This window comes from Croceimicrobium hydrocarbonivorans, assembly GCF_014524565.1.
GTDB classification, from domain to species: Bacteria; Bacteroidota; Bacteroidia; order Flavobacteriales; family Schleiferiaceae; genus Croceimicrobium; species Croceimicrobium hydrocarbonivorans.
In genome coordinates this window covers 346,029-403,177 of record NZ_CP060139.1, presented here as the reverse complement: position 1 = coordinate 403,177, position 57,149 = coordinate 346,029, and the positions used below count along the sequence as shown (strand labels likewise).

Sequence of the window (57,149 nt, the reverse complement as noted above, 5' to 3'; positions counted from 1 at the left end):
TCTTGCCTTTGATCGCGGTAAACTGTTCTATCCTTGGTGGTGCCCTCTTTATGCAAGAGCGTAACTATAATACCATTGGTGAAGCTACTGTATTCGGTTTAGGTAGTGGAGTGGGTTGGTTCTTAGCCATCGTTGCTATTGCAGCCATCCGCGAAAAAATCCGTTACTCCCATATTCCAGCCCCTTTGCGTGGTTTAGGAATTACCTTTATCGTAACCGGATTGATGGGAATCGCCTTCATGGCCTTCATGGGAATTAAATTGTAACTAAGAAATTAAGAACTGATGGTATTATTATCGACCAGTACGGTTATCATTTCCAGTATCGTAGTCTTCTTTTTACTGATTATTCTGTTGGTATCTGTACTTCTGGGCGCCAAAGCCAAGCTTTCTCCCAGTGGACCTGTTACCTTGAATATCAACGGCGAAGACCGTCAAGTAGACTCTGGTAGCACCTTACTTACTACCCTTGGTAACGAGAAAATTTTCCTTCCTTCTGCCTGTGGTGGTGGCGGTACTTGTGCCATGTGTAAATGCCAGGTTGTTGAAGGTGGTGGTGAAATTCTTCCTACCGAGGTAGGTTACTTTACCCGTAAAGAAGTACAAGAAAAATGGCGCTTAGGTTGCCAGGTGAAGGTTCGTGGAGATATGAAAATCCACGTTCCAGAAGAGATCTTTGGTATTAAGAAGTGGGAATGCGAAGTGGTTTCTAACTACAACGTAGCTTCCTTTATTAAAGAATTCGTGGTTAAATTACCGGAAGGTGAAAACCTCGATTTCGAAGCCGGTGGTTATATCCAAATTGATGTTCCTGCTTGTGAAGTAGATTATAAGGATATCGATATCACCGCTCATCCACGTTTAGGACGTAAACCTGACGATTTCCAATCAGAGTGGGATAAGTTTGGTCTTTGGGATCTTAAGATGAAGAATGATGAAACCATCTTCCGTGCTTACTCCATGGCCAATCACCCTGCAGAAGGTAATATCGTGATGTTGAACATTCGTATTGCTACTCCACCTTGGGATCGTGCTAAAAACGGATGGATGGATGTAAATCCTGGAATCTGTTCTTCTTATGTATTTAATCAAAAGCCTGGTGATAAGGTAACCGTATCCGGTCCTTACGGAGAGTTCTTTATTAAAGAAACCGAGGCCGAGATGCTTTATATCGGTGGTGGTGCAGGTATGGCGCCCATGCGTTCACACTTATTCCACTTATTCCACACCTTAAAGACCGGCCGTAAAGTAAGTTACTGGTACGGTGGTCGTTCTAAGCGTGAGCTTTTCTACCTGGATGATTTCCAGAAAATTGAAGCGGAATTCCCGAACTTCCAGTTCCACGTTGTACTTTCTGAGCCATTACCAGAAGATAACTGGACTGAAAAGAAAAGTGTAGATGATAAGGAAGGAGATGGATTTACCGGTTTTGTACACCAAGCCGTAATCGATCAGTACCTTTCTAAGCATGCAGAACCCGAAGAAATTGAGTTCTATTTCTGTGGACCTCCTATGATGAACGCCGCCGTATTAAAGATGTGCGACGACTGGGGTGTACCACCAGAAAACGTAAGTTTCGACGACTTCGGTGGCTAAGCCGAAGCATACAAGAATATCAAACGCCTCATTTTATGGGGCGTTTTTTTATGCCCGCTTTTCGCTCAGCCTGTTTCAATAGTTCCGCTTGGTAGGAGCTTCCCAAAGGAAGCTTTTCACCATTCAGTAAGGTAATTTGCTTGGGATGAATCTGGTAGATCTTATCCAAACGAACGATGTAGGAGCGATGTACCCGCAAAAACTCCAGCGGCTCTGGGAGTTGCTCTTGCATTTCGCTGATTTTGCCGCGGGTGCTATGTCGACCGTGCATGCTAACAATTTCCACATAATTGGCAGAAGCCTGTAAATACCAAATATCTTCCACCGGAATCCGGGTAATTTGACCCTTATCTTGAATAACCAAGATTTTACTTTTACGCCGTAACCACCTTAGAGTGAAACGTAAAATTTCCCGGGCCAAATCACGATTGTAAATCAGGATGCGAACCTTGAAAAAAGCATAGAGTACCGAGGCAAGCGCCAATGCCTCCAGAAGATAGAACCACCATTGCTGATAGAATGGAGCAGCAAGATTAAAACTAAAGCCCTGATGACCTTTGAAGCCGGCATTAGCAATATTAGACTCTACTTCGAAGCTATAGCTACCAGGCGGAATTTCGGGATAGATCGCCTCACCGGATTTGGAATAATGCCAGTCTTCTTCAAGACCTTTAAGTCGATATCGATATTGTATAGCACCCTTTTGACGGTAAAAGATGTCCTCAAACTGAATATTCAATTTGTTTTGATTGGCGCCTAGTTTTAGCTCTTCGCTGGCTAAAGGCTGGGTTTTGGAACCGGCTTGAAGGCTTTTAAAATGAAGAAATGACTTTTCAATCGAAGCGATGGTATCTTGGGTATAGGCATAAGTGTACAAGCCGCTGGAGCTGGTAAACCAAAGCAAGTTATCATCTACCACCAGATTGCGTAATTCCCCTTCGGGTAGTCCGGAGCCAGGACCGGTAGTCCGAATTTGAGCCTGCCATTGGGAGTCGAATTGAATTCGACTAAAGCCTTGTTTACTGATAAGCCAAACTTGATTTTCATTATCGATATAAAGGTTTTCTAAAAAATCGGAAATCAATCCATCTTTAGCTCTAATGGAGAAAACACTGTCTGCATTCCAAACGATTAAGCCATTACCCTGACTGCAAAACAAATAGCCGTTTTGGTGTTTGGCAATTTGGTTAATCGGTAATTGAAATCCTGGATAGCGATGGCTTAGGGATCTCTGCTTTCCATTTTTATCCAAATGATAAAGACCATTGGACGAACCGATAAACCATCCGGAGTCGGCACTATTACAGGCGGATAAAACCCTTTGATCTAAGGCATAATGGTGGAATTGTAAATTGGAATCCAAAACCTCGATATAGGGATTTTGGTAGATAAGATAGATTTCACCGCTTTGAGGGTCTTCGCTGATACTGCGCAGGTTTAAGCTGCTTTTAGCTTTATAGAATTGATCAGCAATCCACAGTCTATTCGAATATTCTTCTTTGGACACAAAGGCATGATGAACCTTACTGCAAAGGAATTGACGAAATTTTCTTTAGGGATAGATCTCCGCTTTTTGAGCAATCGAATAAATAGAAGGAATGAGATAGGTTCCCGCTAATATGCCTTCTTGCGGATGATGATCAATCTGATCCAGGTTTTCATCAAAATGACTGGGAAGGGCAATTTTTCGGAAGTAGGGATTTTTAAGGTAGTAGATACCGGAGTAGAGGGTGCAAATCCACCAGCCTCCGGATTGATCTACTAATACATCACTGATGGATTTATTAGGAAGAATAGAATCTATTAAACTTCCATCGGAGCGATAGATTTTTAATCCCTTTCCACTTTCAGCAATCCAGAAATATTGGGAGTTGAAGGCCCCGATTCCGAAGATGCGAGACTGCGTTTTGATGGGAGGCGCCTTGGGCTGATAATAGCATTGATTGTAATAGTAATAGAGGGGGGCTCGTCCTGAGGGCCAAGTCATCCGGTAATGCGGACTCCAGGCCTCTCTGTCTATCAGAACTGAGTCCAAATCGGCATAAGGGAAGAGTTCTCTACTAAGATTGGGCTCTTTTAAGGCAAAGACAAAGGTGTTTTGGTTTGGAGTCAGTTTTGATTTGAGTCCCACCAAATAAAAAGGTAATTGCTCACTTGGGTCAGATTCCAGACCAAAATGTTCAACAAGACCCAAAGAATCCAGGCGATAAAAACCCAGTCCTGAGAAAGCTAGATAGAGGTAGTGATCAGGACTTCTGTAAATACTCAGAATCTTCGGTCGGTTTTCAATCTGAGGAATACTATCATTAAAGGAATAGGGGTGGATGATTTGATCTTGATAATCAAAATAGAAGAGCTTGGAGTTGAGGCTTATGCCCCAAATACTGCCATCATCCTGAGGGAAGAGTCTTAAAATCGAATTTTCGGGTAATCCATCTTCACGGGTAAAAGTCTTGTATTCAATTCCATCATATCGAACCAATCCTCTATCTGTAGAAAACCAAAGCAGTCCATTTTTATCCTGTACTGCATTATAGACCTGAGAGCTGGGAAGGCCCTCGTTTACAGAATAATGACAATAGGGAATATCCTGACTAAGTACAATTAATGGACAGATTAAAACAACTAAAATACTATTCCAATAAAACTTGTACTTAGTTGTAAAAGGAATATTTGCTGGGAACATGCTTAGCTTTACATACTGATATAAAGCTATTTAATGCATTTTAATTGTAAGTGAAGATTGAAAAAATATATCAACAAATTAGTAAGAGCCCCGCGAGAAGCGATTAAATAAATGAATTTCAAAACCAAAGAAAAAGCGGAACCTGAAAAGCCTGTCTGGTTCCGCTTTTCAAATTACTTACGGATAAGCAAGTATAGCCGGCTAATGATGAAACCTACCAATCCATACAGAGTGGTAATCATAGAAACTTTAAGTCCGCCAGCTAACATAGCTGAGGAAACCCCACCCATTTGTTCAATGCCTTTAAAGGCTTCGTATAGCCCAATAAGCTGACCTAAGATTCCCAGGGCAAGAGCAAGCAAACCTGCCTCACGTACTAAATGTCGGGTGTCTTTACCTTGAAAATGTAAAATCATTGCGATGAACATAGCGATTTGGGCCAGGCTGATCAAGCTCATAAAAAGCGGACCACCCATGTAAAAAAACTCTAGCATGATAAATTGTTTTTTATTTGCTTCAAATCACGTTCAAAAGGCCCTTTTCCTGCAAAGTCGAAACCCGAAACTAAAAGGTTAAAACCCGTGCTTCCTTGTATACAGAGGGATTTCGCTGCATATTTACAGCGTGAAAGTACTGAAACAAATTTCATTCTGGTTGATCGCTTTGCTGATCATGACCCTCATTTACCAGAGTCTTTTAGGGAGTTTTTCAGCCGCCTTAATGCTGGCTACATTTCTATTGCCGGGTGCGGCTTTAATGAACTATGGCCTTTTACTATGGAGAAGGTCTCAAAGTAATTGGCGATGGTTACATTTATTCTACCTCTTGCTTTTTTCGCTTTATTTTGAATGGTTGGGAATGGTAGGGGCCTATTGGTTCATATTCGAATTGCAATTTGATCGCCTGCCCAAGGTTCTTGTAAATCCTCTGTTTCTCTGGCTTTATATGCTCTTCTTTACTTTGGTTCAGGATCGACTATTTCGTCCTACCAAAGTGGAAAAGGAAAGAGAGGCTGGTCCGCTGTGGTTTGAATTAATCTCGGATCGAAAGCAAATCAAGATTGATCTGCGCAAATTGCTCTACATCGAAAGCAAGAATGAGCAGTGTACCTTTTTTATGGAGCAAGAACAATTGCAAACCCGTGAGCGTATATCGCAGTTGGAAGAGCGTTTGCCACAGGGCTTTTTAAGGGTGCATCGTTCCTTCATTATTAATCCGGAGCAGGCCCAAAGCATCCATCCCACGGAAGTGAGTATTGGCGGCACCGAAATTCCGGTTTCACGTTCCTATAAAAGTCGGGTGCAAGATTATCTTCAGCAGATCGAGGCTTTGTCGCTTAATGCGGAATAAAAGGCCGATAGTCAATTTTAATATTGCGCTCGGGGGCTGATTGCACAAAATCATCAATCACCTCTTGAATATCCATATCAATAAATTCTGCACGACGGGCATCTAGGGTAACCTCCGCTCCGCTGTGCACCTTTTCCAGGTGGTTGAGGATAATGGCCTTATTGAGGAAGGAGACATCCTTATTCAAGCGAATGAGGATTTTGTTATTCCCTAAGTTCTCATAATGTACGGCACTAAAGAAATTGCTTTTTAGGATGTAGAATACCATCACCACCATACCAATGCCAATGCCAATAAGCAGGTCGGTTAATAAGATAGCTACGATAGTTACAACAAAAGGGATAAATTGATTGAGGCCCTTTTTGTACATGGATTTAACCAGGGAGGGTTTCACCAATTTATAGCCTACCACCAATAGAACAGCTGCCAGAGCTGAGAGGGGAATGAGATTCATGATATCCGCCAGGAAAATAATACTCAGAACAATCCAGACACCGTGAAAAATTGCAGCCAGCTTAGTTTGAGCTCCAGAGCTGATATTTGCTGAGGAGCGAACAATTACGGCGGTAACAGGTAATCCACCTAATAGGCCGCTTAGCATATTGCCTACACCTTGAGCCTGTAATTCGCGGTTAGCAGGAGTAATCCTTTTCTTAGGATCCAGTTTATCGGTCGCTTCAATGCTTAGAAGGGTTTCAATACTGGCTACTAAGGCGATGGTTATCGCAATCATATAAATATCAGGATTGCTAAAATGCGACCAATCCGGAAAGCTAAATTGGGCCCAGAGCCCCCCTAAATCCTCACTGGTAGGGATGCTTACCAAATGCAGGTCTTGCAGGGCCCATTCGGGTTTGTAAGCAGAAAAAAGGCTATTGAGACCTACGCCACTCAGTACAGCTAAAAGGGCAGGGGGAATGATTTTAAAAATGGAGAAGCGTTTAAAGAATTGGCTATCGAAAAGAATGAGCAGGGCAAGTGCAACCAGGCTTATGATCACCGCACCCATAGCTGGGTTCTGGATAGCCATTACAATTTCGGTAAAAGTGTTTTGATCATCGAATTGGATAAAGGTACTATCCCCTTCATAATCTTTATCGTCGCCTAGGGCATGGGGAATTTGCTTGAGGATTAGGATCAGTCCAATAGCCGAAAGCATGCCTTTAATTACGGCCGTAGGGAAGTAGTAACCAATTACTCCGGCCTTAAAGCTGCCCAATAAAAACTGAATGACCCCGGCTATTACTACCGCGAGTAGGAAGGCATTAAAGGTGGGTAAGGAAGTTATGGCATCTAAAACGATAGCCGTTAAACCGGCTGCCGGACCACTCACACTCAATTGAGAACCGGAAATGCTGCCTACCACAATGCCGCCTACTAAACCGGCAATTAAGCCCGATAGAGGTGAGGCGCCAGAGGCCACGGCAATACCCAAACAGAGAGGCACGGCGACCAGGAATACAACGAGGGAGGCTGAGAGGTCTTCTTTGAGAAATTTAAAGGTCATGGTTGGTAATTGAAGCCTCTAAGCTATGAAATTGCAAAATGCCTTGGCGGGGCTAGGGAATTAGTTTTACTTTTGCAGCCCTAATTTATTTAGGAAGACCAAGGTCGCGTAGCTCAGCTGGATAGAGCATCTGCCTTCTAAGCAGACGGTCACAGGTTCGAATCCTGTCGCGATCACCAAAAATCCCTTCCGGTGCAACCGGAGGGGATTTTTGTTTTAAGCTCCATGCGCAAGCTCGCTTGCAAGCCTATGGAGCTTAAAACAAAAAGCCAGGGCGCTAGCCCGTGGATTTTTGGTGAATGACCATTGAGCCTTATCAGGATCAGCTTGCTAATCCTTTTCCCGGCGCAAGCTTGCTTGCAAGCCCAGGGCTAGAAATGAAAAATACAGGGCGAAAGCCCGCGGATTTTTGGTGTATGACTATTAAGCTTAACCAAGATCAGCTTGCTAATCCTTATCCCGGCGCAAGCTTGCTTGCACGCCCAAGGCTAGAAATGAAAAATACAGGGCGACAGCCCGCGGATTTTTGGTGTATGACCATTAAACTTTAGCAGGATCAGCTTGCTAATCCTTATCCCGGCGCAAGCTTGCTTGCACGCCCAAGGCTAGAAATGAAAAAGCCAGGGCGACAGCCCGTGGATTTTTGGTGAATGACCATTGAGCTTTAGCAGGATCAGTTTGCTAATCCTTTTCCCGGCGCAAGCTCGCTTGCAAGCCCAAGGCTAGAAATGAAAAAGCCAGGGCGCTAGCCCGAGGATTTTTGGTGAATGACCATTGAGTCTTATCAGGATCAGCTTGCTAATCCTTCCCGGCGTAAGCTTGCTTGCAAGCCAGGGCTAGAAATGAAAAATACAGGGCGACAGCCCGAGGATTTTTGGTGTATGACCAAAGAACTCAATCAGAATCAACTTATAGGTTCAAGCTTTTCGAGATGGCTTTTCGAGATGGCTTTTCCTTGGGAACTTTAAAAAAACAGAAAAACCCTATAGTCCAATTAGGAATAATTTGGATTAAGAATATATCTTTGTGGAAGCAGTTTCTTTGTTGTATTTACTTAAGATATAAAGACAGAGTAATGTGGTCTGGATTTTTGATCAGATAGCATTATTTAAGATTGAATTATATTTTAAAGTAAAAACTGCTTCGCATGAATTTGAAATTTTACTGGTGTTTTTCTGCCTGATTAAATTTGGGTAGATAATTTTATTATTGAATAGTTTGTTGTGCAAGTTATTTTGATTTAAAGTAGATATAAATACTTATTGTAAAATTTCAAATGCTATTTAATTCCATAGATTTCGCGGTTTTTTTACCAGTAGTGTTCTTGGTCTATTGGTTTTTGACGAATACTAGTCTGAAGCTTCAAAACGCTTTTCTTTTACTGGCGAGCTATGTTTTTTATGGATGGTGGGATTGGAGGTTTCTATCTCTAATAGTATTTAGTTCCCTTGTTGATTTTGCAATTGGTCGAGGCCTAACTCGAGAACTTAGTCCCAAAAAGAGAAAGACACTCCTTTGGTTAAGTGTATTTACAAACCTTGGTCTTTTAGGCTTCTTCAAATACTACAACTTCTTTCTCAGTAATTTTAAAGCAGCATTTACTGTTTTCGGCTATGAAATTGCTGGGGACTCCTTAAATATCATTCTTCCTGTAGGAATTAGTTTTTATACTTTTCAGACATTGAGCTACACAATAGATGTCTATAAGCGAAAATTAGAGCCTACTAAAGATTTAATCGGATTTTTAGCTTTTGTGAGCTTTTTCCCACAATTAGTGGCTGGTCCAATTGAGAGGGCCTCCAATCTTTTACCGCAATTTTATAAACCGAGACATTTTGATTATAAAAAGGCAGTAGATGGCTTACGTCAAATGCTTTGGGGATTATTTAAAAAAATGGTTATTGCGGATAACTGTGCCAATTTCGCTAATCAAACTTTTGGGGGAATTTCAGATTATAATGGAAGTGCACTGGTATTAGGCGCCATATTTTTCACCATTCAAATCTATGCTGACTTTTCAGGTTATTCCGATATAGCAATTGGCACTGCTCGCCTTTTCGGTTTTAACTTGATGAAGAACTTTTCCTATCCGTATTTTTCGAGGAATATACCTGAGGCTTGGCGCAAATGGCATATATCGCTTACAACCTGGTTTAGGGATTACTTATATCTGCCATTAGCCTTGAAGCATAGAAAAAGTACCACAAAGCTGGCCTTTATAACGGTATTACAATTCTTAGTAATTGGCTTTTGGCATGGGGCAAACTGGACATTCATTGTATGGGGCGCTATCCATGCAACCTACATGTTACCATTTGTTCTATTCAGAAAGGAAATGGTTCAGTATACCGGACTGGTAGCAGAAGGCAAGATCATGCCTTCAGTTAAAGAAATGCTTCAGATGATGAAGGTATTTAGTCTTACGGGCTTTTCCATGATTTTCTTCCGGGCAGAAAGTATAAGCCATGCTTGGGCTTATCTCAATGGAATTTTTTCACCTTCCTTATTAGCCATGCCCAATTTAGCAGGAGGAAAGAAAGCGCTTGGAATTATATTAATGGTCATGGTTTTCTTTTTGGTGGAATGGCTCTATCGAAAAGACAAGCATAGCTTGGAAACTTTGGGTTTAAACTGGAAAAGAAGGTATCGGTGGGCATTGTATGGTTTCTTAGGGATTCTCTTATTTTATTTCGGTGGAGCCCGACAGGATTTTATCTATTTTGATTTTTAGTCCGATGCGAACATTTCTTAGCAAAGTATTGCTGTTCTTCCTGGTTCTGGGCTTGTTTATTGGACTAATGTTTTTAGTTAACCGAGTATTCCTCGGAAGTAAATTAGGTCCATTCAAGATTAAATCCGAAAAGCATGTCTTAGTCCTTGGGAATTCACAAATGAATCTGTCTTTTGACGAAACCTATTTACCCGAGTATAAGAATTATGCACATGGAGGCGACCCTTATTTTTATAGCTATATCAAGCTCAAGCAACTCAAGGAACTGAATCCTCAAATCGATACGCTCTTTCTGGGCTTTAACTCCAGAAATATTTCAACCAGTATCGGTGGAAAGTGGTTTTTAAATGAAACTCAACTGAATGATAAGTTAAAGCTTTACTTGCCCCTATTAAATACAGAAGAGTTGCACTATTTATACTCCTTAAGGCCAAAGGAAACTTTAAGGGCCTTTATGTCTCAATCTTTAATTGGGTTTCAGCTTTTATTTGCAGGTAGGGCTACTTACGGTGAAGGATCTGAAAGCAAAACTGTTAACAAGCTAAAAAGTGCGAAAAGGAGATTTGTAGCAGTAGAGCAAATTGAGGTCGGTGATCTGAATTTTGATACTTCAAAACACGAATTGTATTTTTTAAATAAGATCGTAGACTACTGTAAAAGGGAAGGAATTGCATTGATATTCATTAATCCTCCGGTTCATCACTTATTATGGGAATCCGTGGAAGTTCTTCAGCCTGAATTCTATGCTTTCTATTTTAAGCACTACCCAGAAATACCCTTCTACGATTACGGAGATATGAAAATGAAGGATGAGTGTTTTAATGATCTGGTGCATATGTCTGCAGAAGGAGCCGCTCAATTCTCCATGAAGCTGAAGAAAGGTGAACTACTGACCGAAAATCAGAGAGTGGTATCTGTAAAATAGGGGAGGCGGCGGTCATCCAGGAACCTTTTCAAGGATAATGATTAGCCCATTAGGATCAGCTTTTATTTCTTTACAGGCCTAAGCTCGCTTGCCTATCTAATGCGTTTAATCGCAGTTCTTCATCTAAAGCCATGCCGCCTAAAAAGCTAGAAGTTTAACTTAGCAATTGCTAGAAACTCCAAGTATATTAAAGCCCTAAACCTTAATCTTGGATGAGAAAAAGACTTCTAATTGCTTTGGCTCTGGGAATTGTAGGCTTGATTAGTTATTGGGCTTTAAAATGTATCAATTCGGAGAAGTGGTCGTCCAAGATGTTGAGCTAAGGGAAGCTCATTCCCTCGAACAAAGGATTCAAAGTGGCGATATAATTTTCCAAAGCTCAAAGTCAGCTCAAAGCAAAGCCATTCAATTGGCGACCCACTCTCCATACAGTCATATGGGGATAATTTATGAGAAGCAAGGCCAGTATTTCGTTTATGAGGCGGTACAGCCGGTACGCCTAACACCCCTTAAAAAATGGATCGCTCGAGGTAAAGAGGGGCATTATGTAATAAAGCGTTTGAAAAACGCAGACCAGGTTCTAGATTCAATCACCTTGAAGAAAATGAGGCGAATAGGAGAGCAATATATGGGCAAGCCCTATGATATATACTTTGAATGGTCTGACGATAAAATGTATTGCTCTGAATTGGTATGGAAAATTTACCAGCAGGCAACTGGAATTGAAATCGGGGCTTTAGAAAGGCTTGCGGACTTTGACCTTAGTCATGATCAGGTTAAAGCTAAATTGAAAGAGCGATACGGGGATCAGATTCCATTGGATGAAAAGGTGATTTCTCCTGCTGCCATGTTTAATTCGGATAAGCTAATGAATGTGGATAGTGTTATAATTCTAAATTAATGGCCATTACTATTTTTAAACGTTCCACTAGGGAAGAAAAATTCTGGAAATGGGTGATTCGCCATAAAAATGAATTGGAGGATTTTATCCGATCCGACTTTAAGGATTACGGGATCTACAATCAATTAAGTGCAAAGGCTAGAGAATATCATCCCATGCTTTACCCTGAAATGACTATTGGTGAAAATGGGGAAACTGTCTTGATCTTAAGTGCAGATGGTCAGAAAGAGGGGCTTAGGCCAGTGGAAGTTATTTTTGAAGCTAAGCCAGTTATTGATAATTGGATAGTCCATAAGTTTCGACAAGCTAAAGATGAGATTAGCCTAAATTTTGAGGATACCGAATTCCCAAGTAGTCATATTCTAGTGATCCCAGAGATCGACTCTACCCATCAAAAGGTGAATGCCGCAGTCTATATCAAGAATTTGAATTCAAATTTAATCGGCAGTCAGGCATTATTCTTTCTTTACCTCGATCATATATTGGGAGAGTATAATGTGATTTCATTTGTTGGCACGCTGGAATTTCTTGATTGGAATATAGATCAAACTCCAGAGGAGGGTATATCATTATTGGAATTAAGGTATTTAATTGAAAAGGATTTAATTTCAGGCATTTAGATTTCTGCCTTCCCAATGATTAAACTAGAAGAACAGATTGGAGATTTCTGTTTTTTTACCAAGCCTACCGAAATTAAGAGGATGTATTACCTGCTCATTTCTAAATAGATTAGAGGAAAATAAAAAGCACTATACTACCATGCCTAATGCTGTGTTTTTCATTTTCAATGCTAGCTCAGAAAGGGCCTGCTGTTCTTATTGATAGCCTCAATTATATAGAGGTTCGAAATGGGCCAGGGATGTAATTTCACAGCATAGACACCTTGTATAAGGATGCCATTTTCTACTACCAATTAGAGGATGAGTCAGATTGGGCATGCTTGAGTCCCTGGAAGGGAAGTCAAATGGAAGGATTTATTCCGAGAAGTAGTATTCAGGACTTAAGTGCTCTTCACAGTGATTCCCTAAGAGGACTCATAATGGGAGTTCTGGACAAGCAGAGAGTTTTAGCGGATAGTTTGAACCTTACTTTGAAAGGTCGAGACTCTTTAAGTTCAGGATCAATTGCCGTAGTGTTGAATCAATATACGGATAGGAAGTACAATCCCATTCTTCAATTAATTCCTGATTATTTCTGTGCTAGCAAAGATCTTCAGCTTATTGATAAACTCATCGCTAGCATCTGGGCTAATCGAGGATCAGTAAATGAAGAGCCTTTATACTCATTGGGAGCTTGTCTTATTTGTCAGCCCGAATTACTCATGAGGAGTCTTGATAAAATCACCAATACAGAACAAAAGGAAACAATCCTCAAGCAAATTGAATGGGCCTTGCTCAATCATTTTGAAGTGAATGAAAGTGGAAATTCAGATAATCTTAATTTCAAGGCTTTAATGGATAGGCTTAATGCCGATAGAAAGCAGCCAACTTATTAAGCTAGGGTGCTTGTTCTTTGAAGAAACCACATAAATATGGGACTACTCAGTTTTTTTAAAAGCAACAAGGAAGATCTGGATTGGGATACAATTCGGTCTACTGAAGGGGTTTATCCCCCTAATTCTATTACTATTCTAATGACGGAGACTGAAACCGGCAAGCCGGCAACGGGTTGGCTGGATTTAGCTTATAAAGATTACCCTTATAAAAAGTATTGTCCCTACAATCTTCAGTTTAGCGTGGAAATAGATGATTCAGGCTCTGAAGAATTAGATATGGGAACTATTGAGGATTACTTTAAGGATCTTCTTAAAAAAGAATGCGTGGTTCATGTAGTGGCAAGAGTCGCTACTGATTTTGGGATGATCATGGATATGTATATTGATAATCCCGAATTTGCCCAGGCTACCTTAATGGATTTAAATGAAAAGGAAGACAAATGGATCGAGTTCGGCTGCGGCTTTAAATACGATCCTAAGTGGAAGGAGTATAGGAGGATTGCAAGCTTGGTGGGGTGAATAAGTCTATTTAGGATCAGGTTGCAAATTCATTCCGAGTATTTTGATGAAGGACTAGCTAAAGGGATTTTCTGATAAAAAAATGGAGAATTTTCCCCTTGCAACTGATATGGAAGGTCTTTAGGTTTGAGAAATCCTTGAATTTCTTGTTTCGACTATTATGTAAATATCAATTCTCCTTACCCGGAATTTGAATTTGAAAACCTCTGGTAGATGATTGAATTCAGATCTTAAGGATTTACCGAAAACCCTTTATGTGCATCTCAAGGCCTTTGAGATGCATATCAGAAAGTCAGTTGAAGGATATGCCTATTGAGGTTGCGGGATCGTGAGATGGTTTAAGTTGTTCTGTTAATTGGATACAATATGCTTGTTACCTGTTTAAAGTGGATATGAATTGGGGATGGGGATAACGATTAAAGCTTTTTAATGCCAAGGAAGGTTCTTAATTTAAGAGAGCTACTAAGTCTTAAACCTGAAGAAAAAGACCAGCCGCTTCGACTCGTACACAAATTTAGCACGAGAGACCCGGTAGAAATAATAATAGCGGATTATACGGACTTAGCTGTTCGGGTGTCCGGAGAGTATTTTGGAGATATCTGCTTCTATGGTTGTAATCTGAATTATGCAGACTTTAAAGACCTTCACATTGAAGGTGAATTAGTTTTTGATCAAAATACTTCAATTAGTTTGAGGTTGACGTTTTTTAGATGTAACATTAAACTAGGTTTAACTATATTTTCCTTTGGTGATGATCATAAGTCTTCAGTTGATTTAAAATGTTTTGATACGAAATTCGGTTCCAATTTCAAGTTGATAGGAGTGGTCTTTGATGGGGGGCAAATCGCCCGATGTGATTTTTCAGGACCTTTTGAATTGATTTCAGTAAAAATAAGAGGTGTTTTAAAAATTCATGGTTGTAATTTTAATGAACCTTCTGTTGTATTTAATTCCGCAATTGAGGGAGTGTTTTCAGTAACTGAGACTGTATTCTGCCATAACTTACTACTTCGCGGCAGTTCATTTAATGAACATGTAAGTATCATAGAGGTTAGATTTTTAAAAGGGTTTGACCTGTATTCATCAATATTTAATAATGGATTGGCATTTTTAGAGAATGATTTGTCTTTTTCTGTAAACTACAGTTCTGAAAATAAGTTGTTTGCTAGTAATGTAGATTATGATTATAGTATTTCAACAGTGCAATTTCAAGAAACATTTAGAGTAATAAAGAAGCTTTCCTTAGAAAATGGCGATCCTTATGAAGCAAGTAAGTATGGACAATTTGAAGCGAGAGCAAAGCAAAATGCTACTTGGGTAAAGTTTAAGGGAGGTGATTGGGCAAAATGGAGAATTAAATTAAGGACTTTGCAGGATTATTTGATTTTGGGCTTAAACAGCATTAGTAATCGTCATAAAACATCTTGGCTTCGAGCAGTTGTTTTTACTTTAGTTGTGGTTGTGGTTTTCTTCGTGCTAATTCTTATTTCTGGACAGTTTGAAGGACGGTGGCTGACCGGTGATGAATATACAATGTTGTTTATCGGATTATTAAATCCGCTGCATAAGCTGGATTTGTATGATGGATTATCAAGCTTTGTATTTGAGACCAATGCCTTCGTATATATACTTGACTTCTTTGCTCGATTATTCGTAGGCTACGGCTACTACCAGTTTGTACAGGCTTTCAGGAGGTTTAAGTAGTCACTATAACTTCGATGTACCTGTGGTGATAGTTGTTCAATCTAAATAGTTTTATACCAAACTTGGGATTTATTATACAGCTCAACTAGTTTTGTAAACTATTCCGCGGTTTTGATTAACAATGGCTGGATTCTGTTAACCAAATCGCCTGTTTTGTTAACTTCTCTATAATATTGCTGTTAATATGGACCAATTTCACCAAGGGTACTTTATCAATGAAGGAACCTATCATTACTTCAAACCCTCTGAAATTGATAGGAGATGGGAAATGAAGGATACAAATTTAGCCAATCTATTAGCTGAAGCTTCAAATCTTGTAGGTAAGCTCGATATGTTTTCAAAGTTTGTCCCAAATATCGATTTATTCATTAGGCTACATGTAGTTAAGGAAGCTACAAAATCAAGTAAAATTGAAGGCACCAACACAGACCTGCCTGAAGCAGTCCAATCACAGAATCAGATTCGGGATGAAAGAAGGGATGATTGGCGGGAAGTGCAAAATTATGTTGAGGCCATGAATTTAGCAATTGAGCACTTGAAAAAACTCCCAATCTCCAGCAGATTAATAAAGATTGCACATAAAAGTATTTTACAAGGGGTGAGGGGTGCAAGAAAAGAACCGGGAGAGTTTCGTAGAAGTCAGAATTGGATAGGGGGGATGGGAATTAGCTCTGCGTCATTTGTGCCTCCTCCGCATATTGAAATAGCAGGCTTAATGGGTGATTTAGAAAAATTTGCAAATAGTGATGAAACTAATTTACACCCTCTTGTCAAAGTAGCATTAATCCATTATCAATTTGAAACAATACACCCTTTTTTAGATGGGAACGGTAGAGTAGGGCGGCTGTTAATCACTTTATATCTAGTTCAACAGAAGGTGTTGGAAAAACCGCTATTGTATTTATCAGACTTTTTCGAAAGGCACAAGCTAGAATATTATGAAAAACTAATGCTGGTAAGGAAGTCTGGTGACTTGCAGGCTTGGATTACATTTTTTTTAGCAGGAATCATAGAAACTGCTAAAACATCAATTGGCACCTTAGAGGGAATTCTGAATTTGAATAGAACAGTCAGTGAAAAAATTAACACTCTACGAGGAAGGGCCGAAAATGCACAAAAAGTTGTAGAATATTTGTATGTCAAGCCAATTGTAGAAGTTTCTGAGGTAACTGAGATCATCGGATTGTCAAGACCGGCTTCTTATAAGCTTGTTGATAGCCTTGAGAGAATTGGTATATTGAAAAAATGGGGTGATTCAAAGCCGCAGAAGTATGTTTTTGATGATTATCTTTCTTTATTTATGACTGAATAGTCGTCCGTTTGAACAAACTAAAAAGTCAATAGGGTATGTTTTAATCCCAGTTAATCGTACTGTTAATAATAAGTGACTGACCGAACCTTTTTCAATTTTAAACTACTGTTTTACAGTAAAATGCAAGTGAAGAACTGTCTGCTTTGTGCTTTCTAAGCAGACGGTCACAGGTTCGAATTCTGTTACGAGCGCATAAATCCCTTCCAGTGTAATCAGAAGGGATTTTTTATTTATAACTACGTGCACGCTCGATTGTAACTTGAAGGGTACACCATGTGCTGATTATTCGTCTTTGTTGTCTATACTATGACCTGATTGCTCTAGTATAATCTATATTAAATAGTAGTAAGAAATGAAAGTATGTTATTTGCTATGCTGCAGAACCACAGATTTATCGCTTCAAATCCAATTAGATGAAAAGAAAATCTTAATCCATCAATCCACCATAGCCCTTCTTCCCCTCCTCAGTTAAATAAGGATAAACCATTTCAAAAAGCAAGCGATGGTAATGCTTCACTACCGCCTGATCTTTGCCTTTAAAGAGGATGGAGGCATTGATCCAATTGTCGCCTAGGATATTCATGCGTTCATAGAGGCCCAGGTATTCACCTTCAAATTCTTCGGGGCGCATGAGGCCTTGTTGGATCATATGGCTAAAGAGCTGCATATATTGTTGCTTGCGCAATCCTTGCAGACCCAAATAATGTTTCTTTAATTCGGGGTCAGCGTCCAGCACCGCATAAAGATCCTTGGTGATGAAGCGATAGTCGTAAAGGGTTTTCATCGATACCCAGGAGCTCTCATAAATTAGGGGTAGGAGGGCCTGGTCCTGGACAATCTTTTCCATTTCACGGTCCATATGCGCTACCAAATCGAAGTAAAGGGCCGCTATTAATTCGCCTTTGGTTTTGAAATGGTAGTTCAAATTACCCTGACTAATCTCCAGAGCTACCGCAATCTTGCGTAGAGTAACTTCTTTAAGGCCTTCAGAATTAAATAGTTCTAAAGCTTTAGCTAAAATGCGCTCTTTTGTCTTCATGAAATATTAGTACACTTGACCTAATTTAGTAAATTTGACCTAAAATTACGATTCCAATGGAAATAGCCATTATCGGTGGAGGCATAAGCGGATTAAGCATGTCCTTGGCCTTAGCAAAGCTAGGCATACAGTCGACTGTTTACGAAAGGGCAGAGGATTTATCAGAAGTTGGAGCCGGTCTTTGGTTGCAGCCCAATGCCTTGCGGGTATTGCAGAGGTTGGGAATAGAAGATGAGATTCTGAAGGCGGGATTTGTGCTCAACAAAATGGAAATCGCCTATCCCAATTTAAAAGCGGTAAAAGAGGTGGACTCCAATGTGGTGGCCGATCGTTTTGGCAATCAAACTGTGGCCATTCACCGCGCCAGATTGCAAGCCATACTTTTAGAGAAAGTAAAAGCAGTGGCTAAGGTGGAACTGGGCATGCCTTATCTCAGCCATAAACAGCAAGGCGATCAGATTGAAATTCAGTTTGAGAATGCCAAGCGCAAAGCCGATTGGATTATTGGCGCGGACGGCATCAAATCCAAGCTTCGTCAAAGTTTAGGCTTTGCCTCCGAATACCGCCAAAGTCATCAGATTTGTGCCCGAGGCATTGCTCATATTCGCCTACCCGAAGCATTGCGAAAGGAAGGCAAAGAGCTTTGGGGGCCTAAAAGGCGCTTTGGCTTTTCCCATATATCCGAAGATCAGGTTTACTTCTTCGCCGTGCTTAATACTGAAATTTCACCGGCGGAAATTAGTATCGACAGCCTCCAAGAAATGTATGCAGATTTTGATCCTGTGGTCAATCAAATTATCCGCGCAACCGACTTTGTACATAGCACAGAACTAGCCGATTTAAAACGTTTGGATAGCTGGCATAAAGATCGGGCTTGCTTAATAGGTGATGCTGCCCATGCCACTACTCCTAATATGGGGCAGGGGGCTTGTCAGGGAATTGAGGATGCCTATTACCTGGCTCAACTTATCCATAAGAGAAGCCCAAACTTGAGGGCAGCATTTCAGGAATTTGAGGCCCAACGCCGAGCCAAAGTGGATTATGTGGTTAATAATTCCTGGCGCTTCGGGCAATTGGTGCATAAACCCTGGGGGCAGTTTCTTTTAAAATCTATAATGAAGATTACTCCGGAGAATGTAGTGAAAGGGCAGATGGAAAAGCTGTATGCAGTGGATTAAAGAAGCCGAATACAAATTAGGGATTGGTGAAATTCAAGGTAAAGGTATATTTAGACTTCAATTGTTAAGCTAAATAAACCTTAATGAAATCTGTAGTTCTTCCTTTGATTCTGCTTTTAAGCAGCCTAAACCTTCAGGCTCAATACACTCCTATTGAGGCTGAGAATCTAAATTTGGAAAATTATTCCAGTCGTGAGATACGGAACTATCTCTTGCACACGGAAATTAAAGATTCTGATATCTATCTATTGGCCAGAAGCTCAAGGAGAAGTAAAACCTGGTCTATCGTAGACTATTCTATCGCGGGTGTATTATTATTAGGAGGTATTGCCGCAATAGTTGAGTACAATCAGTATAAGCCTGAAGATAGCGATGGATTTCATGATGCTATTAATCATGCAAGTACTCCCTTAAGAGCCGGGATTAATTTTGCTTTAGGAGGAGTAGGAGTGCTATTAGGATATCAGGCTGGCAGGCGCTCCAAAAGGGAGCTCAAAGAGGCGATTGCTTTATACCAGTTGAAATCGAACTAAGTAGGCTTGATCAAATTTAAGGATTGATTTAGGCTAGATCTTCGAAGTGAAAAATCTCCTCTTCATTTTCCAACATATAGGTCAAACAGCAATCATATTCAGTGTACAGATCCTAGCTTAAATAGTTTATAGGATGTTTGTGATGTTCATTGCTACTCATAAATCCTACCTTGCTGACTGGAGCAATTATAGTCAAGTTGAAAAATCATAAGGGTCCTTTGATTTTAATCGATTCTTTAAAAAATGGAAGGAGCCTTGCCTTTTATGCGCTCATTTTATTCTTGATATGTTCTACTCAGCTAAAAGCTCAATGGACTGTCAATCATCTATTTTCAGAAACCATTGATCGTCAATTTAATTCCGGTAGTGAAAGTATTCGGCTCAGCCTATTAAATGGGGATAGTTTGGTCTGTTACGGGAAATCTGTATCAAGATTTAGTAATCCCTCTACATCTCGTGGGTATTGGTCAATTTTGGATTCTGAAAGCGGGGATAGCATAGCGCTCAACAGTTTACCCTTGCTCTTTCCTAGTACCGCTTCCTATAGTCTTGAACCTATTTTCTTTAGCAAGGAAGATAAACTGCTTTATTTGGAGCAGAAGGCTTGGGAAATCGGTAGCCCCGATCTATATGCCTTTGCTGTATTTGACATGGATCAAGAACAAATCCTTTGGCAAAGCTCCAACCAGCTTAGGCCTTTCGCTGATTCATTCGAGGAAAATGGTCAGCTTTTACAATGGTTTTGGAAAGCAGGAGCAAGTGCATTTGATAGTTTGTATTGCATAAGCCTGAACACAGGAAAGACAATAAGACAAATAGAGCTAAATAGCTTGTTAAATATGGATCAGATTGGTCATCCTTATATTCAAATCCTGAATGCTGAGACTTATATGGATACCACCTATTGTACTTTTCTGGTTCTCGACTCCTTAACAGAGGACCGGTATTATTACCATATTCTGGCAAATAGCGATGACCTAAATCAGATTAGTCAATTCAAGTTTCGTTTTTCAGCGGAGAGCAGTGCCAATATATATGTGGCGCATGCTGAAGGAAGGTCAGATTGGCTTGTTCAGGATCGAATTATTAAAGTGTATAGTCCAACTGAAGCTTTGCGGAAACTAGATGTTTTTGATGCTAGCCTGACAAGAATTGGAGCTATTGAGTTTAAAAGTGAATACTTTTTAAATCCATCTGGTGATACCTTATTACCGGGAATCGAAGTGGCACATTCCGAAAATCACTTTCTTCTTTCCAAGAGTACAATCTATCGATCGGATATTGACCATAAGCTCTACGAAGGCTTTGAAATAAATCTATATAATAACCATTTAGTTCTGCATTATCGAGCAAAAATAGCAGCCTCATCTTACGGGAATAAATCTTTCTTAAACCCCATCTTAGCTGAGGATGGGACTGTTTACTTTACTTGTGCTAGATCATCGAGTCCTGGTTATTACTCCGTAAATCAAATAGATAGAAATGGAAATCATCCCTGGTTGAAACTAGATGATAGTCCTTGCGATATTCCATCGGCACAAACTGTTTATTTGTACCCAAACCCCACAGAGGGAAGCTTCAAATTGGGAGGTTTTGAATCGGTAGATTGCAATTATCAATTAGATCTTGTCGATTTCTCAGGGCGTATAATTGAGCATAATCTGAAAAGAGCTGCTACTGGAGCTTTTCAGCTGGGGTCTGAGCTGCATGGTATGTATACTATTATCATTCGTTTTGGAGATGGCCGCCAGATTAGCAAGAATCTTTTTCTCAACTGATCTCTCCCTCAAAGTCCTCATACCATTTAAAATGCTTTTCGATAATCTCCTCTTTGTGTTCCCGTATATAGTCGAGATAGGCCTGGGCCACAGGGGATAACCGCTTGCTTTTAAGCCAAATCAAACGCCAGTCGGTCTTAAGGGGTAAGCCACGCCGTGGAACAATATGTATCGACTGGTTCAATAATTCGTTCTTAATCCCGATTAAGGGTACGATGGAATTTCCCAAACCCGCCACCACCGCTTGCTTTACCGCCTCATTAGAGGTGAGCTCCAGTTTCTTGCGATCCTTGCTGCCATGCTGTTGAAAATAGCGCTCCATTTCCTGGCGGGTTGCTGATCCTTCTTCCCGAAATATCAAAGGCTTCTTTTTAGGATTTCCCTTGCCATCGCTTACCAGAAAGAGCTTGTTTTCCACCAGTTTTTCTTCCTCTACCTCCAGATCTTTGGGAATTACCGAAACTATAGCAAAGTCAATTTCATTTTGCTTTAAGCTTTCTAGCACCCGACTTTTATTAGTTACGTCCAATACCAAATTAATGCCAGGCGCAGTTTGAAGGAATTCGCTCAGGAAAAAGGGAATCACATATTTACCGGTGGAGGCGGAGGAGATTTTAAGCTTCCCTGATAGTAGACCTTTAAACTCTAAGGTTTTGAACCTGAGGTTTTCCAGTTCTAAAAATGCTTTTTCTGCAATCTCCGCAATCTCATAACCAAATTCGGTGATATGCAGTTTCCTACCAATCAATTCAGTAAGCGGAACTTCAAATTGATCCTGGAAATTTTTCAGCTGAATCGACACTGCAGGTTGGGTCATATAAAGCTCTTCTGCAGCCTTAGTAATGCTCTCGGTCTCAACAATTTTGAGGTATACCCGAATCTGATTCAAAGTATAGTTCATAAAATGCTTTTATGATTGACATTCGAAATATAAATAAAAACTTATGATATATCCATTCTAGTTTTGTCCCGTCACAAAAGCACAAGAAATGACTGCCATACTTCTCACTGCCATTCTGCTAAGCCCAATCCTAAACCTTGGAATTGGGTTTTTTTATGCGCCTAAAAATCCGAAGCTCCCCAATAGCCTCACTATTCGATCTTCAATCTTGGGATTAAGCATGGCCAGCCTGGCCCTGGTTTGGGTCTATGTCCAAGGGCCAATGGAGTCGGCTCTATTCGGTTTTGCCGACTTAGGTTTCTCCATCCGAGTGGATCGTCTCAATAGCCTGCTGCTTTTCATGATTAACCTGATCGCCTTTATCGTATTTCGCTACAGTCGTAATTATATGGATGGCGATTCCCGCGAAGGAGCCTTTAGCGCCAAATTAGCGCTTACGGTTGCTTTGATTCAGTTCTTCGTCTTATCCGGAAACCTACTCTTGCTAGCTCTGTCTTGGACGGGAACCAGCATGGCCCTGCAAAGGCTCTTACTCTTTTACGGTCATCGCGAAAGAGCCCGCTTAGCCGCCCGCAAGAAATTTGTGGTAGCCCGCATTGCCGATATCTTGCTCATCAGTGCTTTGGCCCTGATTTACTCCGAATTTCATACCGCCCAATTGTCGGCGATCTTTAGTCAATTGGAAGCCGGAGCCTGGTCTGCTCAATTAAATGCCGCGGCCATCCTTATGGTTCTGGCTGCCGCGCTTAAGGCGGTGCAAATACCCTTTCACAGCTGGCTCCTCGAAGTTATGGAAACCCCAACCCCGGTTTCAGCACTCTTACACGCCGGTTTGATCAATGCCGGTCCTTACCTGATCATTCGCTTTTCGCCCTTAATTAGTGGAACCGAAGCGGCTAGTCTTCTGCTCTTAAGCATTGGCGCCTTAAGTGCTTTGTACGGAACGGCGGTGGCACCAACTCAGCCTGCCATTAAAACATCATTGGCTTATTCAACCATCGGGCATATGGGTTTCAGCCTTATGCTTTCCGGCCTAGGATTGTATTCCGCAGCACTTTTACACCTGATGGCTCATTCCTTCTACAAGGCCCACTCATTCCTAAGTTCGGGTAGCCAGATCGATCGTTATCGCAATGATCAATGGCTAAACCAGAAGGCCGAAGTCTCCCTGAACAGGGTCTTAATGGCCATGATACTGGCCTTAGTCATATTTGGTGGGGTGCTGACTCTGCGAGGTGGCTTTGAGGGAATGAGCTTAGGTTTGCTCATTGTTGCAGCCATTATCGCAGTGGGTACTTCGGTGCTGCTCTCCAAGAGTTTTGAAGAAGGAATTGAACTCAGAGCGCGCTTTATTCTGGTATTACGGGCTATGCTGGTGGTGCTAAGCTTCTTTATACTGGAAGATATCATTCACCTAGCTCTGAGGCCCGAAATTGCCCAGAGTCCAGAGCTTAGTACCGTACAAATCTTCCTCAGCATAGGAGTATTACTGGCCTTTACCATCTTGGCTCTGGGCACTTATTTCTTGCCCAAACGGTTCCGAACCTCCAGCAGGTTCAGAGCGATGGAAATTCACCTTCGCAATGGTTTTTATCTGAGCGTTCTCACCGATCGCCTCTTTGGTTCATTGAAACGAGCAAATAGCTAATCGCTTAAAAAGCAAAAATTATGGATGCAAAAATTAAAATGGCCCTCGAAACAGCTTGCCAAAAGCTAGCTCCCGCCTGGTCTTTAGAAAATTCCATCGCTGTAAATCCCTATCTGGGTCTGCTCCATCAAGATTTTCAAGAAGCGGCTTTCAGCCTTAAGCGTCGCGCCGGAATAGACATGAGCATGTCGCTGGACTTTTACCTAGCCCAGTACGAAGAAGGGCAGATTATCGCTGCGGATATCGAGCGCGCCCTTCAAGCTAATAATCGCCCGGAAAGCAGTGCCGAGTTTTTAGCCCAGGCTAAATTTCTGGCCCTTACCGCTTCTAATTATGAGCTCTATGAACTCTATACCTTAGGAGATCTGGCCCGGGAACATGGAACCAAGGATTGGTCGCGCTTTATGGTAGATCGGGTATCGCAATGGGCTGCTCACTTTTTCAATCAGCATGATAAGCCTTATGCAGAGGGAATTGACCTCTTTGAAATCTGGCGCGAAGAAGCCATGATTAACCGGGCACCCGAATTAATGGGCCTACCCAATTTCCGAAATTATGTGAAAGGCCTTTCAGCCAATTATCAGGAAGCGCTCGAACAAAATATTAAGGTACTGGCTCTTAAAGGTCCTTCCTTGGAACCCTATCTGCACAGCCTCTTATTAAAACTCAAAGGTTGGTCATCCTACGTGGCGGGCCAAGACTGGCAAGCCAAACTCTATGGTGGCAATACTCAAAACCTGGAATCTTTCCTTACCATTTTATTGACTTGGGAAGCAGCCTTACTTGAAGGACTCAACGACTTAAAACTCTACAAAGCTTGGGAGCAACGCAAGGCAGATTTAGCTATCCTCGAATTAAAGGCGGCCTTCCCGGGCAGTGAAAGTCTAGAGAGCCGCCTCCTATTGCAGGATGCCTTTGATTATGCCGCACAAAGAGAATTAAAGGAGCGCTTAAATCATAAAGCGAAAGAAACTCAAGCTCAGCGTCCTAAGGCCCAAGCGGTATTTTGTATCGATGTGCGCTCAGAGCTTTACCGCCGAAATCTGGAACAGGTAGATCCCGAGATTGAAACCCTGGGTTTTGCGGGTTTCTTCGGTGTGCCTCTGCAGTATAAGGAATTGGCTTCTGATAAAGCCAGAAATCAATGTCCGGCCCTTATTCCAAGCGCGGTTGAAGTACGAGAAATTGGCAGGGATCTTCGTCAAACCGAGCAAAAACGCAGTTTAAAACTTAGCCGCCTGCAAATCGCTAAAAGCTGGAAGCGATTTAAATCCGGTAAAGTATCGGCCTTCGCCTTTGTGAGTCCACTAGGCCTAAGCTTCCTCTCCAAATTGATTAGTGATTCTTTCGGCTGGACCCGACCTGCGGCAGATCCCAATGCCACTGACCCGGATCGAGACCTTGACCTTTCCGGAATTCCTTTCGAAAGCCAGGTGCAAATGGCACAGGGAGCCTTAAAGGCCATGGGCTTAAGTAAAGGCTTTGCTCCTATGGTAATGATTGTGGGGCATGGTGCCAGCACTGTCAATAACCCCCACGCCACTGCTCTGGATTGCGGCGCCTGCGGTGGACATTCGGGGGAAATTAATGCCTGGACCTCTGCTCGATTATTAAACGACCCCAGGGTACGCGCCGCTTTAAAAGAGGAGGGGATAAGCCTTCCGGCGGATACGATATTTATAGCGGCCCTGCACGATACTACTACCGATTCCATCCATATTATTAACCGTCGGGAAATCGACAAGAAACGATGGAAGGAGCTTTCAGAGCTGGAAGAGCAACTGGAGCATGCCACAGAATTAGCACGACGTGAAAGAGCCTTGCGTTTCGGAATTCAAGAGAAAGATGCACAAACAGAAATTGTAAAACGCAGCAAAGACTGGTCGCAGCTACGCCCCGAATGGGGATTGGCAGGCTGCAATGCCTTTGTAATCGCTCCGCGATCTAAAACCAAGGGCAAAAACCTAAGCGCTCGCAGTTTCTTGCACTCTTACCAATGGCAGGAAGATAAAGACTTCGCCATTTTGGAAGCGATCATGACTGCCCCCATGGTAGTTACTTCCTGGATTAACCTTCAGTACTATGCCAGCACCACCGACAATCAAAATTTTGGGGCCGGTAATAAAACCCTGCACAATGTGAGCGGCGGTATTGGAGTGCTAGAAGGATCGGCAGGCGATTTACGCATCGGCTTAGCCTGGCAATCAGTACACGATGGAAAGCAGTTTCAACACCTACCACAGCGCTTAAATGTGGTGATCGACGCCCCTCAGGAAGCCATTAATAAGATCCTGCAAAAGCATCCCATGTTGCAAGAATTATTCGACCATCAATGGTTGAAACTCTTCCGAATGAATGAGGCCGGACAAATGGCTGATGAATACCAAGGAAAAATGCAGTGGCAAAGTTTAGAGGCCATCAGCACCCAAAAACAGAATGAAAATTTAGTAACCGTTTAAATCCACTCTTATGCGAACCATGAATATTGATCTTCAAAAATTAGATTGGAAAGCCGCCGATTTTAAAAGATTAATCAGTTTGGCCATCGACCAACAAATTAAGGATATCCGTTCTGAATTCCTACGTCGCTGGGAGGCAGATCATCAATTGACCGGAGCGGATCAGGAAGCGAAAATCCAAGATTTAAAGAACTTAAAGACGCAGGTTTTATCGGAGCTCAAGGAGGTCTCTGATGATGCAGCCTTAAAAGCGATTGCCTTAGCGGCTGATGCGCCCAAACAAGGCACTTGGAGCCCCAATTTTGAGATGGCCGGACAGGAAAATTAGTTCTTTCCCCTAGCGACCTTTAATAGGTCCAAACAAAAAGCCAAGTCTGTACAGACTTGGCTTTCCTGGTTTAAAACAGAATTCTAAACCTGAGTAGAGCCCGGAGGGTTCATCTTAAATGGGCTAATTTTTTTGGGGATGGCCAGGCTCCCATATTAAGCGGAGAAAGGAACTAAGCCTTTCATTTTCACGCTTTATCGGTATGCCGGCTACAATCCCTATCATTAGATTATCGGCAATCGCCACGCGCATTTGTGGACGCAAGCTAAGGTCGAATTGCTGATTTTCAATGCTTTTGTTGATTTCTACACCTAAAAAATTGCGGGTTCCACTAATCATATAGTGGAAACTGGTATTGATTTCATAAGCCTTATGCCACTGGTTGCTAGCATAATGGTGGGCGATTTGTGGGCCGGTATACAGCAAGGAATGGAAGTTCTGTCCCCAGCGTTTGGCAATCACCAGAAAGGGATTATAAACATTACCAATAATGAGTGGCCTGGCAAAATTATTGAAGTCCGAAAGCTCAAATTCATTGATATAACCAATGGCCATTGAGCTGGCATACTGTTCATTCACCAAGAAGGTCCATTGTGCCGCTACCTTTAAGCTGTTTAAGCGATGGGAGGGGATCTCCGATTCGGCACCAGCCAGTGGCGAATGTAGAGTAAAGGGGAGCTCTACCTCCAGACCTAGACGATCCATCGGGGCCCATTCATATTCAATTAAGGCTTCGTAGCTATCGAAACTAAGATTGTCGGTTAGTCCCATTCCAATGTTCCATTCCCTTTCGCCTTTACGGGCGCCTAAATCCCGAATTAAGTCGATATAAAGGGGTTCGGCATGTAGGACTTTATCCGGGTCCTTCTGATTTTCTACTTCTTGAATAAATAGACTGTCTTTCTGAGCATCAGTGATTTGCCCAAATAGGGAGAGTGGGAATGCTAGCAAGCTAAGCATCCCTAAAATGCATTGTTTCATATTTTGATTTGTTTAGATAAAAAGGCTCCATTTAATGCGGAGCGGGAATCGATTTTAAAAACAAATCAAGCTTGTGGGGGAGGATTGTCGATATTGAAATGGCCTGGCAATGTTCCGGCAAAAAAGGTGCTGAAGGCCATTAAGGATTCATCAATAAAGAGCGGTTTGCCAATAAAGAGATAGGGATTAATGAGAGCTTCGATCTTTAAGCTGTTTTGACTTTGCGATTCTTCCGTATCCGGATCATCGTATTCGATAAAAGCATCTTCATAACCCAAAATCTGCTCAACAATAATTTCCACCATACTTTCCTGATCATTAAAGCTCAGGTCTTCTGGAATATCATTAGCTTGGAAATCACGCGTATCCACACTGATATTCAGGAGGTAAAATGCCATTATGCCCCAAAGCAGACTTAGGGCCTTGCTATTTCTAAGTATGGAAATCACGGCCTCGAAAGTAGGCCTTATACTTTAATGAACTTAATAGCGGCAAACAAAAAAGCCAGGTAGATAACCTGGCTCTATATTGAGGATTTGGCTTCTTAATCCAAATTATAAATCTCCATTACGCTCTTCATTTTCGATTCGAAGTTGATATCCAAATCAATCAATTTACCAGAGTGAATATCAAAGACCCAACCATGCACGCTAATGTTACGCTCGCGGTGGGCTCTTTGCAGGGCGGCGGTTTTAATCACATTAAAGCATTGCTCCTCCACATTTAATTCAACTAAACGCTTATAGCGATCTTCCTCATCGGCAATAGCGTGGAGCTCCTTGGCGTGCAAGCGATACACATCGCGGATATTTCGCAACCAGGGATTTAAAATACCCAGATCTTGCGATTGCATAGCCGCTTTTACGCCTCCACAGAAATAGTGGCCGCATACCACAACATGGTTCACCTTAAGGTGAGTAACAGCATATTCAATTACCGACATGGCACTGAGGTCGGTATTGGGAACCATATTGGCAATATTGCGGTGAATAAAGGCCTCACCTGGTGATACGCCCATTAATTCTTCGGCGGTAACCCGGCTGTCGGAACAACCGATATACAAGATTTCAGGACTTTGCCCCTTTGATAAATCACTGAAATATTCAGGGTCGAGTTCTAATTTGCTTTGAACCCAGTTGCGGTTGTTTTGGAAAATGTTTTGAATGTCCATTTAATGCTTTTTAGGATGGATGATTGCTTGTTCTTAATTTCAGGCCATTCATTTAGGGGCATGAACTGACCATGAAAATTAAGGGAATTCCAAACATAAGGATAATTCGGATTGAGCCTTATATAATGTTCAGTGAAGCGGCTTTCGCTATGGATCTCAATCTCAAGCCTTAAATTTCTAAAATCAAGGAATCTTTATGAAAAATGAAATTCTAAAAGCCCGTTTCTATCCCTTTGGAGTCCTCTTGAGTTCACTAATTGCCTATTTGGAATGGGGCGGTGGTCAAAGCGCCTTCTTATTTGAAATGGAAGTTCAGCTATTTAGTGATCTCTTTCATCAGCCCGAGCATTTTGCCCATCCATTAATACTATTACCTCTGTTCGGGCAAATGGTCTTGGTCTATCTAATCACTAAGCCTCAAGCTAAAAGAATTGGGCCTTTGGTTGCGATAATCAGTATAGGCATATTATTAGTCTTCGTTCTATTGGGTGCCTTGTTGAGCTGGAATCCCCTAATGCTTATTTCAGTTTTACCATTTATACTCATCAGCCTATTGTGGATGCTTAAATACCCTTCGCTTAAAGCACAAAGTTCCCAATCCGAATAATAGCTATAGTAGGCAGGGCTGCTGGTTTTTTATGAATCGGATTTTCACGTGCATATTCCCTAAAAAAGTTTCAAATTGGGAGCAAGCATTTTAGACTATGTTAATTACCAAGAATTTTTCGCTTAAAAGAATCCTTCTTTTTTCCGGACACCATTTTCCCTGGTTAATTCTTTGGATGACCTTGGTTGTGGCCCTCTATGTTTATACGGATGATGGGCATCATTGGATGTTTATCCCCTGGTTGCCGGTTTCCATTATTGGTACCGCTGTGGCCTTTTATGTGGGTTTTAAGAATAACAGTGCCTACGATCGCATGTGGGAAGCCCGTAAAATTTGGGGCGCCATTGTAAATAGCAGTCGGTCTTGGGGCAATGTGGTACGTAATTATACTAGCAATCTACACAATCCCCTACCTGTTGATGATGCGGAGATTAAGGCCTGGCATCAAAAACTGATCTTCCGCCATATTGCTTGGTTATACGCATTACGAAGTCAATTACTGGTAGCTACGCCTTGGGAGCACTCTAATCAAAGAGGGTTTACCGGTTCTTTCGCCAGGCGCTATCAAAGGCTTTTTGGTGTGGGCTTGGTGGATGATGAAGTAACCCGCATAGAGCTCCAACAGTTTTTAGGAAAGGAAGAACATGATCATTTAATTGCGGCTAAGAATACCGCTACTCAAATCATTTTTAAACAAGGTGAAGACCTCAAAAAACTGCGAGACTTAAATCTCATTGATGATTTCCGCCACATGGAAATGCAGAAGATTCTTAATGATTTTTACGACCATCAAGGCAAGTGTGAGCGGATTAAGAAATTCCCTTTACCGCGGCAGTATGCCAATATGAGCTTCATCTTCGTCTGTATTTTTATTTTCCTGATGCCTTTTGGGCTGGTGCCCGAATTTGCCAAATTTGGTAATATCGGAATTTGGATGTCGATTCCATTTTTAGTTATCGTCGGTTGGCTCTATGTGGTGATGGAGATTGTGGGCGATTATTCTGAAAACCCTTTTCAGGGGATGGCTAATGATATCCCCATGTTATCGCTCTGCCGAACCATAGAGATTGATTTACTCGAAATGCTGGGCGAAACGGATTTACCCGCCCCCATTGAAGCTAAGAAGGGAATATTGATGTAAACCATGAATCGCTTTTTACATTTCCTATCCTATTTACAATTCCCCCTTTTTGCCGGGGCATTGTACTATTATATGCGCCCCATTTGGGAACGTGAAGAAATTTTGCTTTCTCTCAATACCGCTTTAATGCTCACGGGTTTGGCTTTGAGCTTCGTTTCTTTGGTGAATCCCAAAGCCAGTAAACAACAATTGAGCGATGTCAACCGCCGCATCTTGTTCTGGATATTAATGCCCAGTCTTTTACTCATGTTTGGTCTATCCTTATTCTGGTATTGGCAGGGAACTGAGATTCGGAGTTTAGGACAGTCACTGCTTTTTCTGGCCATTGGAATGCTTTCCGTTTTGCGGGTCTTGAGCCTTCCGAGTGAGGAGCAATAGCCTGATATTGAATTGGTATGTATTTTGTTTTCTAGCTGGAAAATTTATTCGATATGGGCCTACGACTATTTTTCTTTCTTCTGATAAGTCTAAGTTTAAAGAGTCAAGCCTTTCGAATTGGTCCTGCCGAAGATTATAAAGACCAATTGCCCTGGGAGCATATTTATGCCTTTGAGGCTCAGGATTTAAACCGCTCATTTTCTGAACTGGCCCTGCGCAGTAAAATTGAACCCCAAGCACTCTTAGAAGCTATTGGTGCTTATCAGCAGATCTATCAATTTGAAGTTAATGCCGATAGCTTGCCTGGGAAATTCGTATTTGCAGGAGTACGTTATCCCATCCTGTTTTTTATGCGCCACAGCTTTATAGTAGAGTGGGAAAAACAGGCGGATCAGTCCTATTTCTATCGATTTTACAATCAGCATGCTCATTACGATAGGGGGAAATTCAATCCCGATCAAAAGGAGCCTAAACCGCTGGAAATTGGTTTAAGGGAATGGTCTTATCTGCAGATGCTGGTAAATAATCTAAGTCTTAATAGTCCGATTTACCACCCTCTGGCTTTTGCCTACAACCATGAGACTTACTTTTTAAGTCGGGAAGAACTACAGAATTGGGGAATTCAGGAACTGAAAATGCATCGGGAAGATAGCCTGCCCAGAGCCGATAGTTTACAAGTGCGAATTCTAGATTATCCACTCAGTTTACCTGATATAAGAATGGTTTGGGACTCCAGTACTTTTCAGATCGAGGAATATCAAGTTTATCCACAAGTACTTTACTCAAATCCGCTTTATGCTGCGAGCTTTGACTCTGTAGGGCGAATTGACCATAGTAGACTTTTGGGATTCCTTCGCAAGGACAGCAGCATCTATCATCGCTATTTTTCCGATAGTCTCAGGACTACCTTGATTTTAGGTGAACAGAATCGCATCTATTATTGGGATGCCCATCCTTTTGGTTCCAATCATATTTATAGTTATTCATCCTCCATGGCTACGGAGAACCTTAAGAGCTTTTTCCTAAAAAGCTACCCTCGGGCATTGAAAGCTTATTTGGATAGCGCTGCCCAGGCTATAGATACCTTAAGCTTGCATCAAAATGAAATTCATGCCTTTTATACGAAGGGTGATCCTTGGCATCGAATATGGCGAACCAAGGGTCAATACCAAAAAGCCTTGTTTTGGAAGGAGCTTAGTCAAAAGGATTTTGTGCCCTATAAAGTTCTAAGTGCTGATAGAGAATTTAGCGAAGTGGTCCGGGATCATTTAACTTATAGTCCTCAGTATTTGATGCTTGAGGTGGATGACTATCAAGGATTGGTTTTTTATAAATCCCCAAAGGATTCTCAATACTATTTTATGGGCCTTCACGAACTGCGAATTTTTCAACAATAGCAGCTGGAATCAGCTATACAGCTTATATTAGAGCTTCTGATTTTAGTTTTCTAATAAGCTTTTTCCTGCCTTATGAGCCCACTTAAAAACGAAGTTCGAAATCTGTTTCGCCAGAACGATCAAGTTTTTGATTTCTTAAGTAAAGAAGCCCTGGATGGATTGGCTATCAGAGAAATAGGTGGTGATGAAAGATTTTGGGCCAATGAAATTTTCTGGGGACGCTTAGGCTATAAGCCGAAGAGTATTAAAGCCAATATTGTTTTTTGGCGCAATTGCTTACATCCGGAAGATCAGGATTTGGAGCAGCGAACCTTCCGTTTACACGCCGATAATCCTGAAAAACATAATTACAATCTGGTTTTACGCTTTTATCATCGCGAAGGAGGATTGGTTTGGATGCAGGTAAATGGACATCTCATTCAGGAGGAAAATGGTTTAATGAAAAGGATGTTACTCTCTTTTAAGGAGATGAGTGCCTTGAAGAATCAGGAAGACTTTTTGAATCGTTCTTCAGAAATGGCTCGAATCGGATATTACGATTGGAACATCCGCACTAAAGAGCTGGAATGGAGTGCTGTAACCAAGGAAATACATGGGGTGCCTCCAGATTTTAAACCTGATTTTCGACAGGCACTTAAATTCTATAAGGAAGGACGTTCGCAGCAAAAGATTACCGAGCTTATTGACAGAGCCCAGCACTTTGGGGAACCCTACGATGAGGTTCTGCAAATAGTAGATACTAACGGCAAAGATGTTTGGGTACGAGTAATCGGAATACCCGAAATACAAGAGGGCCGAGCTTTGAGGCTCTATGGCATGTTTCAGGATATCGATATCAGTATTCGCACGCAAAATGCCATTCGCTCCGAAAGAGAATTGTATCGCCAGGTTTTACAGGGGGCCAATGTTGGCGCTTGGGACTGGGATATCGATTCAGATCAAATGACCTTAAACCGCAAGGCAGCTGAAATGCTGGGCTATGATCTGGAAGTAATGCGCCGTGAAGGTCAGGTGTATTGGTTTGACCTGATTCACCCGGATGAGAAATCATGGGTAATGCAGGAATTGATGGAGTATTCCGTTGGGAAACTGCATGATTTCCAAATTGAATGTCGATTGCGAAAGTCTAATGGTCGTTACCGTTGGCTTCAGATATCCGGAAAGCTCTTTCAGCCGGATCTGCATTTCGAAAGGCCCCGTATTGTTGGAATCTGGACTGATATCCATCACGAGAAAGAAAGGCTTCTAAGCTATAGTACTTTTATACAAGAAGCGCCACTGGCCATTGCCATGTTCGATCGTAATATGCGCTATGTCAATTGTTCCCATAAATGGTTGATCGACTATAAACTGGAAGGTCAGGATATTATTGGTCGTAGTCATTACGATGTTTTTCCGGAGATTTCGGAAGAATGGAAGCAATTGCACCTTCGATGTTTAGCGGGAGAAACCTTAAACCGAGAAGAAGATTTATTCCGTCGTATGGATGGACATGCTCAATGGATTAGATGGGAGATTCGACCTTGGTATGAGAGCAAGAAGCAGGTAGGTGGTATAATCATGTATACCGAAGATATCTCCGATCGCAAGGAAGCCGAATCTAAACTTCGTAAAAGTCAAAAATCCTTTGAGCAGAATTTTACCAATTCCGCCATCGGAATGGCTATTATCGGACCCAAAGGTGAGTGGCTTCAGGTAAATGATAAGATTTGCCAGATGCTGGGTTATAGTCCGGATGAACTTAAAGTGAAAACCTTCCAGGAAATAACGCATCCCGATGTTTTGGAGAAGGATTTACTCTTATTGGAAAAGCTTAACCAGGGTGAAATCGATAATTACCAGATCGAAAAGCGCTATTACTGCAAGGATGGTTCCATACTATCTGCTCTTTTGGGAGCCACCGTACTTCGAGATGAGCAAGGGGAGGTAGATCATTATATTTCACAAATTATTGCCTGTAAGGAGTAATCACCTGGTTATTAAAATCTTGTGTTTCATTCTTTTCCTTGGACTTCAATAAAGCTTAAAAGCCCCATTTTTAAAGCCTTTTAGTTATTTTTAAAGCACTTTCAGAATTACCCCCTATGAATTACCTTCAAAAGGAATTATATGACTTGATCCAACAAGACATCAAGGTGTTTGAGTTTATTCAGTCTTCAGCCTTGGATGGACTTTGGTATTGGGATTTAGAGAGTCCCGAAAATGAGTGGATGAGTGAGCGGTTCTGGGAGGTAATGGGCTATGAGCCAGAGAAAATGCCACATAAAGCTGCAGCTTGGCAGGATAAGATTCATCCCGATGATCTAAAAGTGGCTATTGAAAATTTCAATGCCCATTGTGAGGACCCAAAGCATCCTTACGATCAAATAGTAAGGTATTTTCATAAAGATGGTGGAACCGTATGGGTACGCTGTCGCGGGATGGCTATTCGAGACGAGAATGGCAAGCCCTTGCGGATGTTGGGGGCTCATAATGAGATCACTAATTTAAAGCAAAGAGGGGAACTACTAGAACAAACCAGTAAACTGGCGAATATTGGATATTGGTCTCTAAACCTGATTAGGAATCAACTTTTTTGGAGTGATGAGACCAAACGCATTCATGAGGTTGAGGAAAGCTATACTCCGGATGTGAAAAACGGAATTCAGTTTTACCATGGGGCGGAAGAACAGCAGCGCATTTCAGATTATGTTCAAGCAGCATTAAAGGAGGGGAAATCCTTTGATGACACTTTTAGCATTAAAACAAGTAAAGGGCGTATTCGCAAAGTCAGATCTATCGGGATTCCAGATTTTGTGAATGGTGAGTGTAGAATGTTACGCGGCCTTTTTCAGGATATCACGGATCAAAAAGAAGCAGAGGAAAATCTCAAGCATCAGGCAATTGGCTATCAAACTGCCTTAGAGGCAGCAGATTTGGGAGTTTGGGAATGGCACCATCGCGAAGCTAAGCTCAAATTGAATTATAAGGCATTAGAGCTGTGTAAAATAGAAACCCATATTACACCAGGGGAAATGCTGGAGGTGGATTGGCTAAACTTGATCTACTCTAAAGATCTGGGCAAGATCGAGGCCTTAATACCTAAATTACATAGCCGTAAGAAGAGTGAGATAAACCTGGCATTAAGAATTAATACCGGCACGGTTTACCGCTGGACTCGTTGGATCGGGCATTTGAGTATGAACTCTAATGGAGAGGTCTATTACCTAGGAATCATTGAAGATGTCCACGATCAATATGAGCAGCAGCAATTATTGCAAGCTTTTATTCGCGAATCTCCTAATCCAGTGGTGATGCTAAATCGGGAATTTAAAGTTTTAGCTAGCTCACAGGCCTGGTTGGATCTCCATTTATTAGGCAGTCACCAAGAAGTCGAAGGTCAAAATTTCAATTATTTATTTCCAAGGTCTTCCAGCCAATGGTTGCCTTATTTCAAGCGTACCGAAGAGGGAGAAACCATAAAGTCGAACGCTGAATTACTCTTACAGGAAGATGGTAGCTCTCGCTGGATGAAATGGGAGTTAAAACCCTGGTATCAAGAGGGGCATCAAATGGGCGGCTACATTCTGTATCAAGAAGATGTTAGTGCACACAGAGCGGCCTCCGAACGTTTGAAAATCAGTGAAAGGACCTTTCGTGGCAATTTCGAAAATGCTGCCATTGGTATGGCGATTCTCGATAGTGAAGGGAAATGGCTACAGGTAAATGATAAGGTATTAGATATCACAGGCTACAGCAGGGATGAGCTCTTAAATCTGAGCTTCCAGGATATTACCCATCCGGATGATTTAAACAGTGATCTGGCTTTATTACAGCAATTGATAGATGGAAGTCGCGATCATTACCAAATGGAAAAGCGCTACATCACCAAACAAGGAGAGGTAGTTTACATTCTTTTGGGCGCTTCGGTGATCCGCGATGATAATGGAGGAGTATTGTACTTCGTTTCTCAGATTATTGATATCAATGCGCGGAAATTAGCAGAGAAAAAAGTGCAAATGCTATTAGAGCAGGAGCAGCAACGTAGCGATCGATTAAATAGCTTTACCCATATAGTAAGCCATAATTTACGCTCTCATTCTTCGAGTATCAGTCGCTTGATAGAATTCCTAAAAGAGGAACATCCGGATTTATTGAAAAATGAGATGTTTGAATACCTCATTCAGGCATCTTCAAACCTGAGTGCTACCATTGAGAATCTTAAGGAAGTTGTAGAAATTCAAGGAGCAACAACCTCGCAGATGAAGCCTTGTAATTTGAAAGAACTACAGGATTTAGCCATTATGGGGCTAAAGCTTCAGATTCAATCCTCGGGAATAAAGATTCAATCGGAGATAAGCGATGATCTTGAATTAGTGGGTTTCAGAGCCTATTTAGAAAGTCTCTTTTACAATATGATCTCCAATGCCATTCGTTTTTCATCACCCGATCGTAAACCGGAGATTAAGATTTACACCAAGAGAAAATCAAAGAATTTCATTGACATTTATTTTGAGGACAATGGGGTAGGCATTGATTTAGAGCGCAATGCAGATCGGGTCTTTGGGATGTACAATACTTTTCATTACCATCCGGAATCCAGAGGTTTGGGATTGTTCCTTACTCGGAATCAAGTTGAGGTGATGGGAGGTCAAATAACCGTAGAAAGTGTTGTAAATCAAGGAACTATATTTAGAGTAACTCTGCCTTATGAAGAAAGTTAATTTAGCCTGTTTAGTAGAAGATGACCCCATACATGTGTTCATCACCAAAAAGCAATTAGAGATTATTGGCTTGGCCGAAAACCTCATGGTTTGCAAAAACGGCAAAGAAGCCTACGATAAAATGCAGGCCATTATTAAGGCTGGTGAATCTTTACCCGAACTTATTCTACTCGATCTTAATATGCCCATTTGGGATGGTTGGCGCTTTTTGGAAGAGTTCATCAAGATACCAGCTCGTCAACAGATCATCATTTTTATCCTCACCAGCTCTACTTCTAAGGCCGACATGAAAAAGGCGGAAGAATTTAATTTACGCTCAAACTATCTGGTGAAACCCGTTACTTTGGAGTCCTTGAAAGATGCCCTGGAACAGATCTAAGCCAAAGGCTTCCAACCTTTTTAAGCTGAGCTCCGTCTAAGGGACGAAGACAGCAAATGAAGAAGTGGAAATTAATAGGGCTCATTATCCTTTTGCAGGCATGTTCTGCTGATATGAGCTTTGACCTTAAGGCTCCGCAAAGTTTGATCTTTGCCGCCGATGTTAATCGTGAAGGAGGGAAATTAGACCGATTGTTTTTTGAAGGCGGACTGCTGCGTATCTCACGCTTTCAGCTCGATGGTGATCGGGTGGAAGCGGAAGATTATTTTTTCCAAAATGGATACACTCCGGCCATGGAAATCCCTCTGGATTCATTGGCCTATCCCAGCTTACAATTTGATTTGCCGCAGGGAATCTATAATAGCATTCGCCTGCAGTTTGAGATTCCCTCAGCCAATATTCCCACCCTTATCATAGTGGGGCGTTTTCAAGATTCCACTGGACTTTGGGTGCCCCTGCGATTGGAGGTAGACAGCTTTGAGCTTTTTAACATATTAGCCCTCGATCCTTATGGCGATCAGGAGATTGTGATTGAAGAAGGGAGCTCCTATTATGGCTTACTAAGGCTAAATCCACAGCATTGGTTCGCCAGTGTGCGTACCGAGCAATTGGAAGCGGCTCAACGAATTAGCATTTCTGGCCAAAGCACCATTCTTATTACTCGTTCGGTAAATGCGGAGATTTTTACGGAAGTGGATAATCGATTGGACGAACTCAATTCTTTAACCATCTTTTAATGACCCTGGGCCAACTGCAAAATTTGGAGGATAAGGATCTGATTGAAGGTTGTTTAAAAAACGATCGCCTCTATCAGGAAGCCTTGTATCGCAAATTTGCAGATACCATGTATCGGGTAGCCTGGACCTATGCTAAGGATGATGATGAAGCGGCCGACATCCTGCAAGATGGCTTTATCAATTGCTTTCGGAATTTACATCGCTATAAATTCGAAGGATCCTTTGAAGGTTGGATTCGCCGGATTATTGTGAATAAGGCGCTGGAGTACTATCGTTCCAAACGACGGAAAGAGGAAGTTACCCGCGAGTATTACGAAAAGCAGGAGCATAGTACCGATGATTTGCTCTCTGGCATTCAGGCGCGAGAATTAATTGGCTTGGTAAATCATTTACCAGATAAGGCAGCCATGGTATTAAAGCTATATGCTATTGAAGGATATGCCCATCGGGAGATTGCCGATATGATGGGTATAAGCGAAGGAACTTCTAAATCTCAATTAAACCGGGCGCGGGGTTTATTGCGCGAAAGAATAGAAAAATTGAATGGCTAAGGATCCAAACATAGATCGTAAAATCCGCGAGAGCTTTGAGTCAGCGGAGTTTAAAGCCCCAGAGGGAATCTGGCAAGCTTTAGACCAGTCTATGTCTGCTGGTGAAAGCCAAATGGATCAAAAAGTTAAGGACTCTTTTGAAGCTCAGAATGCTGCGGCTCCAGAATCGGTTTGGGAAGGAATTAATCGTCAGCTTACCATCGACAAGGCCTGGAAAGGGATTGATTCCTATTTAAATCGCCAACGCTTGTACCGAGTGTTAGGCCGAGTGGCAGCCATTCTATTGCTCTTATTCAGCATTGGATGGTGGTGGTCAAATACAGGGCCTTCTAAAGCGATAGTGGATGAGCCTACACCAATGCATTCCGAGGAGCAAATCCAGAAATCAGATCAGCCTCAGGAAATGCTAGCTCCATCAGAGCTAAGTCATTCACCAATAAATGGAAATCAAGAGCAACCTGCTAATGCGAAAGAACCAAGTTTTGTCCTATCCCCAATTTCCGGAGGAAACGGTTCAAAGGGAATTGCGCTTCATGCTAATCAACAAATAGGAGCTAATGCTGATGCGGAGCAAGTTCTTTTAACAGAGCAAAGTTCGGATGATGCAATTTCGCAGGCCGAACTGGAGCTTAAGGATTGGTTTGATTTAGGTCTGGAAATGCCATCCTTAGTTTTAATGGAAAGAGATTTTGAGCCTAAGCCCCAATTTAGGACCCATCCCAAAACACGCTTTAAAGCCTGGCAAATGGGCTTACGCTACAGCTGGCAGCGAGATTATTTAAGTAATAGCCTATTCCGCGAAAGTTTAGACCCACGCAGCTTGGTGCGCAGCAATGCGGTGTATAGTAGTGCCATAAGTGCTGAGCTCTATTATCGACTTAATCCAACTTGGTCTGTAAACCTGATGTGGCAACAGTCCCGCGATTGGGTATTCCATTACAATACTTACGAGGAAGGCCAATATGTAGACCGAAAATTGGAGCTTAATTACCGCCGGATTGGCATTGGCTTAAACCATCATTTCCGTTTTGGTCCCCAAAGTAAATGGCCCGTGCTAAGCATGGGAGTACAGCCTTATTATGGCTTCTTAAACCAGGCCACTGAAGCCGGCATCAATCAAACCGGTTCTTATACTGATGCCTGGGGCATGGAACTAAGGATTGGCCAAGAGTGGAAGAGTGGTGATCTGCTTCTTTATTATGGCCTGGCCACCGACTTTAGCTTGAACAATCTTTACAAAGGAACGGATCGTATCCCTGCTGACTTTAATCGAACTCTGTATCGTTCTTGGGGATTGTATATCGGAACGCGCTACGGCTTTTAATCAGGGCCAGAGGATATGCGCCAGCGATAATCCATTTTCATCAAAACGCTTTCCCGTTAATTTGAAGCCCAGCTTTAAGTAAAAGCCAATGGGGGAAGGGTAGGTACTGCCATCCGCTCTCTGATAATGCGGATGATCCACGGCCCAGCCATTTAAAATGCTTTCCTCGAATTGGGCTTCGCTTAAGAGCTTCCGACCATAACCCAGGCCTTGTAAATCGCGATCCAAAATCATGGCAAACCAGGGCAAGGCATCTCTTTCAAATACGCAGAACCAAGCTTTTAGTCGGTTTTCTTTGTCAACTAAAATTTGATGTCGAGGCTCCTTTAATTTGTTTAGGTATTCCTGGATTTCGCTAAGCGATGAATAAGCAATTTGACGAGGGTACTCCGAATTCCATATTTGCATTAAATCGCCAATATGGGCTTCCTGGAGCACTTCGCATTTAACTGCTCTTAAATCCAAGGGCTCTAGTCTTTACCTAAAATGCGGGTCATGAGAAATTGACCAGGATTATCCCATAGGGCCTTGCCTTCAGAAACGATATTATCGGTGATTTCTACCGCCGAACCCCACATGCCATTCACGCCTTCTTGTCGATTGCCAATATTACCATCCCAATCTTTAGAGGTAACTTCAACTTGCGGACAATCGCCATAGCAATCGCAATGTTCGTCGAAGGAAGTGACTTTGAATTCACCTTCTAAGACTGCACTTAAATCATTAAGCACCATCATTCGGGCAGAAGCTTCTCCAAAATCCAAACCTCTGAAAACTACGCGTGCTTTAAAGGTTTCATAGGCGTCGCTCTGTACACAAAAGTGGTACTCGGCCGCCTGTGCCATTAAATTTGCACTGAGGCTCATCGCCAGAAATAGCATGAAGAGCGATTTGGTTTTCATAAAAGCATTCGTCGAAAGGGACCCTAAAGGTCAGAAAAAAATTAATTCATGACCCTAACTTAATTCAGGACGTTGAAATACAAATTGATTAGTTTTAGATAGAGATGTGAACAAAATTCTAAGTATTTGGTCATTAATGAGATAAATTTAACAATGATGAAATCCAATTAGAGGTTCTTGTCGTAGATTAATCAAAGCCACCTATGAAATTCCTGTTCCCCCTAATGCTATTGCTGTTTGCCTGCACAGGCAGCATGGCTCAGAATTCTGATTTAGATGTTCATGTCAGTTTTTATTCAAGTTCATCGGCTTTAAGCCTGGAAGATGTAAAAGCACTGCCCCAGGATTCCTTTCAAATTGCGGAGGACCGTAAAACTGAACAGGGCTTTAGCAATCAACATCATTGGGTAAAATTATATCTAGGAAACCCTCAGTTAAATGATTTTGAGGGATTTATGGAATTAGGTCGCCCGGTAACCGATAATATTGAAGTGTATCAGGCTGATAATCCGAAGCCCATCTGGCGCGGTGGAGATCGTATCCCATTTGAGGAGCGTAGCAAGGCCCATCGCCTAAATGTATTTCCTTTGGAACTGGGTCCCGAATCCCATCAATCCTATTTGATTCACTTTAAGTCTGATGGCGAAACCTTGGACTTACAGCCTAAAATTTACAGCGAGGAAGCCTTTTATCAGCGGCAATACAGCGAACAATTGTTTCTGGGGCTTTTTTATGGAATGCTATTTCTTAGCGCCATTATTTACCTGTTCTTCTATTCCGGTTTAAAGGAAAAAACCTTTTTGTTCTATGGCATCTATGTACTGAGCGTAGCCCTACTACAAGGCTCTTTGGATGGTTTCAGCTATCAATACTTTTTTCCTTCCGGATCTAAATTTGGCAGTCAGATCATTTTACTCAGTGGCGTTTTCACCAATTTCTTCCTCCTACTTTATAGTGCCAGTTTCTTGAAGGTGAGGGATATATTGCCTCCGATCTACAATCTCTTCCGCTTCTTTTTTATAGCGATCCCATTAGTTGGGGTCCTTATTTACCTTAGTGACACTACCCTGTATTGGAGCTATTACTTAACTAATATCAATGGCCTGCTGAGCTTGATTTTAATTTTGATTTCGGTAGTCTATATACATTTTAAGGTTCAAAGGGTAGACTCATTTTTCTTAACCGGGATTTTCTTTTTGGTGATGGGATTATTGGCTTTTGTACTCAATAACTTAAGCATGCTGCCCAACAATTTCTGGATTCAGAATAGCGCCAAATTTGGAATCGCTCTGGAAGTAATTTTCCTCTCTTTATCCATGACCAATCTCATCGGGAAGCTTCGCGAAGAAAAGGAACGCTCTCAGGAGGAGGCCTTGCAGAAATCGGAAGATATATCGGCCATGAAGACCTATTTCATGTCTAATATTTCCCACGAATTACGTACTCCTATCAATGCCATTCTGGGCATTGCAACGGAGCAATTGGAAAGGGATTTAGGTGCAGAAGAGATGGAGAATTATCGCATTGTGCGCAGTGCCTCTTTTAATCTCTTAAGCAATGTGAATGATATTCTGGATTTTGAACAGATTGAGAAGGGACAACTTGAATTGGATCAAAGCTCGGTTTTTGATCCCTTGCAGGTTTTTACCGATGTAACCGATTCCTGGGGTTTTGAGGCGCGTAAAAAGGGCTTGTCTTTCGATTGCGTGATGGTAGATGAACTCCCCGAAAAATTGCAAGGAGATGAAAAGCGCTTCCGTCAGATCCTCAATAACCTAATCAGCAATGCGGTTAAATTCACCGCTCATGGTTCGGTGCGCCTTACTGTGCATTGTTCGGATCAAGGGGAACAATGCCGAATTCGAATGAATCTCAGTGACACCGGTATCGGGATGTCAGAGGCTGAATTAAGTCAAATATTTGAAAGCTTTAATCAGATGAAACTCAACAACAAACGTCGCTATGGAGGCCTGGGTCTCGGTTTAACCATTGTACAGCACCTCGTAAAATTGTTTGGAGCCAAAATAGATGTGGACAGTGAACCTGGTATGGGAACCAATGTGAAATTGGATTTACGTTTGGCCCATGTTAAGGAAGCTGAAAAACCAATTAGCCAGGAAGCAGTGGACTTAGATTTCGATATTTCGAGCTTCGACCTCAGAGCTTATCAAGGTGAAATTCCGGATAGCACTAAAATTCGGGTTTTGGTGGCTGAGGACAATGTGATGAATCAGATGATCTTGAAGCGCTTATTAGCCACCATCCCCAATCTAGAATTAGAAATAGCCAATGATGGCTTACTGGCGCTACAGCAGATGTCGGATAAAGCCTTTGATATCATCTTGATGGATTTACAAATGCCCAATATGGATGGCTATGAGGCCACTGCTGCTATTCGCTCCGGTGCCTTAGGTGAGGCCTATCAGAAAATTCCCATTATTGCCGTTACGGCCGATGCTACCATGTCAACACAAAAACGAGCCTTGCAAACCGGTATGGATTCCTTCATGACCAAGCCCGTACGCAAGGAGCAATTGGTGCAGAAAATTCATGAGCTGACGGGGAAAATGCGGGTAGCTAGCTAATATAAAAGGCCATCCTGAAAATTCAGAACAGCCTTTAATTAAGAGAGGGAAATAGGATTATCGACTTACGCTTCCGCTGGCAGCACTAGCTTGTGCATTATTATTCATAGGATAGAGTTCACGATCATTAGGAGCCGCTGGAACCGAGCCCACTAAAGGCTTTAAGCTAAAGGGCATGGGGCTATTATCAGGAACGGGTTCCACCGAAATCACCGCCGTGGCACCAGCTAAATTGGTAGGGAAACTGAGGCCATTGGGCGCATTTTGCAAGAAGTCTTCACCAGGGAAGGGAGGTCCGGCCATAGTGCCAGAATAGGGGGCGGCATCATCTGCTTCATTGCCGGTTTTAAATCGACCGGTAGAGAGCACCTGACCTTCAATTACTACCCATCCTTCATAAATCCATCCATCAGGTAATGCGGGTAGGTTTAAAGCTGCTTCAGGTCCGGCGCTTGGATCCAACCACCATAATCCACTTAGTTCATCGCTGCTCATTCCGCCATCAGTGGGAGTGGCTAAGATGTATTGTCCAGCGGCAGAGCTGAAGTCGGTGCCAATAGCAGCAGCATGAGCAGTACTCAAGGAAGCCGTGCTATTATTAAAATCACCAGCTAAGATATGCACATCACTAGGAGCGGGATCTGGATCTGGACTGGGTTCGATGGTTAAAACATAGCTAGTTGCAGCATTCAAGTCATCAGCATTTAGCGAAAAGCTGGATTGACTTAATTGCCCATTTGCATCCACATCAAAGAGCCCGGCGGAAATGGGAACGCCATCCACAATAATCCATCCTTCATAGCGGAAGTCTGAGCCTAGATCTTCCAAACCCTGAAGGCTTAGACTTAATTGAGATTGATTTGAGGAATTGTCGGCATTGTCGTCTTCCTTGTCACATGCGGCACTCAGACCGATAATCAAAAGGCCATACAGGCCCGGTTTTAAATACTTGTACATAATTGAAAATTGAGTTTTTGGTCGATGCACCTTGCTTCGATCCGCATTCCTTATAGCTCAGCAAATATGAAAGTGCTTGATCGCGAAAGCCTTAGCGTAATTTCCTTTTTCATTGTCAATTTTTCCTTTCTCTTACGACTGTAGAGAGAAGCTATTGGAAATATGATTTATCGCGGAAATACAGATGAGTACCTGTCTATTGGAACTTTGAGCGGGGAAGAGTTAGGAGGCCTCTTAGAGCCGGTACCCAGTGCCCTCTTGGTTTTGTGGTTTACTCAGGATCATAACCACCTAAGGATTGATGGCGAGAACTATTGCTTTAATCGCAATGAGCTCATCTGCCTCACCGAATTTCATCAAATTGAAGAAATAGACATTAAAGAAGCGCGGTTAATAAAGTTCAATCGATCCTTCTATTGTATAGTAGACCATGATAGTGAGGTAAGTTGTAAGGGCCTGCTATTCTTCGGCTCTAAGCAATTGCCGCGCATGGATTTACCCGCCGAAGAAATTGAGATCTTCGAAACGGTATATCGGATGTTTAGCCTCGAGTTTGAGAATACCGATCATCTGCAAGGGGAGATTTTGCAAATGATGCTCAAGCGTTTTTTAATTCTATGTGTGCGACTTTATAAAAAGCAGTGTCGCCTGCAGGCGGATGGTCCAAAATTGGATTTGATAAGGGAGTATAATTTCCTGGTCGAAAAGCATTATCGCGAAAAGCACAGTGTGGCCGATTATGCTGAAATGCTCAATCGCTCACCCAAGACCTTGGCTAACCAGTTTAAAAAGATGTCGGATCAAAGTCCCTTGGAGTTTATCCAAAACCGACGCATGTTAGAAGCTCGCCGACTATTAGTGCGGGGAGATTTGAGCGTAAAGGAGGTGGCTTATGATTTGGGTTTTGAGGATGTACAAAGCTTTAGTCGCTTTTTTAAAAGAGAAGAGGGAATGAGTCCGGCGGCCTTCGTTAGGATCAAGGGAAAAAAGGTTAACTTTTGAGGTAAAATGGCCAATACCGGGCCTCTCCGGCGGTTGAATCTTTGCAGTGTTCAAATTGATTAATCTAAAAACACGAATAAGATGAACACTTTTGATGTACCCGAACGCCATGAAGTAGCGGAAGCGAATCAGCAAATTTTCGATAACCTGAAATCCAAATTGGGATTTGTTCCGAATCTCTACGCCAGCATGGCGCATTCTGATACTGGCTTGGCTAATTACCTGCAGTTTCAAGGAGCGAAAACTTCTTTTAGCAATAAGGAAAAAGAGGTGATTAACCTGGTGGTGAGTGAGTTTAACCAATGTAAATATTGCCAGGCTGCCCATACTGCCATTGGCAAGATGAATGGCTTTAGCGATGAGCAGATTTTGGATATCCGCAGTGCCCAAATTAATTGGGACAGCAAATTAGCCGCCCTGGGCCGCTTGAGCCTGGCCATTGTAGCCTCCAAGGGAAAAAATGTAGATAAGGAACTGAGTGACTTCTACGAGGCTGGTTACGATCGTGGCAGCTTGGTAGACCTCGTTTTAGCGGTGGCCGATAAAATCGTGATGAACTACCTGCATAATATTATTCAGATTCCGGTGGACTTTCCCGCTGCCCCTGAATTAGAAGAAGCCTTGTCTTAAGCGAAGCCTTAGGTTTTTTGGTTGGTGGCCGCCCTTCTGCAAAGAGGGGCGGTTTTTTATTTCTTACTCAGCTTATCAGCAAAGACCAGAAAGAGATCGAGGAACTTACTTTGTTTGGAGCGATATGACTCATCTACGATGGAACCTTCAGGGTCGATAACCTTATCCATATTTCCTACGGTAAGCATTTGCGGATGCGGAAAACCATGACAAGTAAGGATGTTCTGCTGTAATTGATAGGCCGCGCGAATACCGCCCATACTGCCAGTAGAACCGGTGGCTACACCGATGGGCTTATGTATAAAGGGATCCTTGGCGAAAACATCAATGAAATTCTTCAAGCCAGAGCTAATGGCGCCATTGTATTCCGGACTCAAGAAAATGAAGGCATCTGTGGCCATTAAAGTTTGGTTGAGCTCTACTAATTCTGCTGCCGGCGCTTCTAATCTACTCAAACGCTCTTCAAAAGGGGGCAGGTTGATGGCGGCCAGATCAATCAGATTTACTTCCTGTCCTCGCTGTTCTAAATCCTGTTGAAGGGCAAGAGCAATGCGATGACTGATTCTTCCGGTGCGGGTGCTGCTCGAAACGATACTGATTTTCATGCAAATAGATAATTAGCGCTTATTGGCTCGAAGTTAAGAGGAATCCCCGCAAATACCATAGGCCAATAGGGGATTAGCCTTTGCTTGGGCTGAATCTCATTTTGATCATTCGATTTGAGAATTTAGTATTTTCAAGCCATGGAAATCTTTACTCGCAAATCCAGGATTTACAGACACCTGGTACTGGCAGGCCTGTGGTATGCCATTGTAATCTATAAAGTGACTAGTGGTATTCCGCTCGGTCCTCCGGATGCCCTATTCTTATTGGCAGGCATGAGTTTCTCCTTTCTCTTTTATGTGGAATGGAAAAGACCCTATGTGGTAATTAAGGATGGCGTATTTAGTCAAGGCTTATTTGTAAAGAGCAGCATTAAGCTGGATGAAATTCACGAATGGCAGAACCGTTCCGGAGTTCTTTATCTAGCGGGAGCTAAGCATAAAGTGAAGGTTTTGCCCAGTCGGATTAGTCAGTCGGATATGGAGCAGATTTACGAAGTCCTGAAAGGCGATAAGTCGGAAGAGGAAACGGAATTTCGCAAGGACCACGATCTATGAAAGCGCTGGTAACGGCTTTTCTATTAATGGCCTTGGTGGCCGATCAAAAGGATTGGAAAACAGCTGAGCTCAAAGGTTTATATGTACATGAGGATGGAGAACCGGGTCGTACAATCGAAAATTCGGATGGTTCTGAAAGTCACATTATGCCCATAATTTTTTCGAGACAGGTTTTGGACTTGAAGTCATGGGGCCGTTTTGAAGAACGCAATGAAGGCTTTTCAGAAACCATGTATGTACAAAGAGGAAGGTGGAAATTGAAAGGAGATACTATTTACCTGCGTTTTTATCCCAAAGGCTCGAAGGAAGAACGCTATTTTGTGGAAGACAATGGCAATCTCATCCACAGCAATGGTGCCTATAGCTATAGTCGCCAGCGAGAAAAATAGCTATTAATATTTCAACTAACTATTTAGTTGAATAAGGGAAATTTCTATCTTGCCGCTATGAAAATCCCTTACCTCTTAGTATTCATTTTCTTGATTAACAGTCCCGGATTGTGGGCTCAAGAAGGGCAGGAGTCCTTAAAGCCAATTGAAGAGGCTTTAGCGAGCTATCAATATCAAAAGGCCTATTCGCTTTTAAATGCCCTGTCGGCAGAAGACCAAAACTCAGAAGCTTATTATGCCTTGGCCAGCTCTACTTATCGGGCATTGGGCTATAGCAATGAAGCGCGTTCCATTTATCAAGCCTGGACCGATTTAGATTCAACTTCCTTAGAAGCTTGGCTGCAATGGGCCCAATTGGAAAGCCAGGTCCAGGAATATGATGAGGCTTTTCGAATTTATTCAAAGCTTCTCCGCTTAGACAGTAGTAATGCTTATTTCTATAAACTGATGGGGCAGTTGCAGCTTAAAAGAGAGAATCCAGTAGGGGCTATGGGAGCTTTTATGGAAGCCGCTCAATTGAATCCCAAGGATAGCTGGATACAATCGCAGTTGATCAATCTGTATCTGGAATTTCAATTTTATGCGCAGGCAGATTCTTTATTGGAAGTCAATCTTCAAACTGATCCGGATTCGAAATTACTGCGTCAATTAGCCTTGCGATCGGCCTTTATCCAAAAGCAATATCCCGAAGTATTAGAACAAAGTGTGGCTCTTTTCCAGCTGGGCGCTGATTCGACTTACAGTCTAATGCGAATGCAAGGCCTTGCGGCCTATCATAATGGTAATTATAGCTTGGCAGATAGCTCCTTGCAGCGGGCGATCCAATTGACTCAGGATCGGGAGACGCTGTATTTCTATTTAGCGCTTTGCAAATTTGCCCTCGATGCCAATGCGGCGGGAGAAGCTTATTTAAGGGCGGCTATCAAAGCGGGAATTTCCAAAGCGATTCCGGTTTATGAACTCAATTTGGCTCTGTACCTCGATGAAGAAAAGCGTTATACCGAAGCCATTCCTCTGTATAAATCCGTGTACGAGGCTAATGAATCGCCTCTAATGCTGTATTATCTGGCTCGAGCCTATGATGAGCAATACAAGAGTAAAACCACGGCTCTTTCTTACTACGAGCAATTCTTGGAAAAAGGTCAAGATGAACCTTTTCGATATTTAGAATACAGTCGGGAGCGTATATCCGAAATAAAAAAGGTGCAGCATTTCCAAGCGGAATAATGCTACACCTTTACTATTTGAATTGAGGAAATTAGGCCTCCTCAGATTTGTCGATAGTATTTACAGGCTCATTTTTCTTGCCGCCCATAAACTTGCGAATACCTGCGAAAAGGGCTACCGCACCTACAGCGATAATCTTCCAGAACTTAGCCAGGAGTACAAAGAGTCCGGCTTTTGCCAAAACCTTTCCGGCAATTAAGCCGCCAATACCATAGGCCGCCACCTTGTCCATATCCGGATTAAAATCGCTGTAACGATTTCCCTCATTAAAGTTAACGGCGGGTAAGATTTCGGGCATTTCCGCTTTAATTTGATCTAACATCTGCAAGTCGCTGATGAAGTTTAATTCCAAATAACCACGGCGACCTAAAATCCGCACATTGTAGTTTAAGGTATGGGCACTGTCATGATCGAAAGAGAGCTCTTTGGCCCAGTGTAATTTCTTGTTCTCTGAATCGTAAAAGGGAGCAGCGGCCCAGCCAATTACTTCAATACTGGGATAACCTTGTTGAATACGCATGGGATTGGCTTCCTGAGCATCCCCTTGCATGGTTTCCATCAATTCATCATAATCCAGGTCTTCCGCGTCCTCATCGTCCACATAGCCTTCTTCGCTATAGCTTATGATAATGGCGTAGGTGCTATCATCTAAAACACTGGTGTTTTTAGGGATCATCATTCCCAATACACTTTGATCCGGAGGATTTCCCCAAACATCCGTCAGCACTTGAATAGACTGGCTTTTGCCCAGATACATAAAATTAGAAGGCACATTTAAGGTAGCTAGATCATCACCTAATTGGATGCTGCCCAATTCGAAGTTCAGGGCATTATCCAAGCTATCCTTGAATTTGAAATAAGCATTGATCTCATCAATAAACTGCATGCTGATGCTGTCGAGCGCCGTGCTGTCCACCGCTGTGCTAAGCGAGTCGCTGGCTTTTACATTGCTTGCAGCCAAAAGCAGAAGGCTCAGGCCGATTAAGGTTTTTCTCATGTTGGTCAATTTTGCCTGCAATAATAAACAAGTTTGCTATTACGAATTCCGGTTCAGGGGAATATAGGTCCTCATACTTGCTCATTAGAAATGTAAAGTCCTTTGGAAGCTTTATAGAAAGGGTGCGCTTTTCAGCTTGATAGAGAGGGTCTTAGTGTCAATTATCACCAAAATAGATTTAAGCTTTTAATAATATCACAGGCTAGAACCAATATGGATATTATGAAAAACGCATTTCAAATTGTTATTATCGGTGGAGGAACGGCAGGCATTATGACCGCGGCTCAACTCTTAAAAGCCAATTCAAAATTGGATATCGCGATTGTTGATCCCTCAGATATGCACTACTATCAACCTGCATGGACCTTAGTGGGAGCTGGTGATTTTAAATTATCCAAAACTGCCCGAAGCATGGCCTCGGTTATGCCCAATGGGGTGAAGTGGATAAAGGACAAGGCCACCGCCATTCATGCCGAGGAGAATAAAGTAGATACCGCCGAGAATGGCAGTTTGACTTACGATTTTCTGGTGGTGGCTCCCGGCTTGGTTATGGCTCCGGAGCTTATCCCGGGTTTAAAAGAATCCTTAGGCAAGGGTGTGGTTTGCAGCAATTACACCGATCCCGAGCATACCTGGGAGGTACTACGCAATTTTAAAGGGGGCAATGCAATCTTTACACAGCCCACCACGCCCATTAAATGTGGAGGGGCTCCGCAGAAAATCGCTTACCTCGCCGCCGACTATCTCCGTAAGAAAGGCCTATTGGATAAAAGTGAAGTGGTTTTTGCAACTCCCGGTTCGGTGATCTTTGGGGTGCCGGAAATCCGTCGCACCTTAATGCATGTGATCGATCGTTACGGAATTCACTTTAAACCCTTTTATGCCCCTGAGTCTATTGATCACGAAAATCGGGTGATCACCTTTAAGAGCGTTCATCCCGAGGAGAATCAATGTGTGGTGAATGAGGGCAATACTATTGGCGAAGAGATGCATGGCGATATGACCATCAAAATGCCTTATGATATGTTGCATATTGCGCCGCCTCAGCAGGCACCACAATTTGTACGAGAATCCGATTTAGTGAATGCCGCTGGCTGGCTGGATGTAGACATTAATTCCCTTCAGCATAAGAAGTATTCAAATGTATTCGGCTTAGGAGATGTGGCAGCTTTGCCCACCGCTAAAACCGGCGCCGCCATCCGTAAACAAGTGCCGGTGGTGGTTGGAAATTTACTTTCATTGATTAATAATCAGGCGGCCAACGACAGTAGTTATAAAGGCTATTCCTCTTGCCCCTTAGTTACGGGATATGGAAAAATGACTCTGGCGGAATTCGACTATGAAGGCAATTTTACGCCGGATCCAAAATTGAAGCAAATGCTGATAAAGGACTCATCGAGAGAACATTGGCGCTTGTATATGTTAAAGAAATACGGCCTGCCTTATTTGTATTGGAATAAGATGTTAAAGGGGCAAAAGGTCTAAGCCTTTAATCAAAGACCTTTATAACTTTATAAGGGCAGCCATTTGAGTGACGGATGTTACTCCAGCAATTTGAGCAATCGCGCACCTTTGTCGCATGGAAATTTTAGGATTTGTATTAGCCATTTTAATGGGATTTACCCTGGGCCTTTTAGGAGGTGGAGGATCAATATTAACAGTACCTATTTTGGTATATGTTTTAGGTATTGAGCCTGTGCTTGCCACTGCCTACTCCTTATTTGTAGTTGGTTCAACTTCGGTTTTAGGGGGAATCCGCAAGAGCATGGAATCTCTGGTGGACTGGAAAACCGGTTTAATCTTCGCCGCCCCTTCCTTATTGGCGGTTTTCTTAACCCGTCGTTTTTTGGTGCCCGCCATTCCTGAAGAACTGTTTACAGTAGGCGATTTCCATTTCACGAAGCAAATAGCCATAATGGTCTTCTTTGCGATTGTGATGTTACTCGCGGCCTATTCCATGATTAAAGGTCGCAAGGAAAGTGATGAAGCAGAAAAGAAGCATTTAAATATTGTGTTGGTAGTCCTGGAAGGGACAATTGTAGGAGTTGTCACTGGCCTCGTTGGGGCTGGTGGAGGATTTCTGATAGTGCCCGCCCTCGTGTTGTTGGTAGGTTTGCGAATGAAAGTAGCGGTGGGCACTTCACTTGTTATTATTGCTATAAAGAGCCTGATTGGCTTCCTCGGAGATTTGGGCTCCGGCCAGGAAATCGATTGGAATTTCTTACTCTTCTTTACAGGATTCTCCTTCATTGGGATGTTCCTAGGGATTTACGCCACTAAATTTGTGAAACCCACCGCCCTTAAAAAGGGATTCGGATGGTTCGTACTTTTAATGGGAATCTTCATCCTCTTAAAAGAAACCATACTCTAAAGTCTAAAATCTAACGTCTAAACTCTAATATCTAAACTCAATAAACAATGAACATAGATCAAATATATACAGGCTGTTTAGCCCACGGTGCTTACTACATTGAAAGTAATGGAGAAGCTGTAATTATTGACCCCCTGCGTGAGGTACAACCTTATATCGATCGCGCAGAGCAGGATGGTGCTAAAATCAAGTACATCCTCGAAACTCACTTCCATGCCGACTTTGTGAGTGGTCACCTTACTTTGGCCGAGAAAACCGGAGCTACCATCGTTTACGGTCCTACCGCTAAGCCAAGCTTCGATGCGCATGTAGCCGAAGATGGTGAAATTTTGAAAGTAGGGGATTTGAGTATTAAAGTACTTCACACTCCTGGCCATACCATGGAGAGTACTACCTATTTGCTGAAAGATGCTAATGGAAAAGATCACTCTATTTACTCTGGTGATACCTTATTCCTGGGTGATGTGGGTCGTCCTGACCTCGCTCAAAAAGCTGCGAACCTTACTCAAGAAGAATTAGCCAGCTTACTCTTCGATAGCCTGCGTGAGAAAATCATGCCTTTGGCTGATGAGGTAATTGTATATCCTGGTCATGGTGCGGGTTCTGCCTGCGGTAAGAATATGATGAAGGAAACCGTGGATACCCTTGGTAACCAGAAGAAGGTGAACTATGCCTTGCGTGCTGATATGACTCGCGAAGAGTTCATTAAAGAAGTTACCGATGGATTATTACCTCCTCCTGCATATTTCCCAGCCAATGTGAAAATGAACAAGGAAGGATACAGCAGCATCGATGAGGTTTTACACATGGGAACCCGTGCTTTAAGTCCAGCCGAATTTGAAGTAGCGGCCGAGGAAAGTGAAGCCATTGTTTTGGATGTTCGTCACCAGAATGACTTTGTACTAGGCCATATTCCTTCTTCCATCTTTATTGGAATTGATGACAATTTCGCTCCCTGGGTAGGATCTGTAATCGCTGATGTAAATCAGAAGCTCTTATTGGTTTGCCCTGAAGGACGCGAAGAAGAAACCGTAACTCGTTTAGCTCGGGTAGGATTTGATAAAGTTTTGGGATACCTAAAAGGTGGAATCGAAGCCTGGAAAGCTGATGGAAAAGAAGTGGATCAAATTGAATCCATTCCTGCTACCGAAGCCCACCATCGCTTAGAGCAGGAGAAATTGCCCGTGGTGGATGTACGTAAGTATTCTGAATACGAAGCGGAGCATGTGGAAAATGCCTTGAACATTCCTTTGGATTTTATCAATTCCAAGATGGCCGAATTCCCTAAGGATGAAACCTTCTACGTACACTGTGCAGGTGGCTATCGTTCGGTAATTGCTTCTTCCATTTTAAAATCTCGTGGATACCATAATATCATCGATATCAAAGGTGGATTCCATGCGATCAAAAATGCAGGATTCATTGTTACGGACTATGTTTGTCCATCGACTTTGAAATAATGCAAGCAGAATTCTGGAATCAGAAATATCAGGAAAGCGATTATCACTATGGCTTAAAGCCCAATCGCTTTCTTCAACTCTTATTAGAAAGTCGTCCTCCGGGGCGACTTTTGTTTCCTGCCGAAGGGGAGGGGCGTAATGCGGTTTATGCGGCTAAATTAGGTTGGGAGGTTTATGCCTTCGATCAATCCGAAAGAGGTCGAGCCAAAGCTTTAGAGCTCGCCGAAGAACAGGGAGTAGAATTGCACTATGAAATTTGCGATGCCCGCGAATTTAAAAGTGAGCTTCGCTTTGATGTAATTGCTTTGATCTACGCCCATTTTCCGGCAGAATTTAGAAAGGAGCTACATCAACAATATGCAGATTTGCTAAAACCCGGCGGAGAAATTTGGTTAGAAGCCTTTGCACCGGGTCAGTTGGAATTCCAATCAGGAGGACCTAAGAACCCGGAAATGCTCTACAATCCAGAAATGCTGGAAGCTGACTTTTCGGAATTGCAAATCCGCCAGAGCGAGATAAAACGCTATCAATTAGATGAGGGTCCCGGACATCAAGGTTTGGGAGAAGTAGTGCGGTTTAAAGCCTATAAGGTGGTCAAAGACTAGAGTCTGTTTTCAAGATCCATTCTTTGGTGAAGAATCCTAATTATTTCGAGTTCAGCTTTTTTAGGATTGATTTTATAAAAGATGAAATGTGATTTTATCCTTGCCTTAAAATAACACTCACGCACATGACTATAGTCTTCACCTGATTCTGGGTGGTTGGCAATGAACTCAATTTCATCAAGTATTAAATTGGAATAGCGGTTAGCTTGCTCCAAGGACCACTCATTAAATGTGTAGAGCCAAATTTCTTCTAAATCATTAAGGGACTCCTTACTGAGGATAAATTTCATGATTTAGATTTAGCATGTTTGGTTTCCATGCTTTTAAGAAAATCCTCACGATTGAAATTTTCTGTGAAGCCTGATTGCTCCCCTTTCTTAAGCGCCTCGATAAGAGCGACCTTATGGGCTTCTTCCTGCTCGAAAACCCTTAAAGCGGCTCTAACTACCTCACTGGCCGAATTATACCTTCCGGTTTGAATTTGTTTTTCAATAAAGGATTTGAAATAATCGCCTAATAAAATTGAAGTGTTTTTTGACATATTCAAATATACCAATTGTTGGTATCTTAGCAATGCCTTAGGGATTTAGGGCGATAATTTGATGATAGAAATTTTATCAAGCCATAAAAGACACCATCTCTAAGGCTTTCTCGCCCAAAGCCTGATTGCCACTAATTTCAATCTGATCACTGAGGTCTTTGGCTCTCCGACTTTTGGAAAAGAGTTTCCAGGCGGCGTAGGAGTCAATACGGACTTCGGTTTCTATGGAAAGATCTGGGTTTGATTCTATTCTGAGCCATTTTTCGCCATTGTATTGAACGAGCCATTCGCCGGAAATGTCCCCCACAATTTTCATTTTTAAAACACTGCCTTTCTCCATGGGGGTCTCTCTTAAGGTATGGGCTAGGGCGTACATACATACCTCCAAAAAGGGGAGGTAGTATTCATCGGTCATAAGGCCTTGCCTTCCCGTTGCATCTCTGATTTGCTGCTGGTGCAAGAACTTTTCGGTGTACTCTCGCGCCAGATGCATCCAATTGCTGCTTTCCTCTTCTCCGGCCCAAGCCACGGAGAATTGCGCTTTGGCATGGGGATCCAGGTTGGCGTAATAGTCATTAAAAGGTTTGCCCGTATGTTTTAGAAGATCAATTAAGAGGGAGGGGCTCACTCTTTTCATGGCTTGTACCCATTCGGCATTAAGTCCGTTCAGGAAGTCGAGGAGGTCCTGATAAGAGTTGATTTCGGGCTTTAAGCCCATATAGCCATCTCGCAATATGGAGAGGTTTCGAATATTCCCATCCAATAGATGAGCCGCCACATCTTTAACATTCCAAAGCTTGGCTACGGTCTGTTTATGCCATTCTTCCGGCTCTAGGCTTTCGAGTAAATCGATCAGCTTTTTATCTAATTCCGGAAACTTATTTATCAAAAGTATCATCAGGCTCTCCTTAAAATTTACACATATAAAGATGCGTCATTTTAGGAGCTCAGGCTAGACTTGATTATTAAGCAATATTTAAGCTTTAGCTGATTTTTATTCAGTACCTCGAAGTATCAGGATTAAATTCACCGATCTTGAGATATAAAATGCTTGGCATTAAAGCAATGCCTTCTCAGTTTTCCTTAATTCCCTTTACATTTGTGGAGAACATGATTATTCGCCGGTTTTTTATCCCCATTATTCTCACTCTGCTATTACTTCCCTTTGGAGCTTATAGCCTGGATCTCGATTCTTTAAAAACAGCTCGACAAAATGTACTGCCTGGTTCGCAGGAGGAGTTGCTTATTGTGAAGGATATGATGCGTTATTATATACATCAGGAGCAGAATGATTCAGCAATCCTTTATGGTTTGGAAGCCGAGAATCTAGCGCGTCAATTAAAGAATGCGGAAGAGCTGGCCGATGTTTACACCTATTTGGGGATCATGTATCAATATCGGGGACGCTATCAGAAAGCCAATGACTATAGTTTTAAAGCCCTTTCTATCAAAGATTCCTTGCAATTGGGGCCTATCTCTTTGGCGGAGTCGCATGGGAATTTAGCGGTCTGCTTTCAGGAGCTCAAGCAGTTTGATAAGGCCATCGAACATTCTTTATTAGCCCTGGATTATTTCAAAGAAGGTGGAGATAGTAATCGCGCTGCCATGCGTTTTTACCAAATTGGAGGCTTACTCTATGAATTTGGTTTATACGATTCGGCCAAGGTATATTACGATCTGGCTTTGGATTGGTATACCGCCTTGGGCCATGAATCCTATATTGCTATTTATCCTACCTATGTTGGCCTGATCTATCTAAAACAGAATAAGCTGCGGGCTGCGGAGGCCGAATTCTTAAAATCCCTGAACTCCTATCCGCCGGATGGCCGACAACGCTTTAAGGTATTCATTTACGTAAATCTAGCGGTGGTTAATTTGGTGATGGGCGCTGAGCGCGATAGCATAGGCCGAAGGGAATTGTACCGGGCCATTGAGTATGCCAAGCAAAGCTATAGCCTGGCCGAGGAGCTGGATTTTCTACATCAGATGCGCAAGGCCAATGAAGTTTTCTACAAGGCTTACGATGCATTGGGCGAATCTGAGCAAGCTATTCACTATGCCAAGGCCTTTATTGATCTCAATGATTCCCTCTACAATATTGAGCAGCAAAAGGTGATAACCGAACTGCAAACCAAATACGAAAGTGGTAAGCAGGAAGCCCAAATTGAGTTTTTAAGTCAGACCAATCAGCAGCAAGAAGAACTGGCGCGTACCCAGGAATTGATCATCTATATCTTATCGGGTGCGGGTTTATTGATTATCTCCTTTGGAATGAATAGCTACCGCCTTTATCGCCAAAAGAACCGCTCTTTACAGGAGCTGGAAAAGTCGAATGCGGTGATTAGTCAGCAAAATGAGGAGCGCG

55 protein-coding genes and 1 tRNA gene (2 of these 56 cut by a window edge) are annotated in these 57,149 nt (G+C 42.3%); 39 read left to right on the top strand and 17 right to left on the bottom strand.

Features of this window, described 5'->3' with window-relative positions; genetic code table 11:
• Positions 1 to 266, top strand: partial view of an NADH:ubiquinone reductase (Na(+)-transporting) subunit E gene (gene nqrE, locus H4K34_RS01875; RefSeq protein WP_210759142.1) — the 3' portion only. Its footprint begins 352 nt before the window's first position; only the last 266 of its 618 coding nucleotides appear in the window; its start codon lies beyond the left edge, outside the window; it ends in the stop codon at positions 264 to 266.
• Positions 267 to 284: 18 nt separating this feature from the next.
• Positions 285 to 1,595, top strand: coding sequence for an NADH:ubiquinone reductase (Na(+)-transporting) subunit F (nqrF, locus tag H4K34_RS01870; RefSeq protein WP_210759141.1), 1,311 nt, complete (start codon positions 285 to 287; stop codon positions 1,593 to 1,595).
• A 28-nt stretch (positions 1,596 to 1,623) separates the two neighbouring features.
• On the opposite strand, the gene H4K34_RS01865 is transcribed toward nqrF, so the two are convergent.
• From H4K34_RS01865 to H4K34_RS01855, 3 genes are all read right to left on the bottom strand, one after another.
• Positions 1,624 to 3,102 carry a LytTR family transcriptional regulator DNA-binding domain-containing protein gene (locus tag H4K34_RS01865; RefSeq protein WP_210759140.1) on the bottom strand — a complete coding sequence of 493 codons (1,479 nt, stop codon included), beginning with the start codon at positions 3,100 to 3,102 and terminating at the stop codon, positions 1,624 to 1,626.
• A 45-nt stretch (positions 3,103 to 3,147) separates the two neighbouring features.
• Complete coding sequence (locus tag H4K34_RS01860; RefSeq protein WP_210759139.1) at positions 3,148 to 4,281, bottom strand: ligand-binding sensor domain-containing protein; 1,134 nt, start codon at positions 4,279 to 4,281, stop codon at positions 3,148 to 3,150.
• A 173-nt stretch (positions 4,282 to 4,454) separates the two neighbouring features.
• Positions 4,455 to 4,775 carry a MotA/TolQ/ExbB proton channel family protein gene (locus tag H4K34_RS01855; protein ID WP_210759138.1) on the bottom strand — a complete coding sequence of 107 codons (321 nt, stop codon included), beginning with the start codon at positions 4,773 to 4,775 and terminating at the stop codon, positions 4,455 to 4,457.
• A 130-nt stretch (positions 4,776 to 4,905) separates the two neighbouring features.
• Here H4K34_RS01855 and H4K34_RS01850 point away from each other — a divergent pair, with 130 nt between their 5' ends.
• Positions 4,906 to 5,631, top strand: a complete 726-nt coding sequence (locus H4K34_RS01850; RefSeq protein WP_210759137.1) for a LytR/AlgR family response regulator transcription factor — start codon at positions 4,906 to 4,908, stop codon at positions 5,629 to 5,631.
• On the opposite strand, the gene H4K34_RS01845 is transcribed toward H4K34_RS01850, so the two are convergent.
• Entirely contained in the window at positions 5,618 to 7,138 is a 1,521-nt protein-coding gene (locus tag H4K34_RS01845; RefSeq protein WP_210759136.1) for a SulP family inorganic anion transporter, read from the bottom strand. The genes H4K34_RS01850 and H4K34_RS01845 overlap by 14 nt on opposite strands.
• Positions 7,139 to 7,240: 102 nt before the next feature.
• On the opposite strand from H4K34_RS01845, the gene H4K34_RS01840 reads away from it, so the two are divergent.
• The 9 genes from H4K34_RS01840 (at position 7,241) to H4K34_RS01800 (ending at position 16,725) form a co-directional block, all read left to right on the top strand.
• Positions 7,241 to 7,317: transfer RNA gene (locus tag H4K34_RS01840), tRNA-Arg, on the top strand.
• Positions 7,318 to 8,819: 1,502 nt separating this feature from the next.
• Entirely contained in the window at positions 8,820 to 9,869 is a 1,050-nt protein-coding gene (locus H4K34_RS01835; RefSeq protein ID WP_322107636.1) for an MBOAT family O-acyltransferase, read from the top strand.
• Between the two features lie 4 nt (positions 9,870 to 9,873).
• Positions 9,874 to 10,794: a hypothetical protein gene (locus H4K34_RS01830; protein ID WP_210759134.1), complete on the top strand. Its 921-nt coding sequence runs from the start codon at positions 9,874 to 9,876 to the stop codon at positions 10,792 to 10,794.
• A gap of 280 nt (positions 10,795 to 11,074) precedes the next feature.
• Complete coding sequence (locus H4K34_RS01825; protein ID WP_210759133.1) at positions 11,075 to 11,695, top strand: YiiX family permuted papain-like enzyme; 621 nt, start codon at positions 11,075 to 11,077, stop codon at positions 11,693 to 11,695.
• Positions 11,695 to 12,315: a hypothetical protein gene (locus H4K34_RS01820; protein WP_210759132.1), complete on the top strand. Its 621-nt coding sequence runs from the start codon at positions 11,695 to 11,697 to the stop codon at positions 12,313 to 12,315. Before H4K34_RS01825 ends, H4K34_RS01820 begins: the two co-directional genes overlap by 1 nt.
• A 320-nt stretch (positions 12,316 to 12,635) precedes the next feature.
• Positions 12,636 to 13,190 (top strand): hypothetical protein, encoded by a 555-nt coding sequence (locus H4K34_RS01815; protein WP_210759131.1) that lies wholly within the window; start codon positions 12,636 to 12,638, stop codon positions 13,188 to 13,190.
• Between the two features lie 36 nt (positions 13,191 to 13,226).
• Positions 13,227 to 13,709, top strand: a complete 483-nt coding sequence (locus H4K34_RS01810) for a DUF695 domain-containing protein (protein ID WP_210759130.1) — start codon at positions 13,227 to 13,229, stop codon at positions 13,707 to 13,709.
• Between the two features lie 429 nt (positions 13,710 to 14,138).
• Complete coding sequence (locus H4K34_RS01805) at positions 14,139 to 15,413, top strand: hypothetical protein (protein ID WP_210759129.1); 1,275 nt, start codon at positions 14,139 to 14,141, stop codon at positions 15,411 to 15,413.
• Between the two features lie 184 nt (positions 15,414 to 15,597).
• A complete protein-coding gene (locus H4K34_RS01800; protein WP_210759128.1) occupies positions 15,598 to 16,725 on the top strand; it encodes a Fic family protein in 1,128 nt (375 codons plus the stop codon).
• A gap of 427 nt (positions 16,726 to 17,152) precedes the next feature.
• Here the strand turns inward: H4K34_RS01800 and H4K34_RS01795 are convergent, their stop codons facing one another.
• Positions 17,153 to 17,764 carry a TetR/AcrR family transcriptional regulator gene (locus tag H4K34_RS01795; protein WP_210759127.1) on the bottom strand — a complete coding sequence of 204 codons (612 nt, stop codon included), beginning with the start codon at positions 17,762 to 17,764 and terminating at the stop codon, positions 17,153 to 17,155.
• A 56-nt stretch (positions 17,765 to 17,820) separates the two neighbouring features.
• Between H4K34_RS01795 and H4K34_RS01790 the strand changes: the two genes are divergently transcribed.
• The 3 genes from H4K34_RS01790 (at position 17,821) to H4K34_RS01780 (ending at position 21,253) form a co-directional block, all read left to right on the top strand.
• The gene (locus tag H4K34_RS01790; RefSeq protein WP_210759126.1) at positions 17,821 to 18,942 is read left to right on the top strand and encodes an FAD-dependent monooxygenase; all 1,122 of its coding nucleotides are present in this window, start codon (positions 17,821 to 17,823) and stop codon (positions 18,940 to 18,942) included.
• Between the two features lie 83 nt (positions 18,943 to 19,025).
• Complete coding sequence (locus H4K34_RS01785; protein ID WP_210759125.1) at positions 19,026 to 19,475, top strand: hypothetical protein; 450 nt, start codon at positions 19,026 to 19,028, stop codon at positions 19,473 to 19,475.
• 473 nt (positions 19,476 to 19,948) lie between these two features.
• Positions 19,949 to 21,253: a T9SS type A sorting domain-containing protein gene (locus tag H4K34_RS01780; RefSeq protein WP_210759124.1), complete on the top strand. Its 1,305-nt coding sequence runs from the start codon at positions 19,949 to 19,951 to the stop codon at positions 21,251 to 21,253.
• Here H4K34_RS01780 and H4K34_RS01775 read toward each other — a convergent pair.
• Positions 21,246 to 22,154, bottom strand: a complete 909-nt coding sequence (locus tag H4K34_RS01775) for a LysR family transcriptional regulator (protein ID WP_210759123.1) — start codon at positions 22,152 to 22,154, stop codon at positions 21,246 to 21,248. The two genes, H4K34_RS01780 and H4K34_RS01775, sit on opposite strands and share 8 nt — an antisense overlap.
• Before the next feature lie 88 nt (positions 22,155 to 22,242).
• On the opposite strand from H4K34_RS01775, the gene H4K34_RS01770 reads away from it, so the two are divergent.
• The 3 genes from H4K34_RS01770 to H4K34_RS01760 are packed head-to-tail and all read left to right on the top strand — an operon-like array spanning position 22,243 to position 26,589.
• Positions 22,243 to 23,802: a proton-conducting transporter transmembrane domain-containing protein gene (locus H4K34_RS01770; protein ID WP_210759122.1), complete on the top strand. Its 1,560-nt coding sequence runs from the start codon at positions 22,243 to 22,245 to the stop codon at positions 23,800 to 23,802.
• Positions 23,803 to 23,822: 20 nt separating this feature from the next.
• Positions 23,823 to 26,261 carry a YbcC family protein gene (locus tag H4K34_RS01765; RefSeq protein WP_210759121.1) on the top strand — a complete coding sequence of 813 codons (2,439 nt, stop codon included), beginning with the start codon at positions 23,823 to 23,825 and terminating at the stop codon, positions 26,259 to 26,261.
• Between the two features lie 10 nt (positions 26,262 to 26,271).
• The gene (locus tag H4K34_RS01760) at positions 26,272 to 26,589 is read left to right on the top strand and encodes a hypothetical protein (RefSeq protein ID WP_210759120.1); all 318 of its coding nucleotides are present in this window, start codon (positions 26,272 to 26,274) and stop codon (positions 26,587 to 26,589) included.
• 123 nt (positions 26,590 to 26,712) lie between these two features.
• Here the strand turns inward: H4K34_RS01760 and H4K34_RS01755 are convergent, their stop codons facing one another.
• The 3 genes from H4K34_RS01755 to H4K34_RS01745 all read right to left on the bottom strand — a co-directional run bounded on the left by H4K34_RS01755 (position 26,713) and on the right by H4K34_RS01745 (position 28,741).
• Positions 26,713 to 27,570 carry an HAEPLYID family protein gene (locus tag H4K34_RS01755; RefSeq protein WP_210759119.1) on the bottom strand — a complete coding sequence of 286 codons (858 nt, stop codon included), beginning with the start codon at positions 27,568 to 27,570 and terminating at the stop codon, positions 26,713 to 26,715.
• A 65-nt stretch (positions 27,571 to 27,635) separates the two neighbouring features.
• Positions 27,636 to 28,019 (bottom strand): hypothetical protein, encoded by a 384-nt coding sequence (locus H4K34_RS01750; protein WP_210759118.1) that lies wholly within the window; start codon positions 28,017 to 28,019, stop codon positions 27,636 to 27,638.
• Between the two features lie 95 nt (positions 28,020 to 28,114).
• The gene (locus H4K34_RS01745; protein WP_210759117.1) at positions 28,115 to 28,741 is read right to left on the bottom strand and encodes a carbonic anhydrase; all 627 of its coding nucleotides are present in this window, start codon (positions 28,739 to 28,741) and stop codon (positions 28,115 to 28,117) included.
• Between the two features lie 196 nt (positions 28,742 to 28,937).
• Between H4K34_RS01745 and H4K34_RS01740 the strand changes: the two genes are divergently transcribed.
• The 10 genes from H4K34_RS01740 (at position 28,938) to H4K34_RS01695 (ending at position 39,958) form a co-directional block, all read left to right on the top strand.
• The gene (locus H4K34_RS01740; RefSeq protein WP_210759116.1) at positions 28,938 to 29,348 is read left to right on the top strand and encodes a hypothetical protein; all 411 of its coding nucleotides are present in this window, start codon (positions 28,938 to 28,940) and stop codon (positions 29,346 to 29,348) included.
• Between the two features lie 175 nt (positions 29,349 to 29,523).
• Positions 29,524 to 30,489, top strand: coding sequence for a bestrophin family protein (locus tag H4K34_RS01735; protein WP_246452173.1), 966 nt, complete (start codon positions 29,524 to 29,526; stop codon positions 30,487 to 30,489).
• A gap of 3 nt (positions 30,490 to 30,492) precedes the next feature.
• Positions 30,493 to 30,867 (top strand): hypothetical protein, encoded by a 375-nt coding sequence (locus tag H4K34_RS01730; RefSeq protein WP_210759114.1) that lies wholly within the window; start codon positions 30,493 to 30,495, stop codon positions 30,865 to 30,867.
• A gap of 53 nt (positions 30,868 to 30,920) precedes the next feature.
• The gene (locus tag H4K34_RS01725) at positions 30,921 to 32,264 is read left to right on the top strand and encodes a hypothetical protein (protein ID WP_210759113.1); all 1,344 of its coding nucleotides are present in this window, start codon (positions 30,921 to 30,923) and stop codon (positions 32,262 to 32,264) included.
• 72 nt (positions 32,265 to 32,336) lie between these two features.
• Complete coding sequence (locus H4K34_RS01720; RefSeq protein ID WP_210759112.1) at positions 32,337 to 34,232, top strand: PAS domain-containing protein; 1,896 nt, start codon at positions 32,337 to 32,339, stop codon at positions 34,230 to 34,232.
• Positions 34,233 to 34,348: 116 nt separating this feature from the next.
• Positions 34,349 to 36,967, top strand: coding sequence for a PAS domain S-box protein (locus H4K34_RS01715; protein WP_210759111.1), 2,619 nt, complete (start codon positions 34,349 to 34,351; stop codon positions 36,965 to 36,967).
• The gene (locus tag H4K34_RS01710; protein WP_210759110.1) at positions 36,954 to 37,346 is read left to right on the top strand and encodes a response regulator; all 393 of its coding nucleotides are present in this window, start codon (positions 36,954 to 36,956) and stop codon (positions 37,344 to 37,346) included. Before H4K34_RS01715 ends, H4K34_RS01710 begins: the two co-directional genes overlap by 14 nt.
• Before the next feature lie 56 nt (positions 37,347 to 37,402).
• Positions 37,403 to 38,083, top strand: coding sequence for a hypothetical protein (locus tag H4K34_RS01705; RefSeq protein ID WP_210759109.1), 681 nt, complete (start codon positions 37,403 to 37,405; stop codon positions 38,081 to 38,083).
• Positions 38,083 to 38,634: an RNA polymerase sigma factor gene (locus H4K34_RS01700; RefSeq protein ID WP_210759108.1), complete on the top strand. Its 552-nt coding sequence runs from the start codon at positions 38,083 to 38,085 to the stop codon at positions 38,632 to 38,634. Before H4K34_RS01705 ends, H4K34_RS01700 begins: the two co-directional genes overlap by 1 nt.
• On the top strand, positions 38,627 to 39,958 hold the full coding sequence (locus H4K34_RS01695; RefSeq protein WP_210759107.1) for a hypothetical protein: 1,332 nt from the start codon (positions 38,627 to 38,629) through the stop codon (positions 39,956 to 39,958). Before H4K34_RS01700 ends, H4K34_RS01695 begins: the two co-directional genes overlap by 8 nt.
• Here H4K34_RS01695 and H4K34_RS01690 read toward each other — a convergent pair whose 3' ends face one another.
• Positions 39,959 to 40,423 carry a GNAT family N-acetyltransferase gene (locus H4K34_RS01690; protein WP_210759106.1) on the bottom strand — a complete coding sequence of 155 codons (465 nt, stop codon included), beginning with the start codon at positions 40,421 to 40,423 and terminating at the stop codon, positions 39,959 to 39,961.
• 5 nt (positions 40,424 to 40,428) lie between these two features.
• A complete protein-coding gene (locus tag H4K34_RS01685) occupies positions 40,429 to 40,839 on the bottom strand; it encodes a hypothetical protein (protein WP_210759105.1) in 411 nt (136 codons plus the stop codon).
• Positions 40,840 to 41,063: 224 nt separating this feature from the next.
• Between H4K34_RS01685 and H4K34_RS01680 the strand changes: the two genes are divergently transcribed.
• A complete protein-coding gene (locus tag H4K34_RS01680; protein ID WP_210759104.1) occupies positions 41,064 to 43,445 on the top strand; it encodes a hybrid sensor histidine kinase/response regulator in 2,382 nt (793 codons plus the stop codon).
• A gap of 57 nt (positions 43,446 to 43,502) precedes the next feature.
• Here the strand turns inward: H4K34_RS01680 and H4K34_RS01675 are convergent, their stop codons facing one another.
• Positions 43,503 to 44,402: an anti-sigma factor domain-containing protein gene (locus H4K34_RS01675; protein ID WP_246452172.1), complete on the bottom strand. Its 900-nt coding sequence runs from the start codon at positions 44,400 to 44,402 to the stop codon at positions 43,503 to 43,505.
• A gap of 162 nt (positions 44,403 to 44,564) precedes the next feature.
• On the opposite strand from H4K34_RS01675, the gene H4K34_RS01670 reads away from it, so the two are divergent.
• Positions 44,565 to 45,404, top strand: coding sequence for a helix-turn-helix domain-containing protein (locus H4K34_RS01670; protein ID WP_210759103.1), 840 nt, complete (start codon positions 44,565 to 44,567; stop codon positions 45,402 to 45,404).
• 81 nt (positions 45,405 to 45,485) lie between these two features.
• On the top strand, positions 45,486 to 46,034 hold the full coding sequence (locus H4K34_RS01665) for a carboxymuconolactone decarboxylase family protein (RefSeq protein WP_210759102.1): 549 nt from the start codon (positions 45,486 to 45,488) through the stop codon (positions 46,032 to 46,034).
• A 56-nt stretch (positions 46,035 to 46,090) separates the two neighbouring features.
• Here the strand turns inward: H4K34_RS01665 and H4K34_RS01660 are convergent, their stop codons facing one another.
• A complete protein-coding gene (locus H4K34_RS01660; RefSeq protein ID WP_210759101.1) occupies positions 46,091 to 46,639 on the bottom strand; it encodes an NADPH-dependent FMN reductase in 549 nt (182 codons plus the stop codon).
• A 138-nt stretch (positions 46,640 to 46,777) separates the two neighbouring features.
• On the opposite strand from H4K34_RS01660, the gene H4K34_RS01655 reads away from it, so the two are divergent.
• Genes H4K34_RS01655 through H4K34_RS01645 form a run of 3 tightly spaced genes read left to right on the top strand, consistent with a single transcriptional unit; the run spans position 46,778 to position 48,810 of the window.
• Positions 46,778 to 47,194 (top strand): hypothetical protein, encoded by a 417-nt coding sequence (locus H4K34_RS01655; RefSeq protein WP_210759100.1) that lies wholly within the window; start codon positions 46,778 to 46,780, stop codon positions 47,192 to 47,194.
• The gene (locus tag H4K34_RS01650) at positions 47,191 to 47,583 is read left to right on the top strand and encodes a hypothetical protein (RefSeq protein ID WP_210759099.1); all 393 of its coding nucleotides are present in this window, start codon (positions 47,191 to 47,193) and stop codon (positions 47,581 to 47,583) included. The genes H4K34_RS01655 and H4K34_RS01650 overlap by 4 nt, the downstream gene beginning before the upstream one ends.
• Positions 47,584 to 47,640: 57 nt before the next feature.
• A complete protein-coding gene (locus H4K34_RS01645; RefSeq protein WP_210759098.1) occupies positions 47,641 to 48,810 on the top strand; it encodes a tetratricopeptide repeat protein in 1,170 nt (389 codons plus the stop codon).
• Between the two features lie 31 nt (positions 48,811 to 48,841).
• On the opposite strand, the gene H4K34_RS01640 is transcribed toward H4K34_RS01645, so the two are convergent.
• Positions 48,842 to 49,807, bottom strand: coding sequence for a DUF2167 domain-containing protein (locus H4K34_RS01640; RefSeq protein ID WP_210759097.1), 966 nt, complete (start codon positions 49,805 to 49,807; stop codon positions 48,842 to 48,844).
• A 222-nt stretch (positions 49,808 to 50,029) separates the two neighbouring features.
• Here H4K34_RS01640 and H4K34_RS01635 point away from each other — a divergent pair, with 222 nt between their 5' ends.
• The 4 genes from H4K34_RS01635 (at position 50,030) to H4K34_RS01620 (ending at position 54,243) form a co-directional block, all read left to right on the top strand.
• Positions 50,030 to 51,292, top strand: a complete 1,263-nt coding sequence (locus tag H4K34_RS01635; protein ID WP_210759096.1) for an NAD(P)/FAD-dependent oxidoreductase — start codon at positions 50,030 to 50,032, stop codon at positions 51,290 to 51,292.
• A gap of 94 nt (positions 51,293 to 51,386) precedes the next feature.
• On the top strand, positions 51,387 to 52,178 hold the full coding sequence (locus tag H4K34_RS01630; RefSeq protein ID WP_210759095.1) for a sulfite exporter TauE/SafE family protein: 792 nt from the start codon (positions 51,387 to 51,389) through the stop codon (positions 52,176 to 52,178).
• Between the two features lie 47 nt (positions 52,179 to 52,225).
• Positions 52,226 to 53,638: an MBL fold metallo-hydrolase gene (locus H4K34_RS01625; RefSeq protein ID WP_210759094.1), complete on the top strand. Its 1,413-nt coding sequence runs from the start codon at positions 52,226 to 52,228 to the stop codon at positions 53,636 to 53,638.
• Positions 53,638 to 54,243: an SAM-dependent methyltransferase gene (locus H4K34_RS01620; protein ID WP_210759093.1), complete on the top strand. Its 606-nt coding sequence runs from the start codon at positions 53,638 to 53,640 to the stop codon at positions 54,241 to 54,243. Before H4K34_RS01625 ends, H4K34_RS01620 begins: the two co-directional genes overlap by 1 nt.
• On the opposite strand, the gene H4K34_RS01615 is transcribed toward H4K34_RS01620, so the two are convergent.
• From H4K34_RS01615 to H4K34_RS01605, 3 genes are all read right to left on the bottom strand, one after another.
• Positions 54,240 to 54,533, bottom strand: coding sequence for a type II toxin-antitoxin system RelE/ParE family toxin (locus H4K34_RS01615; protein ID WP_210759092.1), 294 nt, complete (start codon positions 54,531 to 54,533; stop codon positions 54,240 to 54,242). The genes H4K34_RS01620 and H4K34_RS01615 overlap by 4 nt on opposite strands.
• On the bottom strand, positions 54,530 to 54,784 hold the full coding sequence (locus H4K34_RS01610; RefSeq protein ID WP_210759091.1) for a type II toxin-antitoxin system ParD family antitoxin: 255 nt from the start codon (positions 54,782 to 54,784) through the stop codon (positions 54,530 to 54,532). The genes H4K34_RS01615 and H4K34_RS01610 overlap by 4 nt, the downstream gene beginning before the upstream one ends.
• A gap of 76 nt (positions 54,785 to 54,860) precedes the next feature.
• Positions 54,861 to 55,682: a maleylpyruvate isomerase N-terminal domain-containing protein gene (locus H4K34_RS01605; protein WP_210759090.1), complete on the bottom strand. Its 822-nt coding sequence runs from the start codon at positions 55,680 to 55,682 to the stop codon at positions 54,861 to 54,863.
• A gap of 167 nt (positions 55,683 to 55,849) precedes the next feature.
• Between H4K34_RS01605 and H4K34_RS01600 the strand changes: the two genes are divergently transcribed.
• On the top strand, positions 55,850 to 57,149 hold the 5' portion of the coding sequence (locus H4K34_RS01600) for a histidine kinase dimerization/phosphoacceptor domain -containing protein (RefSeq protein ID WP_210759089.1). 614 nt of this gene lie beyond the right edge of the window; 1,300 of the gene's 1,914 nt are visible here — the first part of the coding sequence; it begins with the start codon at positions 55,850 to 55,852; its stop codon lies off the right edge, out of view.

Bases quoted from the DNA above. Each gene is read 5' to 3' on its own strand.
- H4K34_RS01695 (WP_210759107.1), top strand. From the start codon at position 38,627: ATGGCTAAGGATCCAAACATAGATCGTAAAATCCGCGAGAGCTTTGAG.
- H4K34_RS01700 (WP_210759108.1), top strand. From the start codon at position 38,083: ATGACCCTGGGCCAACTGCAAAATTTGGAGGATAAGGATCTGATTGAA.
- H4K34_RS01730 (WP_210759114.1), top strand. From the start codon at position 30,493: ATGAATCGCTTTTTACATTTCCTATCCTATTTACAATTCCCCCTTTTT.
- H4K34_RS01645 (WP_210759098.1), top strand. From the start codon at position 47,641: ATGAAAATCCCTTACCTCTTAGTATTCATTTTCTTGATTAACAGTCCC.
- H4K34_RS01765 (WP_210759121.1), top strand. From the start codon at position 23,823: ATGGATGCAAAAATTAAAATGGCCCTCGAAACAGCTTGCCAAAAGCTA.
- H4K34_RS01625 (WP_210759094.1), top strand. From the start codon at position 52,226: ATGAACATAGATCAAATATATACAGGCTGTTTAGCCCACGGTGCTTAC.
- H4K34_RS01725 (WP_210759113.1), top strand. From the start codon at position 30,921: ATGGGCCTACGACTATTTTTCTTTCTTCTGATAAGTCTAAGTTTAAAG.
- H4K34_RS01665 (WP_210759102.1), top strand. From the start codon at position 45,486: ATGAACACTTTTGATGTACCCGAACGCCATGAAGTAGCGGAAGCGAAT.
- H4K34_RS01820 (WP_210759132.1), top strand. From the start codon at position 11,695: ATGGCCATTACTATTTTTAAACGTTCCACTAGGGAAGAAAAATTCTGG.
- H4K34_RS01735 (WP_246452173.1), top strand. From the start codon at position 29,524: ATGACCTTGGTTGTGGCCCTCTATGTTTATACGGATGATGGGCATCAT.
- H4K34_RS01675 (WP_246452172.1), bottom strand. From the start codon at position 44,402: ATGTACAAGTATTTAAAACCGGGCCTGTATGGCCTTTTGATTATCGGT.
- H4K34_RS01630 (WP_210759095.1), top strand. From the start codon at position 51,387: ATGGAAATTTTAGGATTTGTATTAGCCATTTTAATGGGATTTACCCTG.
- H4K34_RS01720 (WP_210759112.1), top strand. From the start codon at position 32,337: ATGAGCCCACTTAAAAACGAAGTTCGAAATCTGTTTCGCCAGAACGAT.
- H4K34_RS01615 (WP_210759092.1), bottom strand. From the start codon at position 54,533: ATGAAATTTATCCTCAGTAAGGAGTCCCTTAATGATTTAGAAGAAATT.
- H4K34_RS01745 (WP_210759117.1), bottom strand. From the start codon at position 28,741: ATGGACATTCAAAACATTTTCCAAAACAACCGCAACTGGGTTCAAAGC.
- H4K34_RS01635 (WP_210759096.1), top strand. From the start codon at position 50,030: ATGAAAAACGCATTTCAAATTGTTATTATCGGTGGAGGAACGGCAGGC.
- H4K34_RS01845 (WP_210759136.1), bottom strand. From the start codon at position 7,138: ATGACCTTTAAATTTCTCAAAGAAGACCTCTCAGCCTCCCTCGTTGTA.
- H4K34_RS01640 (WP_210759097.1), bottom strand. From the start codon at position 49,807: ATGAGAAAAACCTTAATCGGCCTGAGCCTTCTGCTTTTGGCTGCAAGC.
- H4K34_RS01650 (WP_210759099.1), top strand. From the start codon at position 47,191: ATGAAAGCGCTGGTAACGGCTTTTCTATTAATGGCCTTGGTGGCCGAT.
- H4K34_RS01655 (WP_210759100.1), top strand. From the start codon at position 46,778: ATGGAAATCTTTACTCGCAAATCCAGGATTTACAGACACCTGGTACTG.
- H4K34_RS01860 (WP_210759139.1), bottom strand. From the start codon at position 4,281: ATGTTCCCAGCAAATATTCCTTTTACAACTAAGTACAAGTTTTATTGG.
- H4K34_RS01610 (WP_210759091.1), bottom strand. From the start codon at position 54,784: ATGTCAAAAAACACTTCAATTTTATTAGGCGATTATTTCAAATCCTTT.
- H4K34_RS01825 (WP_210759133.1), top strand. From the start codon at position 11,075: ATGTATCAATTCGGAGAAGTGGTCGTCCAAGATGTTGAGCTAAGGGAA.
- H4K34_RS01775 (WP_210759123.1), bottom strand. From the start codon at position 22,154: ATGAACTATACTTTGAATCAGATTCGGGTATACCTCAAAATTGTTGAG.
- nqrF (WP_210759141.1), top strand. From the start codon at position 285: ATGGTATTATTATCGACCAGTACGGTTATCATTTCCAGTATCGTAGTC.
- H4K34_RS01795 (WP_210759127.1), bottom strand. From the start codon at position 17,764: ATGAAGACAAAAGAGCGCATTTTAGCTAAAGCTTTAGAACTATTTAAT.
- H4K34_RS01855 (WP_210759138.1), bottom strand. From the start codon at position 4,775: ATGCTAGAGTTTTTTTACATGGGTGGTCCGCTTTTTATGAGCTTGATC.
- H4K34_RS01810 (WP_210759130.1), top strand. From the start codon at position 13,227: ATGGGACTACTCAGTTTTTTTAAAAGCAACAAGGAAGATCTGGATTGG.
- H4K34_RS01605 (WP_210759090.1), bottom strand. From the start codon at position 55,682: ATGATACTTTTGATAAATAAGTTTCCGGAATTAGATAAAAAGCTGATC.
- H4K34_RS01800 (WP_210759128.1), top strand. From the start codon at position 15,598: ATGGACCAATTTCACCAAGGGTACTTTATCAATGAAGGAACCTATCAT.
- H4K34_RS01755 (WP_210759119.1), bottom strand. From the start codon at position 27,570: ATGAAACAATGCATTTTAGGGATGCTTAGCTTGCTAGCATTCCCACTC.
- H4K34_RS01715 (WP_210759111.1), top strand. From the start codon at position 34,349: ATGAATTACCTTCAAAAGGAATTATATGACTTGATCCAACAAGACATC.
- H4K34_RS01790 (WP_210759126.1), top strand. From the start codon at position 17,821: ATGGAAATAGCCATTATCGGTGGAGGCATAAGCGGATTAAGCATGTCC.
- H4K34_RS01680 (WP_210759104.1), top strand. From the start codon at position 41,064: ATGAAATTCCTGTTCCCCCTAATGCTATTGCTGTTTGCCTGCACAGGC.
- H4K34_RS01760 (WP_210759120.1), top strand. From the start codon at position 26,272: ATGCGAACCATGAATATTGATCTTCAAAAATTAGATTGGAAAGCCGCC.
- H4K34_RS01740 (WP_210759116.1), top strand. From the start codon at position 28,938: ATGAAAAATGAAATTCTAAAAGCCCGTTTCTATCCCTTTGGAGTCCTC.
- H4K34_RS01805 (WP_210759129.1), top strand. From the start codon at position 14,139: ATGCCAAGGAAGGTTCTTAATTTAAGAGAGCTACTAAGTCTTAAACCT.
- H4K34_RS01685 (WP_210759105.1), bottom strand. From the start codon at position 40,839: ATGCTATTTCTGGCGATGAGCCTCAGTGCAAATTTAATGGCACAGGCG.
- H4K34_RS01620 (WP_210759093.1), top strand. From the start codon at position 53,638: ATGCAAGCAGAATTCTGGAATCAGAAATATCAGGAAAGCGATTATCAC.
- H4K34_RS01705 (WP_210759109.1), top strand. From the start codon at position 37,403: ATGAAGAAGTGGAAATTAATAGGGCTCATTATCCTTTTGCAGGCATGT.
- H4K34_RS01670 (WP_210759103.1), top strand. From the start codon at position 44,565: ATGATTTATCGCGGAAATACAGATGAGTACCTGTCTATTGGAACTTTG.
- H4K34_RS01660 (WP_210759101.1), bottom strand. From the start codon at position 46,639: ATGAAAATCAGTATCGTTTCGAGCAGCACCCGCACCGGAAGAATCAGT.
- H4K34_RS01770 (WP_210759122.1), top strand. From the start codon at position 22,243: ATGACTGCCATACTTCTCACTGCCATTCTGCTAAGCCCAATCCTAAAC.
- H4K34_RS01785 (WP_210759125.1), top strand. From the start codon at position 19,026: ATGAAATCTGTAGTTCTTCCTTTGATTCTGCTTTTAAGCAGCCTAAAC.
- H4K34_RS01710 (WP_210759110.1), top strand. From the start codon at position 36,954: ATGAAGAAAGTTAATTTAGCCTGTTTAGTAGAAGATGACCCCATACAT.
- H4K34_RS01830 (WP_210759134.1), top strand. From the start codon at position 9,874: ATGCGAACATTTCTTAGCAAAGTATTGCTGTTCTTCCTGGTTCTGGGC.